We start from the raw sequence: 56463 nt of genomic DNA, 5'->3' as shown, positions 1-56463 counted from the left end.
GAAAGCACAAGCGGCTGTTTCAAGAACAGCCCTTCCTGTGCTGGGTTCGGATACAGCCGTGGTGATTGATGGTCAGATATTGGGCAAGCCAATTGATGAGCATGATGCAGCCGTTATGCTTAAGAAGCTGTCGGGGCGTTGTCATAAGGTATTAACAGCGGTCGCGGTGGCTGGTCCCAAGGGTGTACTCTCTTGTTGTGTAACTACGCTCGTCAAGATGCGGGTAATAAGTCAGCAGGAAATAGCTGACTATTGGCAGACCGGTGAGCCAGTAGATAAAGCCGGAGGATATGCCATCCAAGGTTTAGCCGCTGTGTTTGTTGAAGAAATTAAGGGCAGCCATTCAGCCGTCGTGGGGCTGCCACTCTATGAAACAACACGCTTGTTGTGCCAGCAAGGGGTGCCAATCTGGTCGGGCTGCTATCAGCAGAGCTAACCACCATTTCGCCGCCTGCTGTGTTGGCAAGGATACTGTGACTCAATAAGGAATTTTGCATGAGCGGTGAAGTCCTCATCAATTTAACGCCAATGGAGACTCGCGTTGCGCTGGTGGAAAATGGTGTCTTACAAGAGGCGCTCATTGAACGCTCACGTAGGCGCGGCATTGTAGGTAATATCTACAAAGGCAAAGTAGTGCGTGTACTGCCTGGTATGCAGGCTGCCTTTGTTGATATTGGCCTTGAGCGCGCGGCGTTTATTCATGCCCATGAGGTAATGCCATCGGGAACGCCTAATGATGAGCAGCAGACTATTGGTCAGTTGCTACATGAGGGGCAGGCGCTTGTCGTTCAGGTTACCAAAGATCCCATTGGCACTAAGGGTGCCAGGCTCACTACCCATCTCTCGATTCCGTCACGCTATCTTGTCTATATGCCTGATTCCCCCCATCACGGAGTGTCTCAGCGCATTGAAGATGAGCGAGAGCGGGAGCGTTTGAAAGCGCTGCTAGATAAGGGCATTGATGAGCAGACCATTGAGGTAACCGGTGGCTTCATCGTGCGCACAGCGGCAGAGGGGGTCGGTGATGAAGAGCTGGCGAGTGACATGTACTTTCTGCTGCGCATCTGGCGCAAAGTAAGTGAGCGCAAAATAACGGCGGCATCGCCTAGTGTGATCTACGATGACCTGCCGTTGTTTATGCGTACATTGCGGGATGTAATGCGCGATGATATTGAAAAAGTGCGCATCGATTCTCGCGAGAACTTTGTCAAACTGGTTGAGTTCGCAGAAGAGTTTATGCCCGATGCGGTAGACCGTATTGAGTATTATCCAGGCGAGCGACCCATCTTTGATTTGTATAGCGTTGAAGATGAAATTCAGAAAGCTCTGGGTCGTAAGGTTCAGTTGAAGTCTGGTGGCTATCTGGTTATCGACCCGACGGAAGCGATGACCACGATTGATGTTAATACCGGTGGTTATGTCGGTCATCGAAATCTTGAAGAGACGATTTTTAAAACCAACCTGGAAGCGGCAACTGCGATTGCCCGTCAGCTCAGGCTTCGTAATCTTGGCGGTATCATTATTATCGACTTTATCGATATGGTGGATGTCGAACATCAACGCCAGGTGTTGCGTGTGCTTGAAAAAGCGCTAGAGCGTGATCATGCGAAGACGAAATGCACCGGGGTGACTGAGCTGGGCTTAGTTCAGCTGACCCGTAAGCGCACGCGGGAAAGCCTGGAGCAAACGCTGTGCGAGGCTTGCCCAACTTGCAGTGGGCGCGGGACGTTGAAAACGCCTGAAACTGTTTGTTATGAGATTTTTCGCGAGATATTACGCGAAGAACGTGCCTACAGTGCAGAAACGTATATGGTGCTTGCTTCTCAACCGGTGGTTGACAGACTGTTAGACGAAGAGTCTGCGGCGGTGGCTGACTTGGAAACGTTTATTAATAAAACTATTCGTTTTCAGGTAGAGCAACACTACTCACAAGAACAGTACGACATCGTACTAATGTAATGGCAGCGTTACGTTCATTCTCTCGGTGGTGCCTAGTAGTAATCGCTTCGTTACTAGGAGGCCTTGCTGTTGCTCTATTGCTGGCACGTTTATTAATTAGCCAATCCAGTCTGCTGACACCGAAAATAGAAGCGTTATTAGAGGCCCGTGTCGGGGTGCCCGTTACTATCGAGCACCTATCGCTATCTTTGGCGCGTAACGATCTTGTTTTGCGATTGGAAGGCGTACATTCAGCGACGTCTGATGGGCAGCAATTAGTATCCCTTGAAAGTGCACTTTTACGGCTCGATGGCTGGGCGACATTGAGAAATATTGCGCCTGTGTTTAATGATGCGCGTATTACGGGCTTTGAGTTTCATCTCTATCAGCAGGAAAATGCTGCTTGGGGCTGGCCGGCGCCAGCAGAGCTACCGATTGCTATGTCTGAGGAGCCCACTGTTGACTTAGAGGCGCTGGATGCCTGGGCGGGTCTTATTCTTCGCCAGCGCTTGTGGGTAGATAATACTCGTTTGGTGCTGCATGGAAACCAGCAAGCCGTCACCTTGCACGCGCCTACCTTGCTGCTCAATGGCGACGAACGACGGACACGTTTGGAAGGTGCTATTACGATCTTAGAAGCGCAGAGCGAGAATTCGCAAGGCGCTGGGTCTCAAGAAGTCGAGGTTCAAGAAGCACAGGCACAAGAAACGCTGCCGGCTATCGCGATGAACGTGGAGATGCAGCCTGGGGCACAGGGCTTCCGTGATTTTTCAGCGGTGCTTCAATTGGACATGCAGTTGGATCATCTCGTGGCACTAGCCGCTGTTTTACGTTCCGATCATATGCCTTTCCTAGAGCAAGCGGGAGGCGAGGTTACGTTATGGGGACGCTGGCATGCAGGGCGTTTAGATGAGGCTCGCTTGGCTGTTGATGTGCCACAGTTGACTCTGCGCCACGATATTCAATATGCCGTACTGCAGAATATTCAGGCCAATGGCCTTTGGCAGCGAGACGGCGAGGGCGGCGAAGCTTGGCTTAGTGGTGACGCTAAAAACGTTGAGTGGGCACGACCTGAAGGGGGAAGTGGTGGCCCAGCCCTACCGCGGCACTGGTACTTATCCCATCAGCCTGATCGATGGGAAGTCCGCACCAGCGAATTTGAACTGGCTTCTTTGGCGGCTTGGCGCGACTATATTTTGTTGCCTGAATCGCTGACTCGCGTGTTACAAACGCTATCCCCCCGTGGTCAGGTTCAAGGTTTGCGGTTAGGTCAGCGTGAGGGGCATTGGGGGGTTGATGCGGCGTTAACCAATGTGGCGGTGCTGCCTTGGGAGCAAGCGCCAGGAGGTGGCCCCTTAGATGCCTGGGTACAGGCAAGAGATTTTCGCGGCAGGGTAACGTTTAACAGTGCCGGAAGCAGCTCGCTTAATTTTCCTGAATTGTTTGAATCCCCTATGCAGTTGAGTCATGCCGAGGGTGTGGTGGAGTGGGTGTATGATGGCCCAAGCACCATGATCAGTGGTAGGGATCTGCGCTTGGATTGGGACGGTGCCGAAGTGAGTGGAGGCTTTGGTCTGATTGCGAGCGAGCGCGGCGGACAATTTGGACTTGATATTGCCTTTGCAAATGTTGATGCGCTTAATTATCCGCTCTCCCAATGGCTGCCTGTTAAGGCACTTGAACCTGAGCTTCGTGAGTGGTTATTAACTGACGTAGGTGGTTATGTTCCCAGCGGCTTGCTTAAGCTTAGCTTTCCCCTGACTGATGACGAGGCGGAGTCAGAAAGTCAGTTTGCAGAGCAAATTTCCTCCACGTTGGCTCTGTCTGTTACACAAGGGCGACTACCTATCGCGCCTGAGTGGCCTGTACTTGAGGAAATAGAGGGCAGGCTGGTTTGGAAGGACCAGGTGTTGGAGGCAGCTATTCAGCATGCTGAAAGCCAGGGCATTGAGGTCTCTGATGGGGTGCTAAAGATGGCCGAGGAGACGCTTAATTTGTCGGGAAATGTTCGCAGCGATAGTGATTCACTGTTGACGTTTCTCCAGACGATGCCCGAGCTTGATTTGCCCATGCTTAACGATATTCGTGCAGAAGGCCGGGTTGAGGGTGACGTCGCTTTATCGTTGCCACTGAACGCGCCGGACTCATTGGCGCTGGAGATTAATGCTCGACCCAATGTCACAACGCTTGCTTTTCAACCCGTCGCTATTCCGCTAGAAGATATTCAGGGGGAGGTGACGTGGCAGCAGCACGGCGAGAAAAGCGCGTTGCTTGGAAACGTTTCGGGTCTATGGTCGGGTAATTCCATAGAAGCGGATATCAATGTTCCGGACGACGGTATTGCCTTGGGTGGAGATATTGATATTGCCACCTTATTTCAACTGGCCAATATTCCCGCTGAACAAGCTCGCCAGCTGTTTGAAGGGCGTGCTCAGTGGCGTGGGCAGGTCAATCTACAGCCATCACCGTCGCTGGTCCTTGAAAGCCGCTTGCTTGGCATTACAAGCAAGTTGCCAGCGCCATTTAGTAAGTCCGCTGAACAGCCATGGCCATGGCTGTTCAGCGCCGACTTCGACAGTGGTCGCTTAAGCTCACAGTTGGCTGACATCGTTAATGCTCGCGTGCAGCTTGGTAACGATGAACCGGCTGGGGCGGTTACGCTAGGCAGCGCTGCTGCACCGGACGGTTGGCCGACGCAGCCAGGCTGGAGTGTTGTCGCGCAGCTTGATGAGTTGCCTCTCGATGACTGGCAAGAGGCGTTGTCACCGTTGATGCAGGCGTCGTCTTCGCCGAATGGCGATAGTAAGGGTACGCTAATATCAGTCATGCTGAGTACGCCTTGCGTATATTTCCGTGATGCATGTTTTGGTCGCTTAGAAGCGGCAGGTAATATTGAAGGAAAGCGCTTGGCTATGCAGTTAAGCGGTGATCTTGTGTCAGGGCGAGTGAATTATCAGCCTGATAGCGAGCTGCCGCTGGATATTGCAATCTCGTCGCTTGAAGTCGACCGACTATTTGATATGCCTGCTGCAGCGCATGATAGCAGTGCGCCAACACCAGGCTCTTGGATGGATGCTGTTGAAACTCAGCACACCACACCAATTGCTATGCCGGAATGGCTCAACCAGTTGCCGGATGGCAGGCTCAGACTAGCCGATATTGGCGTTGGCGAAGGCCGTTTTGGACCGTTAACGGCTTATTGGCAAAGCCAGGATCAACGTTTTACTCTTTCCCCGGTTGGCCTGACATTAGGTCAGCTCTCTGCCCGCGGAGAGTTGGTGTGGGAGGGCGACGCTAACAATAGCCATACTCGCGCTGATATTTCGATACAAGGTGGTGATGTAGGTACTGCGTTAGAGCATCTCGGTCAACCAATCGCTATGCGTAGCCGTTCCACGGATGTTGGCGCCGCTCTGACGTGGCCAGGCGCTCCTTGGCAATTAGAGTTAAGTCGGGCAGATGGGAATATTCGAACCGATGTACGGGATGGACGCTTTGTGACGCTGGAATCTACACCGGCTCGCTTGGTTGGTCTGCTGAATTTTGACAACATACTGCGTCGTTTGCGTTTCGATTTTTCGGACGTGACGGGACAAGGAACCGCGTTTGACCGGGTGCATGGCACGGCAGATGTCGCCACGGGGCAATTACAGCTACGCGGGCCGCTTACCATTGAAGCGCCATCTACCACGCTAACGTTAACGGGAAGCGTCAATCTCATACAACGTGAACTTGATCAGCGGTTAGGCGTCACACTACCTATTAGTCAGAGCTTGCCTATCGCAGCTATTGCAGTAGGTGCTCCGATCGTTGGTGGCGCTCTTTTTATAGCGGACCAGCTTTTTGGTAGCGCGTTAGATCAAGCAACCACTATTCACTATCGCGTGCGAGGTCCGTGGACGTCGCCGCAGATCACTCTAGAAGGCCCTTAATGACCGCACATAAGAGCGATGTAAATACCGCTGTTTCGATTTTGTTAACACCAAGTGGCCTGGATTTGGATGCCTTGGATACAGGGCTGTCTTACGCCATGGGAGCGGGCATCGATTATGCCGATCTCTACTTCCAACGTACTTGGCAAGAGGGCTGGGTGCTAGAAGATGGTGAGGTAAAAGAAGCCAGCTATAACATTGATGGCGGTGTTGGTGTGCGCTCCTTGGCGGGTGAAAAGACAGGCTTTGCCTACTCCAATCAAATTACCGCAGATGCGCTAATGGATACTGGGCGTACCGCCGCGGGCATTGTGCGAAGCGGTAAACAGCTGCCTGGGCAGCCGGTAGTGGCTGTCAGCGCTGCCGGTCGTTATGCAGGACTTGATCCGTTGGCGGGGCTTACAGCTGACGAAAAAGTGGCGATGTTGAAAGAAGCAGACCGCATCGCGCGCGCAGCTGACCCCTGTATTAGCCAAGTGAGTGCCTCATTGTCAGGCACTTATGAAGTGGTGTTAGTACGTGCTAGTGATGGCACCTTGGCGGCAGATATCCGCCCATTAGTGCGTTTTAACGTGAGTGTTATCGCAGCTAAAAACGGCCGGCGAGAGCGAGGTAGTGCTGGCGGGGGCGGTCGTTACTCTATGTCCCGGCTGCGAGATGAAAACGTAGCGGAACGCTATGCAAAAGAAGCTGTTCGCCAAGCCCTGGTTAACCTCGAAGCAGTCGATGCACCTGCTGGTCAAATGCCTGTTGTTCTCGGCGCAGGCTGGCCAGGTATTCTGCTTCATGAGGCGGTAGGCCACGGGCTAGAAGGCGATTTTAATCGTAAGGGCAGTTCAGCGTTTGCAGGGCAGATGGGCAAGCGTGTTGCGGCGAAAGGCGTGACGGTTGTCGACGATGCTACCGTTGCTGACTGCCGTGGTTCGTTAAGCGTGGACGATGAAGGCACGCCCGGGCAATACACACCGCTGATTGAAGACGGTATTTTAACGGGCTATATGCAAGACAAACTTAACGCCCGGTTAATGAATATGGCACCAACGGGGAATGCGCGACGCGAATCTTTTGCCCATTTGCCGATGCCGCGTATGACCAATACGGTCATGCTGGCAGGCCAAGATGAACCCGCCGACATTATCAAAAGTGTTAAGCGCGGTATCTATGCGGTCAGTTTTGGTGGTGGTCAGGTCGATATTACATCAGGCAAGTTCGTGTTTTCAGCCAGCGAAGCCTACCTCATTGAAGATGGCAAAATTACCGCGCCTGTTAAAGGTGCAACCTTGATTGGCAGCGGCCCTGAGGCAATGGGACGTGTTTCAATGATTGGCCATGATATGGAGATGGACACCGGTATCGGAGTGTGCGGCAAAGAGGGGCAGGGAGTGCCGGTAGGCGTTGGTCAGCCCACCCTTAAGCTGGATGAGCTGACTGTTGGCGGTACCCAGTCGTCGTAACTTGGCTTGGTCTTTATGACTCAGTCATTGAGGCATGCAAGGGTTAGAGTGCCAGCGTATCGCGTAAGTGTTTGAACAGCTTACGCGAGCTGGTTGGTGGTTTACTTTGCTCACGCTCTTTGCGTGCATTGCGTACCAGTTGTCGTATTGCCTGACGATCAGCGTTAGGGTATTCCGCCATAAATAGATCAACAGCACTGTCACCTTCTTCGATTAACCGATCGCGCCATTTTTCTAGTCGGTGAAAGGCATGATCGCGCTGCTCTTTTTCTTGCTCGATAGCGTCGAAGACACCCTGTATGGCAGTAAGGTCTTCTTTGCGAATAAGCTTGCCCACATATTGCATATGGCGCCGGCGGCCTTCATGGGAGCGGATGCGCGAGGTTTCTTCTATGGCGCGTAACATGTCGTCAGAGAGCGGAAATTTTGCGCGTTCGGCAGGTTTCATCGCGATAAGCGTTTCGCCAAGCGCCTGGAGAGCATGCATTTCCCGCTTGAGCTGCGATTTACTGGGGCGCTCTTCTTGTTCATCAATATCGAAGGGCTCGGGACGTTGCTTAGGCATACTAGAACTCACTAATTAGTTTCGTTTGCAGCATTATATCAGGCTGCGACCACAACATTGATCCGCCAATGCGATTCAGGCGAAAAGGAGGCCAAAATGGCACAAGCATTTGATGCAGCGGCCCAGCAGGTGCTGTTAACACAGCGTGCTGAAGAGGCGCTTGCGCTGGCAAAAAAATTAGGCGCAGATGCTGCCGAGGTCGGCGCTAGTGTAGATCAAGGCCTTGGGATAAGCGTGCGTCTTGGTGAAGTTGAAACCGTCGAGCTTTCACGTGATCAAGGGATTGCCGTTACGCTATATGTTGGGCAGCGCAAGGGCAGTGCCTCATCTACTGATGCCAGCAGTGCGTCAATTAAAGCCACGGTAGAGAAAGCCCTGGCAATTGCCCGTTATACGGGTGAGGATCCTGCCGCAGGGTTGGCAGATGCATCGCTAATGGCAACTGACCTGCCTGACCTTAAAGTACATTATCCATGGGCGTTGACGACTGACGAAGCAATCGAATTGGCGCTGGCATGTGAGCAAGCGGGGCGTGACGTAGCGGGTATTCATCAGTCGGAAGGTGCTTCGCTATCCAGTGGTGAGGGAGTGCGAGTTTATGCTAACAGCCACGGTTTCCTCGGCACCCAGAAAGGCAGCAGCCATTCGCTTTCCTGCATGCTGATTGCACAGGATGAGAAGGGTATGCAACGCGATTACGATTATACTTCGGCTCGTAATCCCGCCATGCTTCGTGATCCTGCGGAGGTTGGCCGCGAAGCGGCGTCACGCACGCTACGTCGGTTAGGCGCTCAGCGGCCGCCAACAGGCACCTTCCCGGTGCTGTTTGACCCGTCGCTTTCCAGCGGCCTGGTAGGTCACTTAATGGGAGCGTTGGCAGGTGGGGCGCTTTATCGCGAATCCTCTTTCTTATGTGATCGTTTAGGTAGCCCGCTATTCCCGAGCTGGTTTGGCTTGGAAGAACGGCCTATGGAGATTGGAGCCACGGCTAGCTCGCCGTTTGATGCTGAAGGCGTTCAGACTCGTAATAATCGCTTTATTGATCAGGGTAGTGTCGCCAGCTATATGCTGTCTGCTTACAGTGCGCGGCGCTTGGGCATGCAATCGACAGGGAATGCCGGTGGGGCGCGCAATTTACGTCTGTTGGCGCCGCTGACGCCGCGAGATGATTTGCTGAAGCAGATGGGGCGTGGCATTTGGGTGACTGAACTAATGGGGCAGGGGGTTAACGGCGTGACTGGGGACTATTCACGAGGCGCTGCAGGCTTCTGGGTAGACAATGGCGAAATACAGCATCCCATCGAGGAGTTCACTATTGCCAGTAATTTGAATAGCATGTTTGCTGGCTTAGTTGCAGTCGGTGATGATACCGATACCCGTGGCAGTATTCACACGGGTAGTTGGCTAATTGATGCAATGACCGTCGCTGGTAACTAACAACTTGCCTAACGGCTCAGCTAACACGTTGGCTGACGCTGTTTTACTGATGTTAGTACTCTTCACTGATGTTAGTGCTCTTCGTCAAAACGCGCGTCGAACAGAGCTTCAATCGCCTCTAGTGCTTGTTCGGCGTCGTCGCCTTCCGCTTGGATTCTAAGTTCAGTGCCACAAGGAGCGGCCAGCATTAACAACGACATAATGTTGGCCGCATCTGCCATTTGCTGTTGCTTGTAAACGTGAATCTTGGCCGAAAACTGTTGGCCACACTTGACGAGTTTTGTCGCTGCGCGAGCATGAAGGCCGCGCTGATTAGTGAGCGTTAAGATTCTTTCTGGCACTCTGGTTCCTTTTTGCCGAGTGGGGTCGTGAAGAAAAAGGCGTTGCTTATTGCGCGTTTGTTGAAGGCGGGGATGTGGAAGGCTGCTGTTCACTGAGCGTGTACTGCAGGCCTAGCTCACGATGACGGAGTTGAACCTCTCCCGCTTGTTTCACCAGCATTTGCGCTAGTTGTTCCACCATAAAGACAGAGCGGTGCTGCCCACCGGTACAGCCAATAGCAATCGTCATATAGCTGCGTTGGCTATTTTGGTAAGCGGGTAGCCACTTTTCCAACCATGTCTGGATATCATTGCGCATTTCTTCAACGACGGGATATCCCTTCAGAAAGTGGATGATATTGGCGTCACGGCCAGTGTATTGGCGCAGTGTAGGATCCCAGTACGGGTTTGGTAAGCAGCGCACGTCAAAGACGAGATCAGCATCAAGTGGGACGCCACGCTTATAGCCAAATGACTCTAGTGTCAGCGTTAATCTATCTTCACGCTGTTGAGCAACCTGATCCGTTATCCGGCGACGCAGGTCATGAACCGACAGACGTGATGTGTCGATCATCAGGTCAGCAAGATCACGGATGTCTAGCAGGGTTTCTTCTTCTTTATTGATGGCCTCTTCGAGCGTCATGTCACTGTCACGCGTCAGGGGGTGGCGACGACGCGTAGCTGAATATCGCTCAAGCAGAATTCGGGCATCGGTGGTTAGATAGATAACCTGAAAGTGAATGCTTTTCTGACGCAAAGATTCGAGCATTTTTGGCAGCTGCTTTAGTGCAGCAGGCAAATTGCGCGCATCAATGCTTACCGCTAGTTGGGGACGTGCCCCTTGCTCACGAAGCTCATCCACCAGAGAGCTGAGTAGCATGGCCGGCAGGTTATCGATGGCACAATAGCCAAGATCTTCTAACGCTTGTAAGGCGATAGATTTACCGGACCCAGAACGGCCGCTAATGATCACCAGTTGCATAGAGTGTCTCTTGGCATGCCAATAAAAATGAAGGTAAATGTTGAACTTGTAGGCAGTGTCTAACGGTGGACCGTTTAGCTAACAGGTTGTTCACGAATTTTTGCTGTTATAAGGTCCAATAGCTCACGTTGGCTAGCCGCTCTACGAAGCTGCTGACGTGTGTCAACGCTGTTCATAATGGACGCCACTTGCCCTAGTAAGGCTAAGTGCGTGTCGTCCGCTTCTTCGGGTACTAAAAGTACGAAAACAAGGTCGACGGGGTCGCCATCAATAGCATCGAAGTCTACGGGCTCAGCTAGCTTTAAGAAACCAGCAATAGGTGAGCTACAGTGAGGGCTACGAGCGTGAGGAATAGCAACGCCGTTGCCTATTCCAGTGCTGCCCAAGCGCTCACGACCTATCAGGCGGCTGAAGACTTCTTGGCTATCTAGGCTTGGCGTATTTTGCGCAATAAAGGTGCTGAAAAATTCCAGCACCCTTTTTTTGCTACCCCCGGGGACGTCATACAGCACGCGCTCCGGGGGAAGAATGGTTTCCAACGTCATTGAGTTAACGCACGCCGGCGCCTTGGGCGCGAGCTTGTGCTTTTTCCTTGTGTTTAACGAGTTGACGGTCAATTTTGTCCGCTAGTGCATCAATTGCAGCGTACATATCATTGTCTAATGCTTCTGCGTGTAGATCGGCTCCGGCAGCATGCAGGGTGCAGGCAGCCTGTTGACGCTCCTTCTCAACAGATAAGGTTACTTGTACGGTGGTGATGTTGTCATAATGGCGCTCAACGCGTTCCAGCTTCTCATTTACATAGTCACGCAAGGCGTCAGTCAGATCTACGTGATGACCAGTGATATTTACTTGCATTGACGTGCTCCTTATCCATCGGACTGTTCTTCGATTGTAACCCTTTTTGCGCTATTGCAAAGCCCCTAGACGGACTTTGTCTCGTTAGCACTGTTTTATTAGCGTAAACGGCGGCGCTCGCTTGAAGAGGGAATACCCATTGATTCACGATATTTGGCCACCGTTCGCCTTGCTACTTGAATGCCACCCTCTTCCAATAGCGCCACGAGGCGGCTGTCTGAGAGGGGTTTTCCGGGCGGCTCATCTTGTACCAGTTTTTTGATTCGCGCTCGGATGGCAGTGCTGGAGTGATTGTCGCCGCCATCCTGGCCACTTACTTGGCTTGAGAAGAAGTATTTGAGCTCGAACACGCCACGCGGAGTATGAATATATTTCTGGGTGGTGACCCTGGAAATAGTAGATTCATGCATTTCCACGGCATCTGCGATATCGGCTAAGATCAGCGGTTTCATGGCTTCTTCACCGTGTTCCAGAAAGCCTATCTGGCGAGCGATGATTTCTCGACCCACCCGCAGCAGCGTATCATTTCGGCTTGAAAGGCTCTTGATGAGCCAGCGAGCTTCCTGAAGATGCTCTTTTAAAAATTGGTTATCTTGACTCTTGTCAGCCCGTTTGATGAGGCTTGCGTAGTCAGGTTGAATGCGCAAGCGCGGCAGCGCCTCTGGGTTTAGCTCCAGGTGCCATCCTTCGTGGTCATGGCGGACGACTAAATCTGGCGTTACGTAGCTGTCATCTGTGTCGCCAAAGGCACTCCCAGGGCGGGGATCAAGGCTGCGGATCAAACGAATGACGTCATCAAGCTGCTCATCATCCAGACTTAACCGTCGCTTTAGCAGGCGCGCATCATCTTTACCGAGCGCTTCAAGAAATTGACGCACTAGCCGCTTGGCAGGCATCAACAGCGGTGTATCTTCGGGGAGTGAGGCGAGCTGCAGCATTAAGCATTCTCGCAGGTCGCGAGCAAATACACCGGTGGGTTCAAACTGTTGAAGACGCAGCAGGGTTGTTTCAACTTCACGCTGGCTAAGGCCTTCATGCCCTTGGGCTTTAAGTCCTTCGCGAATGTCATTGAGCGGCTGTGTGAGGTAGCCGTTGGCATCCAGTGCATCGATGAGGCTTTCAGCAATGGCATGGTCGCGTGGTGAAAAATCTGTCATGGCGAGTTGCCAAAGTAAGTGGCCATGTAAACTTTGACCAGCGGCTTGACGCTCAAAGTCTGGCCCCTCGCCACTGGCACCATGGCTACCCAGGTCTTGATAAGTGTCTGACCAGTCACTGTCAGTAGAGAGCTCGTTAGGAATGCTTTCGGACCACTCAGCTTCCTGGGGCTCGCTAACGGCCTGCTCGCCGAACTCGTCTTCCTGCTCAAGCATGGGGTTGGCATCAAGCGCTTGCTGAATTTCTTGACGGAGGTCCAGCGTTGATAGCTGTAACAGGGCTATGGCCTGCTGCAGCTGAGGTGTCATGGTCAGCTGTGTACCGATACGCAATTGAAGAGAAGCTTTCATGACCATCTGAGAACCACTCGTTAATCAGAAAGCTCCACCCTAGTGCGAGTTATGGCTTGGTGCAAGTGCAATAAGTATGCCACCCATACTATTTTTTCTGCAGGTGGCTGTTTACAGGCGGAAATCAGCCCCCAAATAAACGTCTCTTACCCGTTGGTTGTTGAGAATTTCCTGAGGGGGGCCGCTGGCGATGATATGGCCGTCACCTACAATGTAGGCAATATCGCAAATATCTAGTGTTTCTCTGACGTTATGGTCGGTGATCAGTACGCCGATATGGCGTTTTTTGAGTGCTCGAATGATCGTTTTAATATCGCCTACTGAGATCGGATCAACGCCGGCAAACGGCTCATCAAGCAGAATAAAGGCAGGCTCTGTCGCGAGGGAGCGTGCAATTTCAACACGTCTACGCTCTCCGCCTGAAAGACTCATGCCGAAGTTGTCACGAATGTGAGTGATGTGAAAATCTTCCAGTAGCGACTCAAGGCGCTGCTCCCGAGCGCTGCGATCGAGTTCTTTGCGAGTCTCCAGAATTGCCATTATGTTATCGGCGACGGTCAGTTTGCGAAAAATAGAGGCTTCCTGGGGCAAGTACCCAATACCTGCCAGTGCACGTTCGTGCATGGGGGCGTGGGTCAAATCAAGCCCGTCGATGCCTACCTTTCCAGCATCAGACTTTACCAAACCGACAATCATATAGAAGGATGTCGTTTTGCCCGCGCCATTGGGGCCTAGCAGTCCTACCACGCTGCCTTGAGATATCTCTAGGTTAATATCCTTAACTACACGGCGGCGTTTATAGCTTTTGGCTAAGTGGTGGGCATAAAGTGTTTTTATCGGCGCTGTTTCTGATGCTGATTCTAAGGCTGTGTGAGGTGCAGACCCTGCATGTTTTGTCGCCACTGGTCACTCCTATTGTTCCGGCTGAAGAGTCATGCGGATACGTTGTGGTTCACTGCCGCTAACATCAGAACGCGCCTGAACTACACCTTGGTCGATAAAATACTCTAAGCGCCCACCTTCGAAGCGGTCAGCTTGCTGGGTCAGCTCCGCTTGGTCGATTAGCTCTACCCGACGCTCGGCAACATGATAAATGATGCGCTTTGCCCAGCCTTCCATTGGGCTGGCTTGGTCTTCGAGCTGGTTGCGTATATAGGCTCGTCCACCGGTTGCAACGGCGCGCGATAGCTCGCCAGCATCGTTGCGCTGAATCTCAACGCGATCTCCGCGTAGCTGCATATTGCCCTGACGAATATCGACGTTGCCCGAATAGACTGCAGTGCCTGCGCGTTGATCTAGATCTAAACGATCAGCCTCTACTTCTACAGGGGCTTGGCTTTGTGCCATGACCGGTAGCGCTGCCGCAGAAATAGGTAGTGTAATGACGAAGAGTGCCGTGCGAATAAGAGCGTTCATCGCGACTCCTACTGAGAACGAGTGGCAGGCGGGTGAACGCCGCGCACGTTATTGGTTAAGCGGATCTGGCTATCATCCAGCCATACATCCATACGTGAAGCGCTAATGCGTTGAGGCGGCTGCTGAAGTATGGTTTCGGCATCGCTCCAAGCATGGCGGGTGATGCCATTGTAATGTAATAACTCTGTATTCAACTGCCAGCCCTCATCAGGTGCAAGTAATTGGGCTGAGCCAGCTAGCGTGAGTGCTTGCGTGTCAGTATTTAGAGTGCCGCTCTGGGCCGTCGCTAGCCATTGACGCTCCTCTCTATCGAACAGTGTCGCCCTGGGAGAGGTAACCTCTGTCATCGCTGTTTGAGGGGTATGGACTAAGCGTGGCGTCGCCAGCGACTGTTGGATGGCACCGGTGTCACCAAACAGAGTGATTTCTGCATTTTCCAGTACATGGCCGGGCTCTTGAGCGCGAGCCTCAGGATCGATTAATTGGTCTTGAGGGCCGCGCGGGTCTAGCCACGCCAGCACACCACCTAGGGCAAATACCATGGTGGTTATCCAAACGCGTTTTTTAGCCCAAAAGCGCATTACGATTGGCCGTGTAGGTACGTATCTAAAACAGCATCCCAATGGCCTTGAGACATCAATAAGGTGTCGCAGATTTCACGTACGGCACCGTGGCCACCAAGCCGGTCGGTGATCCAGTCGGCATGGGTATGCATGTAATCAGGAGCATTAGGCACGGTAATGCCTACGCCAGAGCGTTTAATAGGAGCAAGGTCTGGTAGATCGTCACCACAATAAGCAACCTGCTCAAGCGTGATATCTAGGCGTTGGCAAAGCGCGCGTAACGTAGTGAGTTTATCTTCACATCCTTGATAAACATGGGTAATGCCCAGCGACGCAGCGCGTTGACTAACCATCGGAGAGTCACGCCCAGTAATTAAGGCAACATGGATTCCGACGCGCTTCAAAAGTTTGAGGCCGTGGCCATCTTGAGTATGGAATGCTTTGATTTCGATACCGTCGGCTTGGAAATAGAGGCGGCCATCGGTAAGTACGCCGTCAACGTCAATGGCAAGCAATTTTACACGGCGAATGCGGTCTTGTAGAGCGTCAGGTAAGGCCATGAAGCCTCCGTATTATTAATGTTGAAAAAGAGCGATTAAATGACACCGCTGGCAAGTAAGTCATGCATATGCAGGGCGCCAATGGGGCGCTGTTGATCATCCACGACCGCCAGTGCGGTGATTCGACTGTCTTCCATGATGCGTACCGCTTCAGCCGCTAACACCTCGGGGCCGATACGTTTTCCAGGGCGTGTCATAACATCATCAACGAGGACGTCACGTAGGTCATGAAACTGATCCAGCGTTCGGCGTAAGTCACCGTCGGTATAAACGCCAGCAAGGCGTCCTTCGCTATCGACGACGCAGGTAAAGCCCAATCCTTGGCGAGTGATTTCCAACAGGGCGTCCCGTAGCGGGCTACCTAATGCTACTTGGGGGAGGCGCGAGCCGTTGTGCATTAAATCCTTGACACGCAAAAGCAGGCGTTTGCCGAGGCTTCCACCCGGGTGTGAAAGGGCAAAATCTTCCGCGGTGAAGCCGCGCGCTTCTAATAATGCCACGGCTAAGGCATCACCCAAGGCGAGAGCCGCTGTGGTTGAGCTAGTCGGCGCTAAGTCGAGAGGGCAGGCTTCGCGCTCAACACCGCTGTTAAGGTGAGCATCGGCGTGCTTAGCTAATGTGGATCCTGGGCGCCCCGTCATGCTGACAAGCGGGGTTCCTAAGCGTTTCAATAGCGGAAGCAGGGCGGTGACCTCTGCGGTTTCGCCAGAGTTCGAGAGGGCCAGCACAACATCTGCGCGGGTGATCATGCCGAGATCGCCATGGCTGGCTTCACCGGGGTGTACAAAAAAAGCAGGTGTGCCGGTGCTTGCCAATGTTGCAGCCAGCTTGCCCGCAATATGCCCGGACTTACCCATGCCGGTCACTACTACGCGGCCCTGGCAGGCAAGGATAAGTTCACAGGCGTGGTCAAAGCTCTCATCAAGCTTTGCCTGAAGCCCACCGATAGCGGCCTGCTCAATTTGCAGTGTGCGCAGCGCACTTTCACGCAGTGGGCTAGGTGTCGATAGTGGCTGGCGCATGAGGACATCTCTTTTCATAAGCGGTCAAAAGTAGGTCGCTAAGAATAACATCTTGGCGCGGTTTGTAGGTAAGGCGCGTACCCTACTCCTTACTGCAGTAGCAGTGAGCGTATCTGTTACTGTGAGTAGCGTTCAGTTACGATGTTCGATAATATTTCGAAAACAGTGTTTTTTAAACTGCCTGTGCTTTTAAACTAGCCGTTTTTTTGAATTATTTGTTTTTAACTAACTCATGCGTAGCCAGCATACATTAATGCTGTTGCGGCAAGACGACCATCAAGGCCAGCCAGCCCATGACCGATGCTCCCTTCATCGAAATTGAAGATTTGTACTTCTCGCGGGGTGATCATGATATTTTTCGTGGAATCAATATGACGATTTCGCGTGGCCAGGTAACGGCCATCATGGGGCCAAGCGGTACCGGCAAGACGACACTTTTAAAGCTCATTGGTGGGCAATTAACGCCTGACCGAGGGCGAGTGCTAATCGACGGTCAAGATGTCCATCGCTTGTCGCGCAAGGCCCTGTTTACGTTGCGTAAGCGCATGGGTATGTTGTTTCAGAGCGGTGCCCTGTTTTCGGACCTTGATGTATTTGAAAACGTAGCGTTTCCGCTTCGGGTGCATACTGACTTGCCTGATCCGATGATACGCGATCTAGTGCTTCTTAAGCTGCAGGCAGTGGGTTTGCGCGGGGCTAGGCACTTGTCGCCTGCTGAGCTTTCGGGGGGGATGGCCAGGCGTGTGGCGCTGGCTCGGGCGGTAGCGCTTGACCCAGAGTTAATCCTTTATGATGAGCCTTTTGTCGGACAAGACCCCATTTCTATGGGAGTGCTTGTACAGCTAATTAAACGGCTGAATCAGGCGCTGTCGCTTACGTCAGTGATCGTTTCGCACGATATCAAAGAGACTCTCAGCATTGCGGATTATCTATACCTTATTTCTGATGGGCAGGTAGTCGCCTCTGGCACGCCAAGCACCTTAGATACAAACCAAGATCCCCGGGTGAGCCAGTTTATCCATGGTGAGCCAGACGGGCCGGTGCCGTTTCACTATCCCGCTGAGACACTTTATCGCGATATTCTAGGCCAAGCCTCTGCAGGGAAGGTGCGTTAAATGCAATCAAACATTAAGCATGCTATTTCGCATGTTGCTCGGCTGGGGCAAAAAGGCTGTGATGCCATAGAGTCGCTAGGGCGTGCAGGTGTTTTTCTTGCCCAGTCAGCAGTAGGGCTGCCTTCTCGGGAAGGGTGGTCGCTGTGGCTACGCCAAGTACACTTTGTCGGTGTGCTGTCTCTGGCTATTGTGCTGGTGTCAGGGCTGTTTATAGGCATGGTGCTTGCGCTGCAGGGGTTCACCATTTTGGTTGATTTTGGGGCAGAGCAGGCGCTCGGTCAGATGGTTGCTCTTTCACTTCTCCGAGAGCTGGCGCCGGTGGTCGCTGCGTTATTGTTTGCCGGGCGCGCGGGCTCTGCGTTAACGGCGGAAATTGGCCTTATGAAGGCGACTGAGCAGTTAACAAGTATGGAAATGATTGGCGTTGATCCACTGCGTCGGGTTGTGGCTCCACGGCTGTGGGCAGGTTTTATTGCGCTTCCCATTCTGACCGTTGGCTTTAGCGTGGTGGGGATTTGGGGGGGCTATCTGGTTGGTGTGGAATGGCTGGGAGTATTTGAAGGTTCTTACTGGAGCAATATGCAGGCTAGCGTTTCGTTTATTGATGATATTGGTAATGGAATCATCAAGAGCCTTGTGTTTGCAGTGGTCGTTACCTGGATTGCGGTGTTCCAAGGGTATGACTTGGTGCCTACCTCTGAAGGTATTTCACGTGCGACAACACGCACGGTGGTGTATTCATCGCTTGCTGTTTTGGGGCTGGATTTTGTATTGACCGCCGTGATGTTTGGCGGCCTTTAATGGGTGGAGCAATAACATGAAGCGCAGTAAAACCATGGAGTTTGGCGTTGGCCTGTTTATGCTTGCGGGCATTCTGGGGCTTATTTTTTTAGGCTTGCGCGTAAGTGGCATGACGTTTTCAACATCTTCTGACACGTTTCGTCTTGAGGCTAGCTTTTCCAATATTGGTAGTCTGAAGCCACGTGCGCGGGTCACTATGGCCGGTGTCACTGTAGGGCGGGTAGAGAGCATTGAACTTGATACCGAGTGGTATGATGCGCGGGTGGTGCTAAGCCTCGATAGCGACCTTAAAGGCCAGCTTTCGCAAGATACTACCGCCGCTATTTTGACGGCTGGGCTGCTCGGTGAGCAGTATATTGGCTTGAGTGTTGGCGGCGCTCCTGACGTACTGGAAGAGGGGGGTGTTATTCGAGATACCCAGTCTGCCTTAGTGCTCGAAGAACTTATCCAGCAATTTGTATCCAATATGGTTACTAACTAGGCACCGTGAGTGCTGTCAGTTGTTATGAGGTGACTTTGATGAAAGAAAATAGCGTAATGTTGGTCCGTCGTTGGCTCTTTTTGTTGTTGCTAGCGGTTTTTCTGCTGCCTTTTGCTGCTCAGGCCCAGTCGCAATCACCAGAAGCGTTGGTTCGTGACAACGTTAATGGCTTCATGGAGCAGATTAAGGGTAGAGAGGATTATTACGCCAATAATCTTGATGAGCTTAAAGCGTTAGTCAACGATAGCCTGAATGATGTGGCGGATTTTCGCTATATTGGCGCTAGCGTGATGGGCAGCTACTTTCGCAATGCAACGCCAGAACAGCGTAGCCGCTTCGCCGATGTCTTTCGTCAAACCCTGATCGACACCTACACGCGTGGTCTCGTAACCTTTGATTATGATGAGTTGAGAGTGTTAACCGACCAGCGCGGTCAGCGCTATGAAGATCAAGCCAGTGTTGATATGGAAGTGGTGGCTACTAATGGTCAGGTTTACCCGGTTAGCTATAGCCTGCGACTTTCAAATGGTGAGTGGAAAGTAGTCAATGTCATTGTTAATGGCATCAATTTAGGACTGACCTTCCGCAATCAGTTTGATCAGTCGATGCGCGAAAATAATCGAGACTACGATGCCGTTATTCGTAGCTGGTCACCCGAAATTGGTGTCGACGAGCTAGAGCAAGGGGGCAACGCGTGACGACGCTGTTATCTATGCCCCATGTTTCGCTGATTGCGCAGCCTTGCGCGTTGGTGGTTCAGGGTGATCTCAATGTCAATGCAGCGGCCGAACTGGCCGCTGCAGGCGTTAAATGGCTTGAAAGTTCTCGGTTAGCTGATGTCGTTCTCGATTTTTCAGGGGTTACGAAGGCGAGTAGTGCGGCGATTAGCGTGCTGTTTGAATGGCTGCGGGCCTGTCACTCGCTAGGCATTGTCGTTACGTCGATTGCCTTGTCTACTCCGCTGGAGCGTTTAACGTCGCTCGCTGAGCTTGATGCGCTAATAGGTTCGCCCAACGCTGAAGCGTGAGTGCTCGTCTGGCATCGCCAAGCGTGCCGCTTTTCTTTATCATGTTTCTTTATTCCTCACTAATTCAACGTCCCTACCTATTTCAATGACCCAAAGGAGTTCCCTGTCCTATGCAACCCCATGAGGTAAAAGCACTGCTTGAGTCCCGCATCGATGGATGTGATTTTCATATTCAGGGTGAAGGCTGCAATTTTCAGGTGATCGCGGTTGGCGAAGCTTTTGAAGGTCTTTCTGCCGTAAAGCGTCAGCAGCTGGTTTATGCGGCGCTAAGTGATGAAATTGCATCCGGCGCTCTGCACGCCATTAGTATTAAAACGTTTACTCCGGCGCAGTGGCAAACTGCACCGGAGAACGCATAGTAGCGGCTTCTCTATGGACAAATTAATCATTACCGGCAATGGGTCGGTAGATGGCGAAGTGTGGGTGAGTGGCGCTAAAAATGCGGCGTTGCCAATTTTGTGTGCCAGCCTTTTGGCAGATGGCCCGGTCATTATTGGTAATTTGCCTCATTTGCAGGACATCACTACGACGCTAGAGTTGCTAGGGCGCATGGGCGTTGAGCCGGTGATGGGAGAGAAACTCAGTATTCAGCTTGACGGCTCTCAGGTAACGCAGTGTCATGCCCCCTACGAGCTAGTCAAGAAGATGCGCGCCTCCATTCTAGTGTTAGGTCCGTTGCTAGCACATTTCGGTAAGGCAGATGTTTCTCTGCCAGGAGGGTGTGCCATTGGTTCGCGTCCTGTGGACTTGCATATCCGTGGTCTTGAGGCGATGGGCGCAGAGATCCGCGTAGAAGCGGGTTACATTCGTGCTCGAGTTGATGGTCGCTTGAAAGGGGCGACTATCTTCTTTGATACAGTGACGGTAACGGGTACTGAAAATCTGCTGATGGCGGCCACGCTCGCAGAGGGCACCACTATTCTTGAAAATGCTGCGCGCGAGCCGGAAATTGTCGATCTCGCCGAGTGTTTGATCAAGATGGGGGCTGATATTCGCGGGCATGGTACTGACACTATCGTGATTGAGGGCGTTGCGACGCTGCACGGCTGCGAGCACGATGTCATGCCAGATCGCATTGAAACGGGTACTTTCCTGGTGGCTGCTGCCATGACAGGCGGCCGCGTGAAAGTGAAGCGCACCCGTGCCGATATTTTAGAAGCAGTGCTTGCGAAGCTTGAAGAAGCGGGCGCTGAGATTACCAGTGGCGATGATTGGATCGCTTTGGATATGCACGGTAAGCGCCCAAAAGCGGTGAATATTCGCACGGCACCTTATCCTGCATTCCCTACCGATATGCAGGCCCAGTTTGTGGCGATGAATGCTGTCGCTGAGGGGAATTCCCGGGTGGTGGAAACCATCTTTGAAAACCGTTTTATGCACGTGCAAGAGCTAAACCGGATGGGGGCGAATATTGCCCTTGAAGGAAATACGGCACTGATTGAAGGCGTAGAAAAGCTTTCGGGTGCGCCGGTAATGGCTACCGACCTTCGTGCGTCAGCATCACTGGTAATCGCGGCAATGATGGCTGAAGGCGAAACGCTTGTAGATCGTATTTATCACATCGATCGTGGTTATGAGTGCATTGAGGAAAAACTACAGCTGCTGGGTGCGCGCATTCGCCGTATTCCTGGCTAAGCCATGTTATTAACCATTGGCCTAAACAATGAGTAAGCAACTTATTTTAGCCCTTTCAAAAGGGCGTATTCTGGAAGAGACGCTGCCGCTGTTGGCGGATGCGGGAATTACCCCAGTAGAAGATTTGGGTAAAAGTCGTAAGCTGTTGTTTGATACTAATTTGCCAGATGTGAAATTAGTAATTATACGGGCAACCGATGTGCCGACCTATGTACAGCTGGGTGCCGCGGATGTGGGTATTGCGGGTAAAGATGTTCTGCTTGAGCATGGTGCTGAAGGGCTATACGAACCCCTAGACCTGGATATCGCTCGTTGCAAGCTGATGACGGCTGGTGTGACAGGTCAGTTGCCTGCTGAAGCGCGTCGTCGTGTAGCTACTAAGTTTGTAAACGTGGCGAGGCGTTACTACGCAGAGCAGGGTATTCAAGCCGAAGTGATCAAGCTCTATGGGGCGATGGAGCTTGCTCCTCTGATGAATTTGGCCGATGAAATTGTTGATATCGTGGATACCGGCAATACGCTACGCGCCAATGGCATGGAGCCTCGTGAACTTATTGCCCACATCAGTACCCGCTTAGTGGTTAATAAAGCAGCTATGACCATGAAGCATGACCGTATCAAGCCACTATTAGCCCGCCTGGAAAGTGCGGTTAAAAAGCGCCAGACTCAGCCTATTGAATGACACGAGGTTTACCATGAGCGATAAGTCCACAGCCACCATTGCCCGTCTCTCGACTGTTGATGGGGCATTCCATCAGCATTTAGACGCGCTGCTGGATTGGGAAGGGGTGTCTGATAAGGCAGTGCAGGCTCGTGTTGAAGAGATATTGGCAGATGTTAAGCGGCGAGGTGACAGCGCGGTGGTTGAGGCGACCAATCGCTTTGATCGCCTATCTGTCGAGAGTATGGAGCAGCTATGCCTATCTCCTGAGCAACTGAAAAAGGCCTTTGACGGCCTGCCTACTGAGCAGCGTAATGCGCTGTCGGCCGCCGCTGAGCGTATTAAGCGTTATCATGAGCGCCAAAAGCCAAGCTCGTGGCAATACGAAGAGGCTGATGGAACAGTGCTTGGCCAAAAGGTCACCCCGCTGGACCGCGCAGGTATTTATGTGCCGGGTGGTAAAGCCGCTTATCCTTCATCGGTGTTAATGAATGCTATCCCTGCCCATGTGGCTGGTGTGCGTGAGATTGTGATGGTTGTGCCGACTCCGGACGGTGTGCTGAATGATCTTGTGCTGGCAGCTGCGCATTTGGCGGGCGTCGACTATGTGTTCACGATTGGCGGCGCCCAGGCAATCGCGGCGCTTGCCTATGGTACGGAAAGCATTCCGCGGGTAGACAAAATCGTAGGGCCTGGAAATATCTACGTAGCGACTGCTAAACGCGCGGTATTTGGTCAAGTTGGTATTGATATGATTGCCGGCCCCTCTGAAATCATGGTGGTGTCTGACGGCCAAACAGACCCGGATTGGTTGGCAATGGACTTATTCTCTCAGGCTGAACACGATGAGGATGCCCAAGCGATTTTTGTTAGTTGGAAGGCTGATCACCTGGATGCCGTTGAGGCTTCAATTGAGCGATTATTGCCGACGCTTGAGCGGGAAGATATTGCCCGTGCTTCACTGCAACGTCGTGGTGCATTGATTCTCTGCCAAGATCAGGCGGAAGCCATTGAGTTGATCAATCGTATCGCACCGGAGCATCTGGAGCTTTCTGTTGAGACGCCTGGCGACTGGCTCGATGACGTGCGTCACGCTGGAGCAATCTTTATGGGGCGGCATACGTCGGAAGCTCTGGGTGATTATTGTGCAGGGCCGAACCATGTGCTGCCCACGTCTGGAACCGCTCGTTTTTCATCGCCGCTGGGGGTTTATGATTTCCAAAAGCGCTCCTCCATTATTCACTGCTCGCCTGACGGTGCGTCTGAGCTTGGTAAAATAGCCTCTGTGCTTGCCCGGGGTGAGTCGCTGACGGCCCATGCGCGTTCGGCGGAGTATCGTATTAAAGATTGAGTCTTGTTTGAAAAAACGCCGCTTGAAAAAGCGCCGTCTAAACAAGCGTCGATAGCCATCAGAGCGACTTACGAGTCGCTCTGATGCTCGCCTGACGTAGCATTAATGGGTACCGGCCGTTCACCGACCTCCAGTGTCATATCCATGCGTTCACCGCTTCGTACGATCGTCAGCGGTAGTTTTGTGCCGGGGGGAATGGAGGCAATCGCGCTCATTGTTACCCGAGCATCTAAAATCACTTGACCGTCAATAGACAGCAAAACATCGCCGGGCTGTAAGCCTGCTTTAGCGGCTGGCCCGTCCTTCACAACGCCAGCCACAATCACGCCTTGAGGGGTTCTTAATCCAAATGATGCGGCCAGCTCGCGGGAGAGGGCTTGTGCTTCTATGCCTAGCCAGCCGCGTATAACGCGACCGCGGGTAACCAGTTCATTCAAGATGCTATGGGCAAGGTTGGCTGGAATCGCAAACCCAATTCCTTGTGATCCTCCCGATCGTGAGAAAATGGCCGTATTAATACCCACTAAAGCGCCGTCAGGGTTGACTAGCGCCCCCCCTGAATTGCCTGGATTTATCGCTGCGTCTGTTTGAATGAAGTCTTCATAAGCATTTAAACCTAAGTGGCTGCGCCCCGTCGCGCTGATAATGCCCATGGTAACGGTTTGTCCAACGCCGAAGGGATTGCCAATAGCGAGTGCTACATCGCCCACCGCCACCTGCTCTGAGTCAGCAAGCTCAATTACCGGCAAGTCATCAAGGGCAATGCGTAAAACTGCAAGGTCGCTTTCTGGATCAGTGCCAATTACCTCAGCCAGTGTTTCCCGGCCATCGCGGAGTGCCACCTGTATTTGATCGGCGCCATTAATGACATGGTGATTGGTTAGCACGTAGCCGTCATGGCTGACGATAACGCCTGAACCAAGGCTCGACAGCATTCGCTGGTGAGTGGTTGCATCGTCGCCGCTGAAGAACTGCTGGAAAAAAGGATCAGACATCAGCGGATGCTGGTCGCGTTCAACAATACGTGATGAATAGATGTTGACGACGGCTGGCGCCGCTTGATTAACGGCATTGGAGTAACTTGCAGGCCCTTGATTGCGGTTGAGCGGTTCTGCTTGGCGAATCTCAGGGGCAGGTCGATTTGCTGCTGACTCTCCGCTAGTGGGTACTAGCGAAGGAGGAGGCTCGACCGTTGCGGGTGGCGTTTGCCGAAAAGGATTAGGCAAATACTCTGGGAAAGCAAGTAGCACCAAGGCGGCGAGCAATAGCCCGGTGATAATTGGCCATATATAGGGCAGCACAGAGCGGTGCATGCGAAATTTCCTCAGCGGGTGATAGTCTAAATGGTCGCGAGGTTCGCGATAACGCGAAGCGATATTTACAATAGTCCCATCGTAACACTTTATTGAGATGTTCCTCACGATAGCTTGTTAATCGGTTAAGGAGTCAGTGTGATCCATCGTGACCAACTAGTAGCTGCATGCGACCATCAATTGCGGTCATCGCAATTCAAAGATTTTACCGTTAACGGCCTTCAAGTAGAGGGGCGTGACACAGTAGCGCGCGTGGTGTCGGGCGTGACGGCATGTCAGGCGTTATTAGAGGAGGCAGTCGCTTGGCGAGCGGACATGGTGTTGGTGCACCATGGTTATTTCTGGAAAAACGAACCGGTGGCCATTACCGGCATGAAACAGAAGCGAATTAAAACGCTCTTGGATAACGAAATGAGCTTGCTGGCTTACCATTTACCATTAGATGCGCATGCCGCGTTTGGCAATAATGCCGAGCTGGCCAAGCGTCTGGGGTGGAAGGTCGAGGGGTGCATTGATGGTGAGCTTGGCGAAGGGCTGTTATGGTCCGGGCGATTGGCTGAGCCGCTAAGCGTTGCAGAGTTGGGTGGTCAATTGGCTGCAGTGCTCCATCGAGAGCCTTTGGTGGTTGAGTCGCCTTTGGTTGGCTCTGTGGAGCGGGTTGCATGGTGCACCGGAGGTGCTCAAGATATGATTACGGCGGCTTACGATGCAGGCGCGCAAGTTTTCGTGTCTGGGGAAATATCAGAGCGCACGACGCACCTGGCTAGAGAGATGGGGATTCATTACATCGCTGCTGGCCACCATGCTACAGAGCGTTTTGGTGTTCAGGCGCTGGGTGAGTGGTTGGCAAGTGAGTATGGTGTGGAGCATCGGTTTATCGATATCGATAATCCCGCTTAGTACTCGCTTGTGCAAAGCATCCGCATCGGTTTGCTATGCGGATGCTTTGACCTTGTTAATTACTAATAACGAGGAGGTTGCGGAGCAGGCTCATCATGCTCTTTCAAGCTGTCTTTTAGGCCAAAGTCTTCAGACAGCGTCCCGCTTTTGCCATCCGCATAATCACGAGGAGTGTTAACGTCGCCTTCCTCCTCTGTGCCAGGCGCGAGTTTGCTTGTGGGAGGCGTTGTGGCTGTTTCCAGTCTCCATTCAGCAGCTTCGCTGTCTATTTGCTGCTCTAATCGATCAGCTTCCTGGCGAATATTAACAATATGCTGCTGAATACCGGAAAGGTGGCTTCCCATGCCTTTCTTAAGCTCGGCTATTTGATGCTCACGCTCAAGCAAAGACTGCTTTAGTGTGGCGTGGTCACGTTGGCTTTTGCTGAACAGGCGATAGCACGCTAAGCCGATAACAAATCCAATAACGACACCGATAATCGCAACAGTGAATGGCGAGCTTGCTTCCACAGTATTCTCCCTAGAGATGATGCACGCCACCAAACGCATGGCGGGGTTTGACAAACAGCTTAACAAACAGCTTAACAAAGCGTGACTATTATAGGCGCGTATCCGTTGGTTGGGTCAATCCGCTCATGCGCTTAGTTATTATGCAGCGTATAATACTGTTTTTTTATTTGGGCAGACTGTGTTCTTACAACGTCACAGTTTCGTTCACGATGTGGGCTGTGGGAGCGAGTTGATGTCATCATTATCTGCACGTCAAGACAGCGAGCAGGCGAGCCGATTAACGCCTTTTGCGCGGTATCAGGAAGACTTAAAGCGTGACGATTTCCAGTATGACCCAGCTCAAGAGCGGGCGGTTAAGCATCTGCAACGCCTTTATGATGAGCTGCTAGCCGCTCCGGCTAGTGCTCCTAAGGCGGTCGTTGCCAACAAAGGATTAAAGGCAAAAGTTGCCGGATTGCTGGGTAAAAAAGCCAGTGCTAGTGAGCCGGTGCTGCCTGACGTTAAGGGACTCTACTTTTGGGGAGGTGTGGGGCGTGGGAAAACGTATCTAGTCGACACTTTCTACGAAGCGCTGCCGTTTCCTGAAAAAATGCGCACCCACTTTCATCGTTTTATGCAGCGCGTTCATAATGAGTTGACGCACTATAAAGGCGAAAAGAACCCGTTGACGCTGATTGCTGGCAAGTTTGCTACCGAAGCGCGCGTTATTTGCTTTGATGAATTTTTTGTCAAAGATATTACCGACGCGATGATCTTGGCAAATTTGCTTGAGGCGCTATTTGAGCGTGGTGTGGTGTTGGTGGCGACATCAAATATAGTGCCGGACGACCTTTACAAGGATGGGCTGCAGCGCGCACGGTTTGTTCCCGCCATTGAGCTAGTGAATCGTCACTGCGAGATCGTCAACGTCGATTCTGGTGTTGACTACCGTTTGCGTGCCCTGGAGCGAGCTGAAATTTTTCATGCGCCGCTTGATGAGGCGGCAGAGCAGGAGCTGAGCAGGAGTTTCAGAGAAATAGCTGGCCATGAGGGCGAGGAGGGGGCGCCTCTTGAGGTTAATCATCGCGTTTTAAAGACACGTCGACTCCACGACGATGTGGCATGGTTTGAATTTGTCGAACTCTGTGATGGGCCGCGTAGCCAGAATGATTATATTGAGCTGGCCAGGGAGTTTCATACGGTTTTGGTGTCTAACGTCACTCAGATGAATGCAAAAACTGACGATCAGGCTCGCCGCTTTATTAATATGGTTGATGAGTTTTACGATCGCGGGGTCAAGCTGTTGATGTCGGCAGAGGCGCCAGTTGAAGCACTGTATCGCGATGGCAAGCTGACCTTTGAATTTCAGCGGACGCTGTCACGCCTGCAGGAAATGCAGTCTAAAGAGTATTTAGCGCTACCTCATAAGCCCTAGTGTCGGGTACGCCGATAAATACGCTGCAAGCAAGAATAATATCAATAAGAGCGATATTAATAAAAAAGAGTGGCGGTACTTAACTTGCGGTGATACTTGCTGTAGAATGCCGCCTCGCTACACGTTGCTGGTTTTTTCTGGCAACCAAAAAAAATAGGGATGGTGCTTCATTGCTTATATAGCGGTGTGAGCTACCCAACACACTTAATCTGGTGATTTTATCCATGAAGACGTTCAGTGCTAAGCCGCAGTCCGTCCAGCGCGACTGGTACGTAGTCGACGCTACGGACAAAACGCTCGGTCGTCTGGCAACCGAGATTGCTCGCCGCCTGCGTGGCAAGCATAAACCCGAATTTACTCCTCACGTTGATACTGGCGATTACATCGTTGTTATCAACGCTGAAAAAGTCCATGTAACCGGCAATAAGGCGAAGGCTAAAACCTACTATCGCCACACGGGTTACCCGGGCGGTCTGCGCTCTATGACATTCGACAAAATGCTTGATCATGCCCCTGAGCGCATTATTGAGTCTGCCGTTAAAGGCATGTTGCCGAAAGGTCCTTTGGGTCGCGCCATGTACTCAAAATTGAAAGTGTACGCCGGTGCCGAGCATCCGCATGCTGCCCAACAGCCGCTTGAACTGAACATCTGAGGAAATCTTCGCCATGACACAGCAGTATTACGGTACCGGGCGCCGCAAGACTTCCACCGCTCGCGTGTTTATGAAGCCGGGCTCTGGCAAAATTACTGTCAATGATAAAGATCTTGACCTGTATTTTGGTCGAGTGACTGGTCGTATGGTTGTTCGTCAGCCGCTTGAGTTGACTGAAACACTGAACCAGTTTGACGTGTTCGTCACTGTTGCTGGCGGTGGTGGTTCCTCTCAAGCAGGCGCCATTCGTCACGGCATCACTCGCGCCCTGATGAACTATAATGAAGATCTGCGTCCAGCATTGCGCGCTGCCGGTTATGTAACCCGCGATGCCCGTCAGGTTGAGCGTAAGAAAGTCGGTCTGCGTAAAGCACGTCGTCGTCCGCAGTTCTCTAAGCGTTAATTTTACGCTATGCGGCAAAAGCGCCCGGGTCAAAGACCTGGGCGCTTTTTATTGGAATATCAAAAAATTATAACGCTTATACCACCATGGTCACGGGCGGTTGTTCTTGTGCAGAGCGCTTTGTTTTTTTAACATAGAGCGTATTTGATATTCGTCGTCGCAAGACGCCTTTGCGGCGGAACGGGTAAGCTGATGGGAGAAACCAGAAATGGCAGATAACGGCGTAAACAAAGGTCGGCGCCGTTTCCTTGTAGGCGCCACCTCCGTTGTGGGGGCGGTGGGCGCTGTCGGGGTTGCGGTCCCCTTTGTGGCTTCTTGGCAGCCTAGTGCCAAGGCAAGAGCGGCAGGCGCGCCTGTTCAAGCTGATATATCGAAGCTTGGGCCTGGGCAGCGTATGACCGTCGAATGGCGTGGTCGGCCGATTTGGATTATTAACCGTACGCCGGAAATGATCGAGCGAACGGAAGCGTTAGGTGCCGACAGCTTAGCGGATCCTAATTCAGAGGTGCCGCAGCAGCCAGCATATATCCAAGGTGGTCTGCGCTCTATTAAGCCAGAAATAGGCGTGTTGATTGGTATTTGCACGCATTTGGGCTGTTCACCCTTGTTCCGACCTGAGCCGAATGCCGAAGGGGTTGGGGTGGAGAACTGGCCGGGTGGTTTCTTCTGCCCATGCCATGGCTCTCGCTTTGACTTGGCTGGTCGCGTATTTAATAACGTACCTGCGCCGACTAATCTTGAGGTTCCACCCTACCGCTTTGAAAATGATGACATTATTGTCGTCGGCGAAGATGAGGAGGCTGCCTGATGGGTAATCCGAATAAAGCCAAGGCGGAAAAGGGCCTCATGCGTTGGGTAGATGATCGCTTCCCCGCTACTCAGATGTGGCAGGAGCATCTTTCCAAATACTACGCGCCTAAAAATTTCAACTTTTGGTATTTCTTTGGCTCATTAGCGCTGCTGGCGCTGGTTAACCAAATCTTGACCGGGGTTTGGTTAACCATGAGCTTTAACCCCTCTGCTGAAGGTGCATTCGATTCTGTCGAATACATTATGCGTGATGTGGAGTGGGGGTGGCTGATTCGCTATATGCACACCACCGGCGCTTCTGCCTTCTTCCTTGTCGTCTATCTACATATGTTCCGTGGCCTCTTGTATGGTTCCTACAAAGCGCCTCGTGAATTGGTGTGGGTGTTTGGTATGACGATTTATCTGGTATTGATGGCCGAAGCCTTCATGGGCTATTTGTTGCCATGGGGCCAGATGTCTTACTGGGGTGCTCAGGTTATTATTTCGTTGTTCTCAGCGATTCCTGGCATTGGTCCTGACCTGGCGCAGTGGGTGCGTGGTGACTTCCTGATCTCAGGCATTACCCTTAACCGTTTCTTTGCACTGCATGTGGTGGCTCTGCCAATCGTTATTTTAGCGCTCGTCGTGTTGCATATTATTGCGCTACACGAAGTGGGTTCAAATAACCCTGACGGCATTGATATTAAGCAGAAGAAGGATGAAGCGGGCGTACCGTTGGATGGAATTCCTTTCCACCCTTACTACACGGTAAAAGACCTGGTAGGTATTGCGGTCTTCCTGTTTGTTTTCTGCGTAGTGGTGTTCTACTTCCCAGAGGGCGGCGGCTACTTTATTGAGAAGCCAAACTTTGATCAAGCGAACCCGCTAAAAACGCCTGATCACATCGCACCTGTTTGGTATATGACGCCTTTCTATGCCATTCTTCGCGCTATCACTTTCTCCGTGTTCGGCTTAGACGCTAAGTTCCTCGGTGTTATCTTTATGGGCGCTGCGATTGCGATATTGTTTGTTCTGCCCTGGCTGGATCGTAGTCCGGTGCGCTCAATGCGCTACAAAGGCTGGATGTCGAAAACTATGCTGCTGCTGTTTTCTATCAGCTTCGTTGTTCTCGGTGTGTTAGGTGTATTGCCATCAACCGAAGGTCGAACCATTCTGGCGCAGGTATGTACCGTCATTTATTTCGCCTTCTTCATCTTGATGCCGCTTTACACCAAGCTGGAGAAAACTAAACCCGTTCCGGAAAGGGTGACTGGCTAATGAAAAAGTATCTACTTGGACTCCTTTTCGCGTTAGTGCCAGTAACTGCGATGGCTGCCGGTGGTGCGAGTGTGCCTCACTCGATGGACCCTGATCTGCATGATCAAGCCTCGCTGCAAAATGGCATGAAGCTCTATGTTAACTACTGCATGGGCTGTCACTCGCTTCAGTATCAACGCTTTGCTCGTGCGGCTGAAGATCTGGGGATGCCCCAGGATTTGGTTGAAGAAAATCTGATTTTCTCATCTGATTTGGGGTTCAATGATCAGATGCACATTGCAATGAATAGTGGTGATGCTGAGTCTTGGTTCGGTGCGCCGCCGCCAGATCTATCGCTTAAAGCGCGTGTGCGTGGAGCGGACTGGATCTACTCTTATCTGCTTGGTTTCTACAAAGATCCGAGCCGCCCCACTGGTGTTAACAACACGGTATTCGATTTAGTTGCGATGCCTAACGTGTTGGAGCCACTGCAGGGTGTACAAGAGCTGGTGTGTGCGGAAACGGATCATCCGGTGGCGGGGCAGTCACCCGATCCTTTGTCGGGTAAGTACCAGTCTTGTGATGTGCTGCAAGTAACCCAGCCAGGTTCCATGGAGCCTGCTGAGTTTGAGGAAGCAGTGTATGATCTTACTAACTTCCTAGCTTATGTGGGCGAGCCCTCCAAGCTTCAAGCTCAGGCACTAGCACCTAAAGTGCTGATCTTCATTTTCATTTTTGGTGTGATTGCCTACTTGCTTAAGCGTGAGTATTGGCGAGATGTTCACTAATTATTGAGTGATGAGCGGCATGTCGGGCGCACGGCGGAAGCCGTGCGCCCTTTGTTTATCTAGTCAGTCGTAATGCAAAGCGGGTTACCATCCCATAAGCTAGCGCTGGCGTGTTATTATCAAAGATTGTTTTGATGCGAGGATGCTTTCATGGGTGTTGTGGCCAAGCGGTCGTCGATGATCTTTTACTCTGGTAATGATGATCATTTTAGTCATCGTGTACGCATTGTTCTGGCTGAAAAGGGGGTGGCGGTTGATATCGTTGATGTCAGCGACGAGCGTCCGCCTGAAGAGTTAGCAGACCTCAACCCGTACAACAGCGTGCCTACGCTGCTAGATCGTGACTTAGTGCTCTATGAGTCTAAGGTCATGATGGAGTATCTGGATGAGCGTTTCCCTCATCCTCCTTTGCTGCCTGTTTATCCGGTGGCGCGGGCGCAAAGCCGTTTGTGGATGCATCGTATTGAGCGCGAGTGGTGCCCAATGCTGGAGCAAATACGCACTGGTGGTAAAAAGGAAGCGGAAAAGGCGCGTAAAGAGCTGCGCGAAAGTCTCATTGGGATTTCGCCCATCTTTGAAGATATGCCTTACTTTATGAGTGAGGAGTTTACGCTTGTCGACTGCTGTTTAGCGCCGATTTTATGGCGTTTGCCTGAGCTGAATATTGAGTTGCCTGAGAAGCAGGTAAAGCCTCTGTTGGGCTATATGTCGCGGGTATTCGAACGTGAAGCGTTTAAGGCATCTTTAAACGAGCGTGAAAAAGAGATGCGCGCTTGAATTCATGCTGCCTCTTTTCCTTAATTAGGTAAGGGGCATATTTTTCAGGAGGAGGGAGCCTTATGAAATCGAGCCGTCCCTATCTCGCCCGAGCTCTCTATGAGTGGTTGCTGGATAATGAGTTGACGCCTTATGTGGTAGTAGATGCTACTCAGCCAGGCGTAGAGGTGCCGCGTCAGTTTGTTCAGAATGGACAAATTGTGTTGAATGTAGCGCCAACTGCTGTGCGTGACCTGTTTATGGAAAATCAGGCCATGGGGTTTAATGCTCGCTTTGGTGGCCAGCCTATGCAGGTAATGATTCCTACACCTGCGCTTATCGCAATTTACGCTCGCGAAAATGGTGCTGGTATGGTGTTTGGTCATGAGCCAGAGTTGGATGCAGCAGAATTTGATGATGCGGAATTGGGTGGCGATTTTTCAGACTCTTGCGATGAGTCGTCGAAGCCTGAGTTAACGGTTACAGAGCCTGTGTCTGAAAAAGAGGGTGATGTTTCTGCTTTGCCGTCTAAAAAGGCTAAGAAAAAGCCAACGTTACGTGTGGTTAAATAGCTCGGTGGCTTAGCTAAGATATTAGCCTGTGCTTCTTAGCGACGATTTTGCTGAGCAAGCTGGTGGGTGAATAAAAAAACCTCGTCTCGGTGAAAAGCTGAGACGAGGTTTTTTCTGCCGATGTATTAATCAGTCGATATAGTCAAAGACTTTGACGATTCGCTGAATACCGCCAACCGCTGATACCGCATTGGCAATTCGGTTGCCTTCATCGCGAGTCACCATGCCCATCAGATAAACCGTCGCGTTTTCTGTGGTGACTTTTAGTTTTGATGAGTCGATACGGTCATTGGTGGCAAGTTGGCTCATCACATTGGTGGTTATCCAAGTGTCGTTTAGGCGTTGGCTGGCGGGTAGATTTGCAGCAATACTGAGTTCGTTGTGAACTTGGTCTACGCCGCGTAGAGAGCTGGCGACTTCAGCTGCTTTATTGCGCAGTTCCTCGCTTGGTACTTGTCCAATCAGTAGGAGTGAGCCGTTATAGCTCTGTGCCCTTATGCGAGCATCTCTCAGGCGAGCGTCTGCACGCTCCAGTGCACGTGGTGCTTCACGTTCGATGGTTGTATCAATGGCTTCGACATCACTGCTGCGCTGACCATAGTTGGAGGGGTTAGATGCCGCGTTATTCGCGCATCCAGTCAGTAAAATAACGCTAAGTGTCGCAACGGCAATTAGTTTGTATAAAGGATAGCGCAGGACCATGGCGATGACTCCTTGTGAAGTGTAAAGTCAGTAGGTGTTAATCTACCCGTTTGATTGTGTTTTTGCAGTTTGATCTGCTCAGGTTAATGAGTTTTATGCTGACTATTTAGTCGATTCCGCCAAAGAGCTGTTCGTCAATTAAATCACATAAGCAGTGGATGACGAGTAGGTGAACCTCTTGAATGCGTGCAGTAGATGTCGCTGGCACGCGGATCTCGCAGTCATCTTGGCCTAGCAGTGACGCCATATCGCCCCCATCTCTGCCAGTAAGCGCGACTACCGTCATATCGCGGTCATGGGCCGCCTGAATGGCTTGAACGATATTGGCTGAGTTGCCACTGGTGGAAATAGCTAACAAGACATCGCCGGGCTGTCCTAGCGCTCTGATCTGCTTGGAAAACACTTCATTATAAGTGTAGTCGTTAGCGATCGAGGTAAGCGTTGAAGTGTCGGTTGTCAGTGCTAGTGCGGGTAGGCTTGGGCGCTCACGTTCAAAGCGATTCAATAGCTCGGACGAAAAGTGCTGGCTATCGCCTGCGCTGCCGCCATTGCCGCAGGCGAGGACTTTGCCTTCATTAATTAAGCACTGAACCATCATTTGGCTGGCGACTTCGATAAACGGCGGCAGCACTTCGCTGGCATATGTTTTCGTGTCTATGCTGGCGTTAAAGTGATTAAGTATGCGTGATTGAAAGTCCATTAGGGCTTCCTAGGTAAAAGTATCAGTAAGCATCAAAAGCCGCTTTTTCCCACTGAAATTCAAGCGCGGGAGGCGTGCCCGTGATAGCTAGGATATCAAAGCGACACGGACTTAAAACAGCATGTTGGGCGATATAGAGCTTGGCTGCTCGTATTAGACGATGTCGCTTCTGTGCAGTGACGGTCTCTAAGGGATGGCCGTAACGGGTAGTGGTGCGATGTTTTACTTCGATAAAGACCAGGGTGTCCTGGTCTTTCATCACAAGATCAAGCTCGCCACCTTTAACGTGATGATTACTAGTGACAAGCGTTAAGCCATGCTGCTGCAGCCATTGAGCAGCTAATTGCTCAATGGCTGCGCCCCGAGTCCGTGCTGTTTGCGGTGTATTGGGGTTCTGGTGGCTATTGGTCATCGTTCAGAAGGCCGGGAATCAAAATGGGCGAAGGCACGCCATTTTGGAATTTCGCCCACGGTAATTCCCGGTGAATCCTGCCATCGTCTGATAGGTGAAGAGTGCCAGTGCTTCCATTCATGCCGTCAAGGGCTGATAGGTCTGATAAGCGAATGCCAAGTTCGTAAGCATCCACGCCCATTGCCATCAGGCGGAACATTGACGCATCTGACTCGTTGCGAAGCTCGGCATACGTCGAATAGAAGGGCAGCGCTTCTTCCCCACCAACCGCTGCATCAGGGATTTGCCAGGGAATGTCGATAAACATCACATCGTTTAGGTCTTGATCTAGGCGTGTCTGTAGGCGCCCTTCATGGAGGTGAGATGTGGCGTAAACAGGCAGGTTGGGGGCGTAGTAGTAGTCCAAGGTGGGCGGTACTTGGCGTGCATACTCAGGAAGTGCCAGTAAGAATAGTGCATCAATATTGCCTAGGCGGGCGCGATCGCCGCTGACATTTAGGGCTGTTTTGACTGCGTTGGCTACCGCGTTGCTAGGGTTGTAGCGAACAGCATTGGTGATTTCACCGCCTTGGCTTTGCCACTCATTCCAAAAGGCTTCGCCGACGCGCCGTCCCCAGGCGTTGTCGGGCACCATAATAGACATTTGACGATGGCCGTCCTGAAAGGCTCGGCGAGCAGCTTGGCGGGCTTCATCTTCAGCAGATAAACCATACTGAAGGAGTTGCGGTGCCTGATTGCTTGCACTATTACCATAGTTCAGAGCCAGCGTCGGTAGTGGTACACTGTCGCGTTGTTCAAGCTGAGTGACTTGACTTTTGTCAATGGGTCCAATCAAAAGCTGAGCATTCATTTGCTCTGCACGTTGGTAAATCTCACCTAATGAATATTGAGAGGCATTGATGAAGTTGAGTTGTACGTTATCTCCGTGCAGCTCGTGATGGCGGCGCATGGCGGAAGCGATAGCGTTAGCAACGCTGCTTAGTGGGCCGGATTCTGGTAATGCCACAGCTATGCGGCGTATTTCGACACCCGCTAATTCAGGTATGGATACATTGGTGTATTCGGCTTGATCCAAGGCTTGACGTGCCCACTGCTGCCGTTCTGTTAGGGTTTTTTGTTGGTTTGCTCGCATGGGAAGCTCGTCGTCAAGTACCTGGGTCGCACGGAGGACCGCGCGCGGGTTGTCCAGGCCGCGAGCAAGTTCAGAGAAAAGCATTGCCCAGCGCACCCGATCCGATTCTGAAAGCATTGTTTCATCAACCGCATCGGCTGCGTCAAAAGCATTTTCGCGTTGCCCTTGTCTGGCGAGGATATTGGCCGCTTCGAGTCGTGTCTTGGCGGCTTGCTCAGGCGCCTGCTGCTCTGCTTGACTAAGCAATTGGCCGGCATCCTGGTCAGGGACGCGATCAACCACGCTTGGGGATTGCATGGCGCACCCTGTAATCAGAAGCGCCATGAAGGCAGTGGCTAGTAATCCACGTATTGACTGTTTCATGTATCCTTCCTTAGTTTCCATTTGCGCTGCCGTGGCTCAATGAGCAGATAAATTTACCATTGTACAAGCATGGCGCACCGTCAGTGCAGGCTATTAACAAATCGGGAGTCACAATGACACACCAGCATCCGGGTATATTGTACGTGGTTGCAACACCAATTGGGAATTTGGAAGACTTGTCACCACGCGCGGCTCGGGTATTAGCAGAGGTATCACGCATTGCTGCGGAGGATACACGCCACAGTGGCCGCTTGTTAGCGCATTTAGGTATTAATAAGCCGATGCTCTCGCTGCATGAGCATAATGAAGCACGGCGGGTCGATACGCTGGATAGTTACTTGATGGCGGGGGAGAGTATTGCCCTAATTAGCGATGCGGGGACGCCGCTGATATGTGATCCGGGATTCGTGCTGGTAAGAGAGTTACGGTTGCGGGGTAGGCAAGTAGTGCCGCTTCCTGGGCCTTGCGCGTTAGTCAGTGCGCTTTCGGCGGCTGGATTACCGACTGATAAATTTACATTTGGCGGTTTTTTGCCGTCTAAGCCGAGTGCGCGACGGCAAGCGCTTGAAAAATGGCAATCTCGAGAAGAAACGTTGGTTTTTTACGAATCACCTCACCGTATTGAGCACACGCTCGAATCGCTATGTGAACAACTGCCCGAGCGGGCAGTTGTTCTGGCGCGAGAATTGACCAAAACGTATGAGACTTTTTTGCAGGGCTCGCCCGCGTCATTACTTGATCAACTTAGGCAAGACCCTAACCAAGGTCGCGGAGAATTTGTCGTAATGATCGCCGGGGCGCCGCCTGCTGTTCAAAGCGATGAGCAATCAATTGCTGCTGATGAGCTGCTTAAGACAATGCTGGCCGAAGGTGTTGGCGTCAAGCAGGGGGCGGCCGTAGCTGCAAAAATGCTGGGCGGTCGAAAGCAGGAGTGGTACGCAAGATTGCAAGCATTGAAAGGTGGGCATTGAGGCGACGGCAGGGCGCTGGTATGCTTGCCGCCGGAGTTGGCCAGACAGTCGCCGCTAATATGCCAGTAATGGCTGCTTAGGGGAGGAAAGTCCGGGCTCCATAGGGCAGAGTGCCAGGTAACGCCTGGGCGGCGTAAGCCGACGGAAAGTGCAGCAGAGAGTAGACCGCCTAAGCCTTTCGAGGCTGGTAAGGGTGAAAGGGTGCGGTAAGAGCGCACCGCGCGCCTGGCAACAGTGCGTGGCAAGGTAAACCCCACTCGGAGCAAGACCAAATAGGGATCCAATGGCGTGGCCCGCGCTGGATCCGGGTAGGTTGCTTGAGCGCTGCGGTGACGCAGCGCCTAGAGGAATGACTGTCCACGACAGAACCCGGCTTATCGGCCGACTCCCCATTTCCATAAAAAGGTGCGCCGTTCGCACCTTTCTTAACACTGTGCGAGATTAACATGCCTTCTCCTGACGCTAACCAGGTTACTAACCATTTTCGCCACACTAGCGTCTTATTGGAAGGGGCGGTAGATACACTTGTTCATAATTCAGATGGTATTTATTTAGACGGCACGTTTGGACGAGGCGGGCATTCCCGCGTTATTCTTTCGCGCCTGAGCGATCAAGGTCGGTTAATGGCCATGGATCGTGATCCTCAAGCAATAGCAGCCGCTAAAGCTATCGATGATCCTCGATTTGATATAACGCAGCGAGAGTTCGCTCGGTTAGTTGAATATGCGCAAGAGCAAGGGGTTTACGGAAAGCTTTCAGGGGTATTGCTAGATATTGGTGTTTCTTCCCCGCAGTTAGATGATCCGGAGCGTGGCTTTAGCTTTATGCGCAACGGTCCCCTTGATATGCGTATGGATCCTACTCAAGGGGAGAGTGCGGCAGCGTTTCTGGCCCGCGCTAGCGAAGCTGAGATTGCCACTGTGTTCAAAACCTATGGTGAAGAGCGCTACGCAAAGCGCTTGGCGCGTGCCGTTGTTACGCGGCGCGTGGAAAAGCCTTTTACGCACACTGTTGATTTGGCCGAAGTATTAAAGGCTGCCCATCCTGCTTGGGAAAAAGGGCGTCACCCAGCGACCAAAGCGTTTCAGGGGTTGCGTATTTATTTGAATGGTGAGCTCGATCAACTGGATGCAGCGCTTGAGGGGGCCTTGGAAGTGCTAGCTCCAGGTGGGCATCTAGTGGTGATTAGCTTCCACTCACTTGAAGATCGTCGTGTGAAACGCTTCATTCGCCACCATGTGCGGGGTGATACGCACTTGCCAAGGGGCGTGCCGATTCGCGATGATCAGCTAAACCGCCGTCTTGAAGCTTTGGGTAAAGGAGTGCGCCCAAGTGACGAAGAGGTAGACGCTAACCCCCGGGCGCGCAGTGCCGTCATGCGAGCCGCCCGTAAACGAGTGTGATCATGAGCATGGATCGGATAGAGCGTTGGGCGTCAACGCTGCGCACCGAATGGCCCTTCAAGCTACGCTTTCGAGCTTGGCCGGCTATCCTTGTTGCGCTGTTTTTGGCGTGTGTCGCTACTGGCGGTTTAGTGATTGCCACCACGCATATGACGCGAGTGCAGTATGCGCAGCTACAGCAGTTAGAGCAGGAAAAAAATCAGCTGCAAACCGAGTGGGGGCAGCTGTTATTGGAAGAGGGAGCGTGGTCTACTCCGGCCCGTGTGGAGCAAATTGCTACGGAACGGCTTGAAATGCGCATTCCCGATGTGAATGATGTCGAGGTGATTCGACCATGAAGCGTGAAAGTCGGGGAGGGATATCCCGTCAAATGCCTATTGCGCCGCCATTAGCTGGCGGACGCTTTTTGTTTATTCTCATTGTTGTAATGTTGGCGTCGGTTATTCTAGTCGGCAGGATTACGCTGCTTCAGGTAATTGATCGCCCGTTTTTGCAGAGCCAAGGCGATGCCCGGACGCTTCGCCATGAGGCAATACCCGCACACCGCGGTATGATCACTGATCGTAATGGTGAACCTCTGGCTATTTCTACGCCTGTTGTGACGCTTTGGGCAAACCCCCAAGAGCTACCTACCGATGCTATTCAGCGTGTAATGCTGGCCCAAGCTTTGGGCATGTCGCTCGATGACTTTGAATCGCGTGTTTCTCGCTATAGCAGTCGAGAGTTTATGTATCTTCGCCGTCAAATGACGCCAGATGCGGCCCAACGCATACTGGACTTACGTACGCCGGGGGTTTATCAGCAACGTGAATACAAACGTTATTATCCCGCTGGCGAAGTGGCGGCGCAGTTGCTGGGTGTTACCAATGTGGATGATGTGGGCCAAGAGGGGCTTGAACTCTCTTATCAACCCTATTTGGCGGGGCACCCTGGGCAGCGCCGAGTCATAAAAGATCGACGAGGTCGGCTAGTCCGTGAGCTGGGTGTTATTCGTGAAGCGCAACCGGGTGGTGAGTTAACGCTGTCAATTGATCAGCGCATTCAATATATGGCCTACCGTGAGTTGCGTGCTGCTGTCGCCGAGCATGAGGCGGACGGTGGGGTGTTGGTAATGCTCGATGCGCGCACAGGGGAAGTGTTAGCAATGGCTAACTTACCATCTTACAACCCAAATAATCGCGCTGGTTTGGACCCGCGAGGTTTACGCAACCAGGCGCTGGTTGATGTATTTGAACCTGGGTCTGTTATGAAGCCTTTGGCAATGGCTGCGATACTGGAAAGTGGTGTTGTAGATCGCGATGCTGTCGTTGATACCTCGCCCGGCTGGATGCGCCTGGATCAGTTTACTATCCGTGACTTCCGTAATTACGGCGATTTAGATTTGGCGGGGATTCTACAAAAGTCTTCAAACGTTGGTATGTCTCGTTTAGCGCTGCAGCTAAGCGATACGGCAATTTGGGAAAAATACAATCAGCTAGGCCTTGGGCAAGCACCAGGTACTGGCTTTCCTGGTGAGGCGGCAGGTAGCTTGCCGGCACCGGTTCGCTGGTCTCGAAGTGAGCGAGCGACGCTCTCCTATGGCTACGGTCTCTCTGTTTCGGCCGTTCAATTGGCCAGTGCTTTCACAGCGCTAGCCAATGAAGGCGTACGCTTGCCGCCCTCGCTGTTGAGGCTTTCTGAGCCTCCTCAAGGAATTCCTGCTATATCGCCCACAGTGGCTAATGATTTGCTGAATATTTTGGAAACGTCGGTCGCCGCCTATACCGGTGGGCGCCGAGCGCAGGTTGAAGGCTATCGTGTGGGGGGAAAAACAGGCACGGTGCGTAAAATAGGGCAGCAAGGCTATACCACTGATGCTTACCGCAGTGTTTTTGCGGGGATTGCACCTATTTCCGATCCGCGTATTGTTACCGTCGTTATGATTGACCACCCCCGCGCTGGTCAATTTTATGGTGGCGCAGTGGCTGCTCCGGTGTTTTCTAGCGTGACAGGTAATGCCCTACGTTTGCTGGACGTGCCGCCCGATCATGAGGTCGAGTAGCATAAGGAGATTGCATGAGGTTGTCCCCAGAGAGTTTATGGGTAGCACTAAAGCAGGTTTGGCCTAACGCAGTGTTACCTGAGGAGCTGCCTAAATTGCCAGAGCAGCTTCGCTTAGTGACGGACACGCGCAAGTTAGCGGTAGGCGATGTATTTGTGGCTGTCCCTGGCAGTCAGCGTGATGGTTGTGAGTTTGTTGACCAAGCATTGGCAGCAGGTGCATCACTCGTTTTGGCACACACTAAAGAGGGTGGGGTTTCACTGGACGGGGAGATACTTTATTTACCTCATCTGTCTATGCGGCTCGGCGAGCTAGGCCGCACGCTGTTTGCTGTTCCGAGCGATCTTCAGGTGATTGGAGTGACCGGCACCAATGGGAAAAGCTCTGTTACCCATTACATAGCAGCGTTAAGTGAACTACTTGGCAAGCCTGCTGGAGTGATCGGCACATTAGGTGTTGGTCGCCTTGGCCAATTGGTCGATACAGGCCTAACTACGCCTGGTTCATTGGCAATGCAAGAAACCTTAGCTGATTTAGCGCATCAAGGCGTCAAGCGTGTGGCGCTTGAAGTTTCTTCACATGCCCTTGAGCAACGCCGTTTAGACGCAGTGAACGTCTCCGCAGGAGTATTCACCAACCTGACGCGAGATCACCTTGATTACCATGGCAGTATGGCGGCTTATGCCGCTGCAAAAGCAAAGTTGTTCCGGCGTTCTGAGCTTGTGCTTGCGGTCGTCAATGCAAATGATCCTCTTGCGCGACTAATGTTGGCAGGCTGTGATAGCCGTGTGCGTGTTTTGGCAGTAGGCGACGATGAAGCAGTGACGCTGCGCGTGATTGGTTGGCATCCCCATGAGCATGGTCAACAGGCTCTTGTTGCTACACCGGAAGGTGAGAAAACGCTTAATCTCGGCTTAATGGGGCGGTTTAATCTAGACAATGTGCTGTTAGCCATTAGTGTGCTTTATGGGTTGGGCGAATCTTTAGAGCAGTTGTTTGAGCTGGCAGCTGAGTTGGGCCCAGTGCCTGGGCGAATGGCGTTATACCGCGAGGTTAATGCGCCCAGCGTTGTTATCGACTATGCCCACACGCCGGATGCATTAGCAAATGCTCTCGAAGCGCTGAAAGAGCATTTGGGAAGTGCTGGAAAGCTATGGTGCCTGTTCGGTTGTGGCGGAGAGCGTGATACGGGAAAGCGAGCAGAAATGGCTGCTGTGGCGGAGCGGCGAGCGGACCATGTGATCGTTACTGACGATAATCCGCGCACGGAGTCTGCCGAGCAAATTCGTCAACAAATTATTTCGGGTTTTTCTGCTGCGGCTGCCTTTACTGAAATAGGTGATCGTAGTCAGGCGATTTGTCATGCGGTTCAGCATGCTGGCAGCCAGGACGTTATCTTAGTGGCTGGGAAAGGTCATGAGGCTTATCAGCACATCGGTAACGTACGCCATGACTACCAAGATAGCGAACAAGTGATAAAAGCCTTCAAACTTAGGGCTGCCATGTGATGAACTGGTCGTTAGCTAGCATTGCCTCAGCGTTAAAGCTTCCTGTCCCGCAGGCTTTATGTCAGTTGTCGGTGACGGCGGTCATTACCGATACGCGCCATATTGTGCCTGGGTGTCTATTTGTGGCCTTGAAGGGGCCGCGTTTTGATGGTCATGATTTTATTGAGCAGGCACTAGATAAAGGCGCTGCAGCTGCTCTGGTTGAGCACCCGGTTGATAGTTTGCTTCCTCAACTGGTATGCGCTGACACGCGTTTAAGCCTCGGCCTGCTGGCGCGAGCATGGCGTCAGCGCTGCACATTGCCACTGGTGGCTGTCACAGGTAACAGCGGTAAAACAACCGTTAAAGAGATGACGGCTGCGCTGCTCTCTCCTCTGGGCGGTGTGCTTGCTACCGAGGGAAACTTAAACAATGATATTGGTGCGCCGCTGACGTTACTGCGTTTAGCAACGCACCACCAAGCAGGCGTGATTGAGCTCGGGGCTAATCATTTGGGCGAAATTGCTTGGACCAGCCAGCTGACCTCCCCGAATGTTGCCATCATTACCAATGTAACAGGCGCACATGTTGGAGAGTTTGGCGGCATGGGGCAAATTGCCCAAGCCAAAAGCGAAATATTAGCCGGGTTAGTTGAAGATGGTATTGCGGTGATAAATCGCGATGACGGCTACTTTGAATTTTGGTCAGCCTGTGCGGGAAATAAGCAAGTTGTAAGCTACGGCTTACATAGCGATGCGGATGTTCACGCGTCCGCACTGTCATGCGACTCTTTGGGGCGGTATGCTTTTACGCTTAGTGAGCGAGGCCGGGTGCTGGGTGATGTGCAGCTGCCCTTGATTGGTAAGCATAATGTGAGTAATGCTTTGGCGGCTGCTGCGGCGGCTCTTGCGTTAGGCGTTACCCCGCAGCAAGTAGTGGCAGGGCTGTGCGAGTTATCCTCGTTATCTGGTCGGTTAAGCATCGTGCCCGGCGTGCGCAATACAACGCTGTTAGACGACACGTACAACGCAAACCCCGGTGCTGTGAAAGCGGCATTGGATGCGTTAGCGAACTTTCCTGCTCCTCGTTGGTGTGCGCTTGGCGCAATGGGGGAGTTAGGCAGCGAGTCTCATGCCCTGCATGCTGATATCGGTCATTACGCTGCGTCACTGGGTATCGACACATTGCTGACTTATGGTGATGCCGCCCGTTCAGCAAGTGAAGCCTTCGGTCGCGGGCAACATTTTGACGACCACGAGACGCTAGTGCGTCATGTTATTAATACTCTGCCGCCTAACACCACGCTACTGGTGAAAGGGTCGCGTAGTGCAGGCATGGAAAATGTCATTACTGCGCTACGTGCGGATGAAACAAGGTAAGCGCCGTTTATGTTACTTCACCTGGCGAATTTTCTAGCCCAATATCAGTCTGCTTTCCAAGTTTTTAACTATTTAACCTTACGTGTCATTCTCGCCGCGCTAACCGCCCTTATGCTATGCCTTTGGCTGGGGCCCTGGGTTATACGCCGGTTAGTGGAAGGTCAGATTGGCCAAGCGGTTCGTGATGATGGCCCTCAATCTCATTTGTCTAAGGCGGGTACGCCCACAATGGGTGGGGCAATGATATTGTTGGCTATTGCTATCAGTACGCTGGTCTGGGGCGATTTAACCAATCATTACGTTTGGGTGGTGCTACTGGTCACATTAGGCTTTGGCGCTATTGGGTGGGTCGACGATTATCGCAAAGTTGTCGAAAAGAATCCGCGTGGATTGCCCGCTCGTTGGAAGTATTTCTGGCAGTCGGTGGTGGGGATTGGCGCTGCTTTGGTGCTCTATATCACGGCTGCTACACCGGCTGAAACTAGCTTATTGATCCCGATGTTTAAAGATGTCGCTTTACCGCTTGGCGTGTTCTACATCGTGTTGACCTATTTTGTGATCGTTGGCAGCTCTAATGCAGTCAATCTTACAGATGGTCTTGATGGTTTGGCGATCATGCCCACCGTGTTAGTGGCAATGGGGTTGTCCGTATTTGCCTATGCCAGTGGGAATGCTGTGTTTGCCAACTATCTGCATATTCCTTTCATTCATGGTACCGGCGAGCTGGCTGTTTTCTGTGCCACTATTGCAGGGGCTGGCCTGGGCTTCTTGTGGTTCAATACTTATCCCGCTCAAGTGTTTATGGGCGATGTGGGTGCGCTGGCGCTAGGGGCCGCGCTAGGCGTTGTGGCCGTTATTGTGCGTCAAGAAATTGTGCTGTTTATTATGGGCGGTATCTTTGTGCTTGAAACGGTCTCGGTGATTCTTCAGGTTGGCTCTTATAAGCTTACCGGTCGGCGTATTTTCCGTATGGCACCTTTGCATCACCATTATGAGCTGAAAGGTTGGCCAGAGCCGCGGGTCATTGTGCGTTTCTGGATTATTACCGTCGTGCTGGTGCTGTTAGGGTTGGCTACGCTTAAAGTTCGATGATTAGCAAAGTAGTAATAGCGGCAGTGTTGCCACTATTAGCGTGATGCACAAAGGAGCCGGTCATCGTGCGAGTCGCAAATGGAGTCACCGTTGTTGTTGGCCTGGGAATCTCCGGGCGAGCTATTTGTCGACATTTGGCGCGCCAAGGCGTGCCATTTATGGTGGCAGATACGCGAGCCGAGCCTCCGGGGTTAGACGCTTTTCAGAATGAGAATCCCGGTGTTGAGGTTTATTGTGGCCCGTTAACAGCGCTGGATTTTACAGATGCCTACGAAGTGGTTGTCAGTCCTGGTGTCGATCCTCATTCGCCAGGACTCGCTGGCTTACTAGAGCGTTATAATCCAGCAACGGGGGAGCCCGTGCTGATAGGCGAAATTGCTTTGTTTGTCCGCGCGGTGAATGCACCGATTGCTGCTATTACTGGTTCTAATGCCAAGTCAACTGTTACGACATTGCTCGGCGAGATGGCTAGAGCAGCTGGTGTTAAAGCTGCGGTGGGTGGCAATTTGGGTACGGCTGCATTGGATTTATTAGTTGAATGCCCAGATGCCGAGCTTTACATCCTTGAGCTCTCTAGTTTTCAGCTGGAAACAACGCCTCATTTGGGTGCTAAAGCGGCTGCTTTTTTAAACCTCTGTGAAGATCATTTAGATCGTCATGGAGATATGGTGGGTTACCGCCGCGCTAAGCAGCGTATTTTTCGCGGTGCGCAATCAGTCATTGTCAACGCGGACGATGCGCTCACTTGGCCAGAGTCGCCTATTGGTCATGTAGAGCGTTTCACGGCTTTCGCCCCCGCAGGTAATGACTGGGGGGTGGTTGAAAAAGCCGGCAGGTTAACGCTAGTCCATGGTGATGAAGCTTGGCTTAATGCAGACGACTTAACGATGGCAGGGCGACATAACTATGCCAATGCACTAGCAGCATTGGCCATGGGTAAGGCGTTAGGCTTCGCAAAAGCGCCAATGTGTCAGGCGTTAGCTGCTTTTAAGGGGTTGCCTCATCGTAGTGAAGTAATCGCTCGAATTAATGGCGTTATGTGGGTGAATGATTCAAAAGGTACTAACGTTGGCGCTACGCTGGCCGCGATTCAAGGCATTAGCGCGTCTCTGACAGGGAAAATAATCTTATTGGCCGGTGGTGTCGGCAAAGGTGCTGACTTTACCCCTCTGGCGATGCCTCTGGCAGAGAGCGCTAAAACTGCGGTGCTATTTGGTGCTGACGCACACCGTCTTGAGGCCGCTATCTCATCTGCTGTTCCAGTGCACCTAGTCAGCGATTTAACCCAAGCTATGGACGTGGCCTGGGGATTAGCTGAGCCCGGCGACTGTGTATTGCTGTCACCCGCCTGTGCAAGCCTAGACCAGTTTGCCAATTACCAAGCGAGAGGCGATGCCTTTCGGGCTTGGGTTGAGCAAAAGCATAAACAGCATAATCACTCAGGAGAGAGGTTATGAGTCGAGTACAGCGTATCCGTGATGCTTTGACTACGCGACATTTACCCTCCGATGTGTGGTTGATCGTCGCCGCCGTAGCGTTAGCCGGATTAGGCTGGGTGATGGTAAGTTCCGCCTCGGTAGGTCTGCTTGAAAATACCTATCACTACTCCCGGCAGCATGGCATTTTTCTAATCCTGGCTATATTGGCTTGTTTTTTTATGCTGTGTGTTCCTTTGGAAGCATGGCGGCAAAACGCAGCGCTCATTTTGCTAGTGAGCATCATCATGCTGGTGCTAGTGCTAGTGGTTGGCCAGGAAGTTAACGGCAGTAAACGCTGGATTTCACTGCCTGGCCCCTTACCTAGCCTGCAAGTTTCGGAGCTTGGAAAAATCGGTTTGATTTTTTACATGGCAGCCTTCATGTCCCGTTTTACCTATGACCTGCGCCAACGGGCATTCAGTATGTGGCGACCTTTAGCGGTGCTTGCCGTTCCGGCGGGGTTGCTTTTTCTTGCTCCTGATTTTGGCGGCATGGTGGTATATACCGTGTGCGTTATTGGTATGTTAATGATGAGCGGCGCCTCACTTACCTTGCTATTTGGTAGTGGTGGCGTATTGGCTGTTGGTGCCGTCATGATGGTCGTTATGGAACCCTACCGATTAGCGCGGTGGACGAGCTTCTTGGACCCCTGGGCTGATCAGTTTGCCACTGGCTACCAGCTTACTCAGGCGCTGATTGCTTTCGGTCGTGGGCATGTGACCGGTACTGGTTTAGGTAATAGTGTTCAAAAGCTTCACTACCTGCCTGAAGCTCACACCGACTTTATTTTTGCTGTCATCGCAGAAGAACTTGGCATGATTGGGGCCATTCTTGTGGTACTGCTATTTACGTTACTCATTACCAGAGCGATGTTGATTGGCCGTCGTGCCGAGCTGGCAGGCCATTTATTTGGTGCCTATGTCGGCTATGGTATTGGCTTCGTTATCGCTGCTCAGGCATTTATCAATATGGCAGTAAGCTCGGGGCTATTGCCAACGAAAGGACTAACATTGCCGCTGATTAGCTATGGCGGTTCAAGTTTATTGGTAACCGGCATGATGATTGGCTTGTTGCTGCGCGTAGATGCAGAGACGCGTCACCGTCCGCGTCGCCTGTCGACAGCCAACAAGTCACGCCATGAACCTCGGTTATCGTAACTACTCAAGGAGTTGTTTGTGACGACGAACACACGTCGACGCATTTTGATTATGGCAGGAGGTACCGGAGGTCATGTTATTCCGGCGCTTTCATTAGCACGTTCACTCAAAGCCCACAATGTCGACGTTGAATGGCTGGGAAGCCCAAGAGGGATCGAAAATCGCCTAGTACCAGAAGCAGGTATTACGCTTCATACCATCGATATAAGCGGTCTGCGTGGCAAAGGAGTCGCTGGGTGGCTTAGAGCGCCGCTGAACCTTTCCCAAGCCGTACTGCAGGCGCGAAAGGTGATTCGTCGCTTCAATCCTGATGTGGTGGTTGGGTTAGGTGGATTTGCCAGTGGCCCCGGTGGGTTGGCAGCGTGGCTTTCCAGGGTGCCATTGGTGATACATGAGCAAAATGCTATTGCTGGGCTGACCAATAAGGTGCTCTCAAAATTAGCGACCCGCACATATGCGGCGTTTGCCGAGGCTTTTGGTGACAAGGCGGAAGTGATTGGCAATCCGGTGCGAGAAGATATTGCTGCACTGGGTGAGCATCCAAGAAGTGCGTCTGAACTGACCGTTCGCCCGCTGCGCTTATTAGTTGTTGGTGGTTCGCTAGGCGCGGTCGCATTGAATGAGCGTTTACCGCTCGGACTGGCGGGTTTGCCGCCAGAACGACGCCCTGATGTTCGCCATCAAGCGGGCAAAGACCGAGATGTGGCGACGGCAAGCGCCTATGTTGAACATGGCATTGTGGCAGATGTTACGCCTTTTATTGATGATATGGCGGCTGCGTATGAGTGGGCAGATTTAGTCGTTTGCCGCGCCGGAGCGCTAACCGTGGCAGAGCTTGCCGCCGCGGCAAAGCCTGCCTTGTTAGTGCCGTTTCCATTTGCTGTTGATGATCATCAGCGGGTCAATGCTGACGTTTTGGTAAAGGCCGGGGCGGCGCTTTGTGTTACCCAGTCTGAGCTTACCCCCGAGCGATTAACACACTATTTAGATGAGCTATTAGTCCCGAGCGTTTTGTCAGATATGGCTTCTAAAGCCCGTCAGACGGCCTACTTAGAAGCGACTGAGCGCCTTACAAAGGGATGTTTAGCGCTGGTTAAACAAGGAGAGACTGCGTGACCGACTCTATTAATAATGCGTTGCACTCAGGTGTCCGCCCAAGCGGCTCTGGTATGCGCCGCATTAAGCGTTTGCACTTTGTTGGTATCGGTGGCGCAGGTATGTGTGGAATCGCTGAAGTACTCGCGAATCAGGGTTACAGCGTGAGTGGTAGCGATATGAAGGCATCGAATGTTGTTGAGCGCCTTCGCCAGTGTGGTGTTAGCGTTGCTATCGGCCATGCTGAAGAGAACGTGGTAGGCGCTGATGTCGTGGTTGTCTCCAGTGCCATTGATGAAACAAATCCTGAAATTCGCTGGGCTCATGAGCATCGTGTGCCCGTGGTTAGGCGTGCCGAAATGCTAGCCGAACTGATGCGCTTTCGCCATGGCATTGCGGTCGCAGGAACCCATGGCAAGACGACCACAACCAGTTTGACGGCAACGCTACTGGCGGAAGGCGGGTTAGACCCCACCTTTGTGATTGGTGGGAAACTCACCAGCGCTGGCGCTAACGCTCGGTTGGGTGAGGGGGATTATTTAGTCGCTGAGGCTGATGAGTCGGATGCGTCGTTTCTTCATCTTCAGCCAATGGTCTCAATTGTAACGAACATCGATGCAGACCATATGGCGACTTATGGTGGAGACTTTGAGCGCTTAAAAAGCACGTTCATCGAGTTTCTGCATAATTTGCCGTTTTACGGGTTGGCAGTGCTGTGTATTGACGATGCTAACATTCGGTCGCTACGTGATCAGGTGAAGCGCCAGTTTGTTACCTACGGTTTCGATGAAGATGCTGATTACCGTATTGTGGACTTTACCCAGCAAGGCGGTGAAGTTTCGTTCACTGCAGTGCGTCCTGGGGATGCGGCTCCATTAGCGGTTCGGCTAGCAATGCCTGGTCGCCATAATGCGTTAAACGCGATGGCGGCGATTGTTGTCGCAACGGATGCCGGGGTAAGTGACGAGGCCATTCTTCGTGGGCTGGCAAGTTTTGCTGGTGTAGGGCGCCGCTTTCAAGTGCATGGCCACTTCAGTGCCCCCATGGCTGATGGCGAGATTATGTTGGTAGACGATTACGGGCATCACCCCCGTGAGGTTGACATGGTTATCCAGGCGGTTCGTGCCGGCTGGCCGGATCGTCGACTGGTCATGTTGTATCAACCACACCGCTACAGTCGCACCCGTGACCTTTATGAAGATTTCGTGCGTGTGCTTTCTCAAGTGGATACGCTCGTTCTATTGGATGTTTATAGCGCTGGGGAAGCCGTGATTCCAGGTGCGGAAGGACGCACCCTTGCTGGGTCGATTCGCCAGCGAGGAGAAGTTGATCCCGTATTCGTTGAACATAAGCAGGAGCTACCGGCACTGTTAAGCAAACTGCTCCGCCCTGGGGATATTTTCATTACTCAAGGCGCTGGTGATGTGGGCGGCATTTCGTTACGTTTCGCGCAAGCCAAATTATCGCTAGATAAGGTAGAGCTATGAGTACAACAATGTCATTGAATGACCCCTTGGCACGCGTTGTTGTTGTTTATGGTGGTACTTCAGCAGAGCGTGAAGTATCGCTTAAAAGCGGTGCGGCTGTGCTTGGTGCGTTAAAGCGTCAAGGTATCGATGCCATTGGCTACGATCCAAAAGAAGAGGGATTGGTGGGGCTAGAACGCCTTGCCCCGACGGCTGTTTTTGTGGCTCTTCATGGTCGTGGTGGTGAAGATGGTACGCTACAGGGCGCGCTTGAGCTTTTAGGGCTGCCTTACACCGGTAGCGGGGTGCTGGCGTCAGCGTTAGCAATGGATAAGCAGCGTACGAAGCAGATTTGGCAGGCTGTAGGGCTGCCTACTCCTCAAAGCATCATGCTCAGTGAGACATCTGATTGGTCTATGGTGGTATCGCAACTAGGTTTACCAATGATGGTAAAACCTGTTCACGAAGGCTCCACGCTGGGTATTAGCATCGTTAAAAGCCAGGAGGCATTGGAAGCTGCCTACCATGAGGCGGCGGGCTATGACGCCCGTGTCATGGCTGAGCGGTTCATTGTGGGCGAAGAGTATACCGTTGCGCTGCTTGACGATGATGTATTGCCGGCTATTCGTGTTGAAGTCCCAGGCGGCTTTTATGATTACCAAGCGAAATACATTGCTAACACAACCCAGTACCACCTTCCTTGCGGCTTAACATCCAATGACGAGCAGTCTTTGGCAGAGCTATGCAAGCAAGCCTTTGATGCGGTAGGTGGCGAAGGCTGGGGGCGTGTCGATGTGATGCGCGACGCGATGGGCAAGTTTTGGCTGATTGAGGTTAATACAGTGCCAGGAATGACGGATCATAGTTTAGTGCCTCAAGCGGCAGCGCATGCGGGCATAGCGTTTGATCAGTTGGTGATGCGTATATTGAATACTGCGGTTCAACGCAGCTGCCCATGAAGAAGCGTAATGCGTGGTTAGGCCTCATATTGTTGGCACTGTTGCTAGGCGCTGGCGGGCGTGCCTTATGGCTATGGTTAGATAGGCCTATCGAGCGTGTATCTATTCGTGGCGAGTGGGAATATGTGAGTGCTGATTACCTCCGTACTCAGCTAGCGCCCCTCGTTCAAGAGGCAACTTGGCTCTCGGCTGATCTAGGTGAGCTGCGGCAGCGTGCGTTAAGAATTGGCTGGTTAAGTGAAGTTAGAATTTCCAGAGAGTGGCCTAATGCGCTTGTTTTTGAGTTGGTAGAGCAAACGCCAGTGGCCCGTTGGAACGATGACTTTCTACTTAACCCGCAAGGTGAATCGTTTGCGTTTGCACCGCTTGCTGTTCCTCAGGGGCTTCCTGATTTAGCCGGGCCGACGGGAAGTGGCGAAGAGGTGCTTACCTATTATCGCCGCTTAACACCTCATTTCCAGGGGTTATCGTTGTCACTTTCTCAATTACGCCTAGAGCCGCGTGGTGCATGGCGGCTTCAGTTGAGCAATGGCGCTTGGGTAATGCTAGGCAGGCGTCAGCATGAAATTCGCCTAGCGCGCCTATCAGCGTCGTGGCAGCGTGAACTGGCGCAAGTTGGCGATCATATTCGCTATATTGACTTGCGTTATCCGAATGGTGTGGCAGTTGCCTGGCACGGAGAAAGCGACTTTGCAGAAGAAGATGAGGAGTAAGCGACTTACAATGTGCAAGAAGTAGGTAAATGTAAGTGGTTGCCAACTGCGAAAAGCCATGAATAGGGTTTAAATCGCGGACAAAGGCGATTATCGTAGGCATGCGCTAGTCGTATTGTGAGTATTGTTTCTATACTATGTTATAGCTGATGTTTTTTTATGGGCTGTTTTATTTAATTACGGTCAGCATTTGGCTTGATATTACGGTAGGCGTCAATGTTATTCGGGATGATTTTGTATCGCCGTTTTAACACTGTTGGCGCAGTTACGAATAACAAGTTTCTTTTACAATTTTTTCTAGGAGATTATCCGACTCATGGCAGGCTCACCCAACGCATCCAATATGGTTGTCGGGCTGGACATTGGAACGTCCAAAGTCGTCGCGATAGTCGGTCAACCCACCGATGACGGCGGGATTGAGATAGCGGGTATCGGCTCTCATCCATCACGTGGCATGAAGCGTGGTGTGGTGATTAATATCGAATCAACAGTGCAGTCTATTCAGCGCGCTGTTGAAGAGGCTGAGTTAATGGCTGGTTGCGATATTCACTCTGTCTATGTCGGCGTTGCTGGTAGTCATATCAGTTCAATGAACTCAGATGGGGTGGTTGCAATTAAAGAAAGGGAAGTCACACCATCTGATATCGAGCGCGTTATTGACTCAGCCCGTGCACGCGCGGTCTCGGAAGGGCAGCGTGTTTTACATGTATTGCCCCAAGAGTTCTCAATTGATGCCCAAGGCGGTATCCGCGAACCGTTAGGAATGTCAGGTGTTCGCTTAGAGGCACAGGTTCACCTGGTGACAGCAGCGTTGAACGCCGTTCAAAATATTGAGAAATGTGTTCGGCGATGTGGGCTGGACGTTGACGCAATTATTCTTGAACAGCTAGCTTCTAGTATGGCGGTGCTTACCGAAGACGAGCGAGAATTGGGCGTTTGCATGGTCGATATTGGTGGCGGAACCACTGATATGGCCATTTTTAGTGAAGGTGCCATTCGCCATACTGCCGTTATACCGATAGCAGGCGACCAAGTCACTAATGACATAGCGATGGCATTGCGTACACCAACCCAGCATGCCGAAGAGATTAAAGTTAAATACGCTTGCGCACTGACACAGCTAGCGGCAAGCGATGAAATGATTAAAGTCCCCAGCGTAGGAGATCGTCCGGCTCGTGATTTATCGCGACAGGCTCTTGCTGAAGTGGTTGAGCCGCGTTACGAGGAATTATTTACGTTGGTGAGAGACGAATTACGCCGTAGTGGCTATGAAGATATGGTGGCTGCTGGTGTGGTGCTCACTGGTGGCACCTCGCGTATGGAAGGGGTAAGCGAATTGGCAGAAGAAATTTTTCATATGCCTGTTCGTATTGCTTGTCCACAAAATGTCAAAGGGTTGGCTGATGTGGTACGCAATCCAATTTATGCGACAGGCGTGGGTTTGCTGCATTATGCATTGCAAGAAGCGCGACATGGGCAAGGCCTAGAAAGCCACGGTGAAGTCGTTGCTGCGCACAAAGGGCGCAACGAAGTCGTCCGGCGTGATATCAAGGAAGGTCAATCGGCGCTGGTAAGAATTAAAGGCTGGTTCAAAGGAAATTTCTGACAGGGCCGCAAGCGCGGTTCAGGAGACGGGGCTTATGTTCGAATTGGTAGATAACGCACCCTCGAGCAGTGCGGTCATCAAAGTGGTCGGTGTTGGCGGCGGCGGCGGTAACGCGGTCAACCACATGGTCGAAAGTAATATCGAAGGCGTTGAATTTATTTGCGCTAACACCGATGCTCAAGCGCTTAAGCGGGTGTCTGCAAAGACAGTCCTGCAGCTTGGTGGTGAAATCACCAAGGGGCTTGGAGCCGGCGCCAATCCTGAAGTCGGTCGACAAGCCGCCATGGAAGACCGTGATCGCATCGCTGAGTTATTAACCGGTGCAGATATGGTATTCATCACGGCGGGCATGGGTGGTGGTACAGGTACCGGTGGTGCACCTGTCGTTGCCCAGGTTGCCAAAGAGTTAGGTATCTTGACGGTTGCAGTAGTAACTCGGCCCTTCCCGTTTGAAGGGCCGAAACGTATGCGCGCCGCTGAAGAAGGCATGAAAGAGCTTTCTGAGCACGTTGATTCGTTGATCACTATTCCCAACGAAAAACTGCTTTCTGTGCTAGGCAAAAACGCCACGCTGCTAACCGCCTTTAGCGCTGCTAATGATGTGTTGTTGGGCGCCGTTCAAGGTATCGCAGAGTTGATTACCAGCCCGGGCATTATTAACGTCGATTTTGCCGACGTACGCACCGTTATGTCAGAAATGGGCATGGCGATGATGGGCACGGGTGGGGCAACTGGCGAAAATCGTGCTCGCGAAGCGGCTGAAAAAGCCATTCGTAGCCCGCTGCTTGAAGATATTGATCTGCACGGCGCTCGCGGTATTTTGGTTAATATTACCGCCGGCCCCGATTTGTCGATCGGTGAATTCAATGATGTAGGTGCCACTGTTCAAGAGTTTGCTTCTCAGGAGGCAACGATTGTGGTGGGTACCTCTATCGACATGGAAATGTCCGATGAGCTGCGTGTTACCGTGGTAGCCGCTGGTCTGGATGGGAGTAAGGGTAAAGTAGCCTCTCGTGAGCCAGTACGCCGGTCTGCTGCTGAAGCCTCCTCAGATTACCGCAAGTTGCAACAGCCAACTGTCATGCGTCAGCAGGCAACGGCGCGTAAAGAAGCGCCTGAGCCAACTGCAAAACCACGTGCCGAGAAGCGTCGCGCGCCTGATGCCGATGACTATTTGGATATTCCCGCGTTCTTGCGCCGTCAGGCAGATTAACTGACGCTATCGGGGTCATTGAAACAGCAAGCGAGAGTTTTATTGGTTAAAACACTCGTTTGCTGTTAAAGTGAACACTGTTTCTTAACTTTCTTTCCCCTAGCGGTACTTGTCGGCACTTTTGCCGGTAACCGCCGTCATTAGAGTTCGACCACTGCCCATGATCAGACAACGCACATTACAAAACGTCATTCGCGCCACCGGAGTGGGTCTGCACTCTGGTAAAAAAGTTCACTTGGCTTTGCGCCCGGCGCCAGCTAACACCGGAATTGTATTTATCCGGACCGACCTGGAACCTGTGGTTCACGTACCGGCTCGTGCTGAATTGGTGGAAGACACCACATTGTGCACTGCTCTTTCTTACAAGGGTGTGAAAGTTGCGACGGTCGAGCATTTGATGTCGGCATTTGCAGGGTTAGGCATTGATAATGCCTATGTCGATGTAAGTGCACCTGAGGTGCCTATCATGGACGGTAGCGCCAGTCCTTTTGTGTTCTTAATTCAGTCGGCGGGCATTCTAGAGCAAGACGCACCTAAGCAATTTATCCGAATCAAGCGCCGTGTTGCCGTCAGTGATGGCGACAAAGAGGCCGTCTTTTTGCCTCATCAGGGGTTTAAGGTCTCGTTTTCAATCGACTTTAACCACCCTGTGTTCGAGCAGCAAAAACAAACCGCGTTAATCGATTTTTCAACAACGTCGTTTGTGAAAGAGGTTTCTCGCGCACGTACTTTCGGATTTATGCGCGATCTGGAATTTTTGCGATCCAATAATCTTGCGCTTGGTGGTAGCTTGGATAACGCCATCGTTGTAGACGATTACCGCATCGTTAACGAAGGCGGTTTGCGCTATGACGACGAGTTTGTCAAGCATAAGGTGCTGGATGCTATCGGTGATTTATACCAGCTTGGTCATAGCTTGATTGGTGAGTTTCAGGGTGTTAAGTCAGGCCATGCGCTCAACAATCGCTTGTGTCGTGAGTTATTAGCGCAGCCCGACGCCTATGAAATCGTCACTTTTGAAGAAGACAAAGCGATTGCGCCTATCTCTTACTCGGCACCTGCAATGGCATAGCCTGATCGCCTGTTAGGCGGTGGAATGGCATGTGGCAATAGTAAAAAAGCACCGCTTTGGCGGTGCTTTTTGCATATTGGCGTTGGCAATACGAGGTTACGAGTGTTTGTCGTCTGAATGATTGGGTGCATGTGCCGCAAGGCGCTCCAGGGCGTTTTTAAGCGAGGGGTTGTCGGTACCTTTGGCACATTCGGTTAGCGTTTTGCCTGCATTCTCTGAGAGGGTGCGCGTGTAACGCTTGGGGCTTTCAATTGGCCGAACGGGGCGTACTTTCAGGGTAAAGCCGGTAACGCTTTCAAATCCTGGTAACTGATGCAGTAGGGCTAGCAATTGCGGCTGTTCATAGCGTAGCCATGTTAGCCAGCTTGCTTGACCACTTATTAATGTCAAACGTCCTTCTCGAAAGCCCCCGACGAAAATATGCTCACGCATTGCTTCAGGAAGGTGAGCGCGTAAATGACGCTGAGCCTGATCAATTAAGCGGGACTGTCGCATAAGCTGTCCAGCGCTGCCAGACTTGGTCAGCAGTTGGGTAATGGGCTGTGCGCGGGATCGCTTAACCTTTATACTCATTAACTTGATTCCTGGAACGTTGCTGGCTACGCCACACTCACGGCTGCCACCAGCGTTCTGTATTGTCTTTTAATTGATAGAGCCTAACACGCTCGGGAGCCAGTCCACAGCATGCCATCAACGCCAGATGTTTTGTCTGCTTCGCCGCGGCGGCAACGCCGAAATGGCTTAGCGCGTTGGTGGCTGGCAGGCCTCTTAGTGAGCTGTTTGTTACCTGCTAGTTTACATCCTTCAGATGCATTTCGTAGTGGTGAACGCGGCGTCATCATCTGTTTTTGGGTGCCAGCGATGCTGCGTGCCCAATCTGAGTGGATTGCTAAGAAGCGCTGCGCGCTGCGCCGCTGGGTACGCAAAAAAGCGCATGTTTATCCTGCTGTTTTGCACTGTTCCCGCTACTTTCTTCATATCCCACGTCGATTGGTTGCCGCGATTGATGTGCTGACCCCTCGTGGCCCGCCAGCTTAGCTGT

Annotated in this window: 58 protein-coding genes and 1 other RNA gene (1 of these 59 running past the window's edge); 41 read left to right on the top strand and 18 right to left on the bottom strand. The window is 52.1% G+C overall.

Translation table 11 applies throughout. The annotated features are described in order from the left end of the window. The 4 genes in view from IR195_RS12745 to tldD are tightly spaced (at most 59 nt apart) and all read left to right on the top strand, a layout consistent with a single transcriptional unit that may run on beyond the window. Positions 1-436, top strand: partial view of a Maf family protein gene (locus tag IR195_RS12745; protein ID WP_125749189.1) — the 3' portion only. The gene continues 176 nt to the left of window position 1, outside the view; 436 of the gene's 612 nt are visible here — the last part of the coding sequence; its start codon lies off the left edge, out of view; its stop codon occupies positions 434-436. A 59-nt stretch (positions 437-495) separates the two neighbouring features. Further along, positions 496-1959, top strand: coding sequence for a ribonuclease G (rng, locus tag IR195_RS12740; protein WP_125749186.1), 1464 nt, complete (start codon positions 496-498; stop codon positions 1957-1959). Next, on the top strand, positions 1959-5870 hold the full coding sequence (locus IR195_RS12735; RefSeq protein ID WP_206047725.1) for a YhdP family phospholipid transporter: 3912 nt from the start codon (positions 1959-1961) through the stop codon (positions 5868-5870). Before rng ends, IR195_RS12735 begins: the two co-directional genes overlap by 1 nt. Beyond that, complete coding sequence (tldD, locus tag IR195_RS12730; RefSeq protein ID WP_125749180.1) at positions 5870-7324, top strand: metalloprotease TldD; 1455 nt, start codon at positions 5870-5872, stop codon at positions 7322-7324. Before IR195_RS12735 ends, tldD begins: the two co-directional genes overlap by 1 nt. A 43-nt stretch (positions 7325-7367) precedes the next feature. Here tldD and yjgA read toward each other — a convergent pair whose 3' ends face one another. After that, complete coding sequence (gene yjgA / locus IR195_RS12725; protein WP_146943319.1) at positions 7368-7889, bottom strand: ribosome biogenesis factor YjgA; 522 nt, start codon at positions 7887-7889, stop codon at positions 7368-7370. A 96-nt stretch (positions 7890-7985) separates the two neighbouring features. Here yjgA and pmbA point away from each other — a divergent pair, with 96 nt between their 5' ends. Further along, positions 7986-9326, top strand: coding sequence for a metalloprotease PmbA (gene pmbA / locus IR195_RS12720; RefSeq protein WP_206047724.1), 1341 nt, complete (start codon positions 7986-7988; stop codon positions 9324-9326). Positions 9327-9397: 71 nt separating this feature from the next. Here pmbA and IR195_RS12715 read toward each other — a convergent pair whose 3' ends face one another. The 10 genes from IR195_RS12715 to IR195_RS12670 form a co-directional block, all read right to left on the bottom strand. Further along, a complete protein-coding gene (locus IR195_RS12715) occupies positions 9398-9667 on the bottom strand; it encodes an HPr family phosphocarrier protein (protein WP_125749171.1) in 270 nt (89 codons plus the stop codon). A gap of 46 nt (positions 9668-9713) precedes the next feature. Then, on the bottom strand, positions 9714-10628 hold the full coding sequence (gene rapZ, locus IR195_RS12710; RefSeq protein ID WP_125749168.1) for an RNase adapter RapZ: 915 nt from the start codon (positions 10626-10628) through the stop codon (positions 9714-9716). 74 nt (positions 10629-10702) lie between these two features. Continuing rightward, the gene (ptsN, locus tag IR195_RS12705; protein WP_089037697.1) at positions 10703-11173 is read right to left on the bottom strand and encodes a PTS IIA-like nitrogen regulatory protein PtsN; all 471 of its coding nucleotides are present in this window, start codon (positions 11171-11173) and stop codon (positions 10703-10705) included. A gap of 4 nt (positions 11174-11177) precedes the next feature. After that, a complete protein-coding gene (gene hpf, locus IR195_RS12700) occupies positions 11178-11486 on the bottom strand; it encodes a ribosome hibernation-promoting factor, HPF/YfiA family (protein WP_009721972.1) in 309 nt (102 codons plus the stop codon). 98 nt (positions 11487-11584) lie between these two features. Next, the gene (locus tag IR195_RS12695) at positions 11585-13000 is read right to left on the bottom strand and encodes an RNA polymerase factor sigma-54 (protein WP_206047723.1); all 1416 of its coding nucleotides are present in this window, start codon (positions 12998-13000) and stop codon (positions 11585-11587) included. Between the two features lie 105 nt (positions 13001-13105). Next, the gene (lptB, locus tag IR195_RS12690) at positions 13106-13831 is read right to left on the bottom strand and encodes an LPS export ABC transporter ATP-binding protein (protein WP_125753647.1); all 726 of its coding nucleotides are present in this window, start codon (positions 13829-13831) and stop codon (positions 13106-13108) included. Between the two features lie 75 nt (positions 13832-13906). Continuing rightward, entirely contained in the window at positions 13907-14410 is a 504-nt protein-coding gene (lptA, locus tag IR195_RS12685) for a lipopolysaccharide transport periplasmic protein LptA (RefSeq protein WP_125749162.1), read from the bottom strand. An 8-nt stretch (positions 14411-14418) separates the two neighbouring features. Further along, positions 14419-14991 carry an LPS export ABC transporter periplasmic protein LptC gene (gene lptC / locus IR195_RS12680; protein ID WP_186808816.1) on the bottom strand — a complete coding sequence of 191 codons (573 nt, stop codon included), beginning with the start codon at positions 14989-14991 and terminating at the stop codon, positions 14419-14421. Beyond that, positions 14991-15533, bottom strand: a complete 543-nt coding sequence (locus IR195_RS12675) for a KdsC family phosphatase (RefSeq protein ID WP_038485504.1) — start codon at positions 15531-15533, stop codon at positions 14991-14993. Before IR195_RS12675 ends, lptC begins: the two co-directional genes overlap by 1 nt. Before the next feature lie 35 nt (positions 15534-15568). Then, positions 15569-16555 carry a KpsF/GutQ family sugar-phosphate isomerase gene (locus IR195_RS12670; protein ID WP_125749159.1) on the bottom strand — a complete coding sequence of 329 codons (987 nt, stop codon included), beginning with the start codon at positions 16553-16555 and terminating at the stop codon, positions 15569-15571. Positions 16556-16848: 293 nt separating this feature from the next. Between IR195_RS12670 and IR195_RS12665 the strand changes: the two genes are divergently transcribed. The 9 genes from IR195_RS12665 (at position 16849) to hisD (ending at position 23626) form a co-directional block, all read left to right on the top strand. Further along, positions 16849-17670 (top strand): ABC transporter ATP-binding protein, encoded by an 822-nt coding sequence (locus IR195_RS12665; protein ID WP_125749154.1) that lies wholly within the window; start codon positions 16849-16851, stop codon positions 17668-17670. Next, positions 17671-18471 (top strand): lipid asymmetry maintenance ABC transporter permease subunit MlaE, encoded by an 801-nt coding sequence (gene mlaE, locus IR195_RS12660; RefSeq protein ID WP_125749151.1) that lies wholly within the window; start codon positions 17671-17673, stop codon positions 18469-18471. It begins immediately after the preceding gene. A gap of 16 nt (positions 18472-18487) precedes the next feature. Then, on the top strand, positions 18488-18952 hold the full coding sequence (gene mlaD, locus IR195_RS12655; RefSeq protein ID WP_206047722.1) for an outer membrane lipid asymmetry maintenance protein MlaD: 465 nt from the start codon (positions 18488-18490) through the stop codon (positions 18950-18952). A gap of 38 nt (positions 18953-18990) precedes the next feature. Next, the gene (locus tag IR195_RS12650) at positions 18991-19650 is read left to right on the top strand and encodes an MlaC/ttg2D family ABC transporter substrate-binding protein (protein WP_125749146.1); all 660 of its coding nucleotides are present in this window, start codon (positions 18991-18993) and stop codon (positions 19648-19650) included. Next, positions 19647-19979, top strand: coding sequence for an STAS domain-containing protein (locus tag IR195_RS12645; protein WP_125749143.1), 333 nt, complete (start codon positions 19647-19649; stop codon positions 19977-19979). The genes IR195_RS12650 and IR195_RS12645 overlap by 4 nt, the downstream gene beginning before the upstream one ends. A gap of 110 nt (positions 19980-20089) precedes the next feature. After that, positions 20090-20338: a BolA family protein gene (locus IR195_RS12640; protein ID WP_125749140.1), complete on the top strand. Its 249-nt coding sequence runs from the start codon at positions 20090-20092 to the stop codon at positions 20336-20338. Positions 20339-20351: 13 nt separating this feature from the next. Then, on the top strand, positions 20352-21614 hold the full coding sequence (murA, locus tag IR195_RS12635) for a UDP-N-acetylglucosamine 1-carboxyvinyltransferase (protein WP_125749137.1): 1263 nt from the start codon (positions 20352-20354) through the stop codon (positions 21612-21614). 28 nt (positions 21615-21642) lie between these two features. Beyond that, complete coding sequence (gene hisG / locus IR195_RS12630) at positions 21643-22296, top strand: ATP phosphoribosyltransferase (protein ID WP_125749134.1); 654 nt, start codon at positions 21643-21645, stop codon at positions 22294-22296. Between the two features lie 13 nt (positions 22297-22309). After that, the gene (hisD, locus tag IR195_RS12625) at positions 22310-23626 is read left to right on the top strand and encodes a histidinol dehydrogenase (protein WP_206047721.1); all 1317 of its coding nucleotides are present in this window, start codon (positions 22310-22312) and stop codon (positions 23624-23626) included. Between the two features lie 68 nt (positions 23627-23694). On the opposite strand, the gene IR195_RS12620 is transcribed toward hisD, so the two are convergent. Next, entirely contained in the window at positions 23695-24939 is a 1245-nt protein-coding gene (locus IR195_RS12620; RefSeq protein ID WP_125749127.1) for a Do family serine endopeptidase, read from the bottom strand. A 138-nt stretch (positions 24940-25077) separates the two neighbouring features. Here IR195_RS12620 and IR195_RS12615 point away from each other — a divergent pair, with 138 nt between their 5' ends. Continuing rightward, entirely contained in the window at positions 25078-25839 is a 762-nt protein-coding gene (locus tag IR195_RS12615; protein WP_206047720.1) for a Nif3-like dinuclear metal center hexameric protein, read from the top strand. 62 nt (positions 25840-25901) lie between these two features. On the opposite strand, the gene IR195_RS12610 is transcribed toward IR195_RS12615, so the two are convergent. After that, on the bottom strand, positions 25902-26348 hold the full coding sequence (locus IR195_RS12610; protein WP_206047719.1) for a ZapG family protein: 447 nt from the start codon (positions 26346-26348) through the stop codon (positions 25902-25904). 232 nt (positions 26349-26580) lie between these two features. On the opposite strand from IR195_RS12610, the gene zapE reads away from it, so the two are divergent. The 8 genes from zapE to IR195_RS12570 all read left to right on the top strand — a co-directional run bounded on the left by zapE (position 26581) and on the right by IR195_RS12570 (position 32980). Next, complete coding sequence (zapE, locus tag IR195_RS12605) at positions 26581-27762, top strand: cell division protein ZapE (protein ID WP_206047718.1); 1182 nt, start codon at positions 26581-26583, stop codon at positions 27760-27762. Positions 27763-27986: 224 nt separating this feature from the next. Further along, a complete protein-coding gene (rplM, locus tag IR195_RS12600) occupies positions 27987-28415 on the top strand; it encodes a 50S ribosomal protein L13 (protein ID WP_009721993.1) in 429 nt (142 codons plus the stop codon). 13 nt (positions 28416-28428) lie between these two features. After that, the gene (rpsI, locus tag IR195_RS12595; protein ID WP_125749117.1) at positions 28429-28818 is read left to right on the top strand and encodes a 30S ribosomal protein S9; all 390 of its coding nucleotides are present in this window, start codon (positions 28429-28431) and stop codon (positions 28816-28818) included. Between the two features lie 208 nt (positions 28819-29026). Continuing rightward, a complete protein-coding gene (petA, locus tag IR195_RS12590; protein ID WP_206047717.1) occupies positions 29027-29626 on the top strand; it encodes a ubiquinol-cytochrome c reductase iron-sulfur subunit in 600 nt (199 codons plus the stop codon). Continuing rightward, positions 29626-30885, top strand: coding sequence for a cytochrome b (locus IR195_RS12585; RefSeq protein WP_206047716.1), 1260 nt, complete (start codon positions 29626-29628; stop codon positions 30883-30885). Before petA ends, IR195_RS12585 begins: the two co-directional genes overlap by 1 nt. Continuing rightward, a complete protein-coding gene (locus tag IR195_RS12580; protein ID WP_206047715.1) occupies positions 30885-31652 on the top strand; it encodes a cytochrome c1 in 768 nt (255 codons plus the stop codon). The genes IR195_RS12585 and IR195_RS12580 overlap by 1 nt, the downstream gene beginning before the upstream one ends. A gap of 150 nt (positions 31653-31802) precedes the next feature. Beyond that, on the top strand, positions 31803-32429 hold the full coding sequence (gene sspA, locus IR195_RS12575) for a stringent starvation protein SspA (RefSeq protein WP_089037713.1): 627 nt from the start codon (positions 31803-31805) through the stop codon (positions 32427-32429). Positions 32430-32491: 62 nt separating this feature from the next. After that, a complete protein-coding gene (locus tag IR195_RS12570) occupies positions 32492-32980 on the top strand; it encodes a ClpXP protease specificity-enhancing factor (protein ID WP_125749104.1) in 489 nt (162 codons plus the stop codon). 129 nt (positions 32981-33109) lie between these two features. On the opposite strand, the gene IR195_RS12565 is transcribed toward IR195_RS12570, so the two are convergent. The 4 genes from IR195_RS12565 to IR195_RS12550 all read right to left on the bottom strand — a co-directional run bounded on the left by IR195_RS12565 (position 33110) and on the right by IR195_RS12550 (position 36289). Continuing rightward, a complete protein-coding gene (locus tag IR195_RS12565; protein WP_206047714.1) occupies positions 33110-33682 on the bottom strand; it encodes a BON domain-containing protein in 573 nt (190 codons plus the stop codon). 106 nt (positions 33683-33788) lie between these two features. Then, positions 33789-34382: a phosphoheptose isomerase gene (locus IR195_RS12560; protein WP_125749098.1), complete on the bottom strand. Its 594-nt coding sequence runs from the start codon at positions 34380-34382 to the stop codon at positions 33789-33791. A gap of 22 nt (positions 34383-34404) precedes the next feature. Then, complete coding sequence (locus IR195_RS12555) at positions 34405-34794, bottom strand: YraN family protein (protein ID WP_125749095.1); 390 nt, start codon at positions 34792-34794, stop codon at positions 34405-34407. Continuing rightward, on the bottom strand, positions 34784-36289 hold the full coding sequence (locus IR195_RS12550) for a penicillin-binding protein activator (protein WP_206047713.1): 1506 nt from the start codon (positions 36287-36289) through the stop codon (positions 34784-34786). Before IR195_RS12550 ends, IR195_RS12555 begins: the two co-directional genes overlap by 11 nt. 113 nt (positions 36290-36402) lie before the next feature. Here IR195_RS12550 and rsmI point away from each other — a divergent pair, with 113 nt between their 5' ends. The 17 genes from rsmI to lpxC all read left to right on the top strand — a co-directional run bounded on the left by rsmI (position 36403) and on the right by lpxC (position 55421). Beyond that, positions 36403-37260 carry a 16S rRNA (cytidine(1402)-2'-O)-methyltransferase gene (gene rsmI / locus IR195_RS12545; protein ID WP_146943337.1) on the top strand — a complete coding sequence of 286 codons (858 nt, stop codon included), beginning with the start codon at positions 36403-36405 and terminating at the stop codon, positions 37258-37260. Between the two features lie 32 nt (positions 37261-37292). Next, positions 37293-37653: RNase P RNA component class A (gene rnpB / locus IR195_RS12540), an RNA gene on the top strand. Between the two features lie 53 nt (positions 37654-37706). Further along, positions 37707-38663 (top strand): 16S rRNA (cytosine(1402)-N(4))-methyltransferase RsmH, encoded by a 957-nt coding sequence (gene rsmH, locus IR195_RS12535; protein WP_125749087.1) that lies wholly within the window; start codon positions 37707-37709, stop codon positions 38661-38663. A 2-nt stretch (positions 38664-38665) separates the two neighbouring features. Further along, on the top strand, positions 38666-39001 hold the full coding sequence (gene ftsL / locus IR195_RS12530) for a cell division protein FtsL (protein WP_125749084.1): 336 nt from the start codon (positions 38666-38668) through the stop codon (positions 38999-39001). Beyond that, entirely contained in the window at positions 38998-40704 is a 1707-nt protein-coding gene (locus IR195_RS12525; protein WP_206047712.1) for a peptidoglycan D,D-transpeptidase FtsI family protein, read from the top strand. The genes ftsL and IR195_RS12525 overlap by 4 nt, the downstream gene beginning before the upstream one ends. 14 nt (positions 40705-40718) lie before the next feature. Then, a complete protein-coding gene (locus tag IR195_RS12520; protein WP_206047711.1) occupies positions 40719-42212 on the top strand; it encodes a UDP-N-acetylmuramoyl-L-alanyl-D-glutamate--2,6-diaminopimelate ligase in 1494 nt (497 codons plus the stop codon). Continuing rightward, positions 42212-43570, top strand: coding sequence for a UDP-N-acetylmuramoyl-tripeptide--D-alanyl-D-alanine ligase (locus IR195_RS12515; protein WP_206047710.1), 1359 nt, complete (start codon positions 42212-42214; stop codon positions 43568-43570). Before IR195_RS12520 ends, IR195_RS12515 begins: the two co-directional genes overlap by 1 nt. A gap of 9 nt (positions 43571-43579) precedes the next feature. After that, positions 43580-44662, top strand: a complete 1083-nt coding sequence (gene mraY, locus IR195_RS12510) for a phospho-N-acetylmuramoyl-pentapeptide-transferase (RefSeq protein WP_125749072.1) — start codon at positions 43580-43582, stop codon at positions 44660-44662. A 62-nt stretch (positions 44663-44724) separates the two neighbouring features. Further along, a complete protein-coding gene (murD, locus tag IR195_RS12505; RefSeq protein WP_206049791.1) occupies positions 44725-46119 on the top strand; it encodes a UDP-N-acetylmuramoyl-L-alanine--D-glutamate ligase in 1395 nt (464 codons plus the stop codon). Continuing rightward, entirely contained in the window at positions 46116-47297 is a 1182-nt protein-coding gene (gene ftsW / locus IR195_RS12500; protein ID WP_125749066.1) for a putative lipid II flippase FtsW, read from the top strand. Before murD ends, ftsW begins: the two co-directional genes overlap by 4 nt. Before the next feature lie 18 nt (positions 47298-47315). After that, on the top strand, positions 47316-48413 hold the full coding sequence (murG, locus tag IR195_RS12495) for an undecaprenyldiphospho-muramoylpentapeptide beta-N-acetylglucosaminyltransferase (RefSeq protein ID WP_146943345.1): 1098 nt from the start codon (positions 47316-47318) through the stop codon (positions 48411-48413). Positions 48414-48466: 53 nt separating this feature from the next. Further along, a complete protein-coding gene (murC, locus tag IR195_RS12490) occupies positions 48467-49879 on the top strand; it encodes a UDP-N-acetylmuramate--L-alanine ligase (RefSeq protein WP_125753641.1) in 1413 nt (470 codons plus the stop codon). Beyond that, on the top strand, positions 49876-50817 hold the full coding sequence (locus tag IR195_RS12485) for a D-alanine--D-alanine ligase (RefSeq protein ID WP_206047709.1): 942 nt from the start codon (positions 49876-49878) through the stop codon (positions 50815-50817). Before murC ends, IR195_RS12485 begins: the two co-directional genes overlap by 4 nt. Further along, the gene (locus IR195_RS12480; protein WP_125749057.1) at positions 50814-51530 is read left to right on the top strand and encodes a cell division protein FtsQ/DivIB; all 717 of its coding nucleotides are present in this window, start codon (positions 50814-50816) and stop codon (positions 51528-51530) included. The genes IR195_RS12485 and IR195_RS12480 overlap by 4 nt, the downstream gene beginning before the upstream one ends. Positions 51531-51846: 316 nt before the next feature. After that, positions 51847-53136 (top strand): cell division protein FtsA, encoded by a 1290-nt coding sequence (gene ftsA / locus IR195_RS12475; protein ID WP_089037730.1) that lies wholly within the window; start codon positions 51847-51849, stop codon positions 53134-53136. 34 nt (positions 53137-53170) lie between these two features. After that, positions 53171-54349, top strand: a complete 1179-nt coding sequence (ftsZ, locus tag IR195_RS12470; RefSeq protein ID WP_125749054.1) for a cell division protein FtsZ — start codon at positions 53171-53173, stop codon at positions 54347-54349. A 160-nt stretch (positions 54350-54509) separates the two neighbouring features. Beyond that, on the top strand, positions 54510-55421 hold the full coding sequence (lpxC, locus tag IR195_RS12465) for a UDP-3-O-acyl-N-acetylglucosamine deacetylase (protein WP_125749051.1): 912 nt from the start codon (positions 54510-54512) through the stop codon (positions 55419-55421). Between the two features lie 96 nt (positions 55422-55517). Here lpxC and IR195_RS12460 read toward each other — a convergent pair whose 3' ends face one another. Continuing rightward, the gene (locus IR195_RS12460) at positions 55518-55994 is read right to left on the bottom strand and encodes a DUF721 domain-containing protein (protein ID WP_206047708.1); all 477 of its coding nucleotides are present in this window, start codon (positions 55992-55994) and stop codon (positions 55518-55520) included. 111 nt (positions 55995-56105) lie between these two features. On the opposite strand from IR195_RS12460, the gene IR195_RS12455 reads away from it, so the two are divergent. After that, positions 56106-56459 (top strand): hypothetical protein, encoded by a 354-nt coding sequence (locus IR195_RS12455; RefSeq protein ID WP_125749045.1) that lies wholly within the window; start codon positions 56106-56108, stop codon positions 56457-56459. Positions 56460-56463: the final 4 nt, after the last annotated feature.

This window comes from Vreelandella venusta (assembly GCF_015689495.1).
In the GTDB taxonomy this organism is placed as follows: domain Bacteria; phylum Pseudomonadota; class Gammaproteobacteria; order Pseudomonadales; family Halomonadaceae; genus Vreelandella; species Vreelandella venusta.
The sequence above is the reverse complement of the archived record's forward strand: the minus strand, read 5'-3'. Positions and strand labels throughout refer to the sequence as shown.

Bases quoted from the DNA above. Each gene is read 5' to 3' on its own strand.
- rng (WP_125749186.1), top strand. From the start codon at position 496: ATGAGCGGTGAAGTCCTCATCAATTTAACGCCAATGGAGACTCGCGTT.
- IR195_RS12735 (WP_206047725.1), top strand. From the start codon at position 1,959: ATGGCAGCGTTACGTTCATTCTCTCGGTGGTGCCTAGTAGTAATCGCT.
- tldD (WP_125749180.1), top strand. From the start codon at position 5,870: ATGACCGCACATAAGAGCGATGTAAATACCGCTGTTTCGATTTTGTTA.
- yjgA (WP_146943319.1), bottom strand. From the start codon at position 7,889: ATGCCTAAGCAACGTCCCGAGCCCTTCGATATTGATGAACAAGAAGAG.
- pmbA (WP_206047724.1), top strand. From the start codon at position 7,986: ATGGCACAAGCATTTGATGCAGCGGCCCAGCAGGTGCTGTTAACACAG.
- rapZ (WP_125749168.1), bottom strand. From the start codon at position 10,628: ATGCAACTGGTGATCATTAGCGGCCGTTCTGGGTCCGGTAAATCTATC.
- ptsN (WP_089037697.1), bottom strand. From the start codon at position 11,173: ATGACGTTGGAAACCATTCTTCCCCCGGAGCGCGTGCTGTATGACGTC.
- hpf (WP_009721972.1), bottom strand. From the start codon at position 11,486: ATGCAAGTAAATATCACTGGTCATCACGTAGATCTGACTGACGCCTTG.
- IR195_RS12695 (WP_206047723.1), bottom strand. From the start codon at position 13,000: ATGGTCATGAAAGCTTCTCTTCAATTGCGTATCGGTACACAGCTGACC.
- lptA (WP_125749162.1), bottom strand. From the start codon at position 14,410: ATGAACGCTCTTATTCGCACGGCACTCTTCGTCATTACACTACCTATT.
- lptC (WP_186808816.1), bottom strand. From the start codon at position 14,991: ATGCGCTTTTGGGCTAAAAAACGCGTTTGGATAACCACCATGGTATTT.
- IR195_RS12675 (WP_038485504.1), bottom strand. From the start codon at position 15,533: ATGGCCTTACCTGACGCTCTACAAGACCGCATTCGCCGTGTAAAATTG.
- IR195_RS12670 (WP_125749159.1), bottom strand. From the start codon at position 16,555: ATGCGCCAGCCACTATCGACACCTAGCCCACTGCGTGAAAGTGCGCTG.
- IR195_RS12665 (WP_125749154.1), top strand. From the start codon at position 16,849: ATGACCGATGCTCCCTTCATCGAAATTGAAGATTTGTACTTCTCGCGG.
- mlaE (WP_125749151.1), top strand. From the start codon at position 17,671: ATGCAATCAAACATTAAGCATGCTATTTCGCATGTTGCTCGGCTGGGG.
- mlaD (WP_206047722.1), top strand. From the start codon at position 18,488: ATGAAGCGCAGTAAAACCATGGAGTTTGGCGTTGGCCTGTTTATGCTT.
- IR195_RS12650 (WP_125749146.1), top strand. From the start codon at position 18,991: ATGAAAGAAAATAGCGTAATGTTGGTCCGTCGTTGGCTCTTTTTGTTG.
- IR195_RS12640 (WP_125749140.1), top strand. From the start codon at position 20,090: ATGCAACCCCATGAGGTAAAAGCACTGCTTGAGTCCCGCATCGATGGA.
- murA (WP_125749137.1), top strand. From the start codon at position 20,352: ATGGACAAATTAATCATTACCGGCAATGGGTCGGTAGATGGCGAAGTG.
- hisG (WP_125749134.1), top strand. From the start codon at position 21,643: ATGAGTAAGCAACTTATTTTAGCCCTTTCAAAAGGGCGTATTCTGGAA.
- hisD (WP_206047721.1), top strand. From the start codon at position 22,310: ATGAGCGATAAGTCCACAGCCACCATTGCCCGTCTCTCGACTGTTGAT.
- IR195_RS12620 (WP_125749127.1), bottom strand. From the start codon at position 24,939: ATGCACCGCTCTGTGCTGCCCTATATATGGCCAATTATCACCGGGCTA.
- zapE (WP_206047718.1), top strand. From the start codon at position 26,581: ATGTCATCATTATCTGCACGTCAAGACAGCGAGCAGGCGAGCCGATTA.
- rplM (WP_009721993.1), top strand. From the start codon at position 27,987: ATGAAGACGTTCAGTGCTAAGCCGCAGTCCGTCCAGCGCGACTGGTAC.
- rpsI (WP_125749117.1), top strand. From the start codon at position 28,429: ATGACACAGCAGTATTACGGTACCGGGCGCCGCAAGACTTCCACCGCT.
- petA (WP_206047717.1), top strand. From the start codon at position 29,027: ATGGCAGATAACGGCGTAAACAAAGGTCGGCGCCGTTTCCTTGTAGGC.
- IR195_RS12585 (WP_206047716.1), top strand. From the start codon at position 29,626: ATGGGTAATCCGAATAAAGCCAAGGCGGAAAAGGGCCTCATGCGTTGG.
- IR195_RS12580 (WP_206047715.1), top strand. From the start codon at position 30,885: ATGAAAAAGTATCTACTTGGACTCCTTTTCGCGTTAGTGCCAGTAACT.
- sspA (WP_089037713.1), top strand. From the start codon at position 31,803: ATGGGTGTTGTGGCCAAGCGGTCGTCGATGATCTTTTACTCTGGTAAT.
- IR195_RS12570 (WP_125749104.1), top strand. From the start codon at position 32,492: ATGAAATCGAGCCGTCCCTATCTCGCCCGAGCTCTCTATGAGTGGTTG.
- IR195_RS12565 (WP_206047714.1), bottom strand. From the start codon at position 33,682: ATGGTCCTGCGCTATCCTTTATACAAACTAATTGCCGTTGCGACACTT.
- IR195_RS12560 (WP_125749098.1), bottom strand. From the start codon at position 34,382: ATGGACTTTCAATCACGCATACTTAATCACTTTAACGCCAGCATAGAC.
- IR195_RS12555 (WP_125749095.1), bottom strand. From the start codon at position 34,794: ATGACCAATAGCCACCAGAACCCCAATACACCGCAAACAGCACGGACT.
- IR195_RS12550 (WP_206047713.1), bottom strand. From the start codon at position 36,289: ATGAAACAGTCAATACGTGGATTACTAGCCACTGCCTTCATGGCGCTT.
- rsmI (WP_146943337.1), top strand. From the start codon at position 36,403: ATGACACACCAGCATCCGGGTATATTGTACGTGGTTGCAACACCAATT.
- rsmH (WP_125749087.1), top strand. From the start codon at position 37,707: ATGCCTTCTCCTGACGCTAACCAGGTTACTAACCATTTTCGCCACACT.
- ftsL (WP_125749084.1), top strand. From the start codon at position 38,666: ATGAGCATGGATCGGATAGAGCGTTGGGCGTCAACGCTGCGCACCGAA.
- IR195_RS12525 (WP_206047712.1), top strand. From the start codon at position 38,998: ATGAAGCGTGAAAGTCGGGGAGGGATATCCCGTCAAATGCCTATTGCG.
- IR195_RS12520 (WP_206047711.1), top strand. From the start codon at position 40,719: ATGAGGTTGTCCCCAGAGAGTTTATGGGTAGCACTAAAGCAGGTTTGG.
- IR195_RS12515 (WP_206047710.1), top strand. From the start codon at position 42,212: ATGAACTGGTCGTTAGCTAGCATTGCCTCAGCGTTAAAGCTTCCTGTC.
- mraY (WP_125749072.1), top strand. From the start codon at position 43,580: ATGTTACTTCACCTGGCGAATTTTCTAGCCCAATATCAGTCTGCTTTC.
- ftsW (WP_125749066.1), top strand. From the start codon at position 46,116: ATGAGTCGAGTACAGCGTATCCGTGATGCTTTGACTACGCGACATTTA.
- murC (WP_125753641.1), top strand. From the start codon at position 48,467: ATGCGCCGCATTAAGCGTTTGCACTTTGTTGGTATCGGTGGCGCAGGT.
- IR195_RS12485 (WP_206047709.1), top strand. From the start codon at position 49,876: ATGAGTACAACAATGTCATTGAATGACCCCTTGGCACGCGTTGTTGTT.
- IR195_RS12480 (WP_125749057.1), top strand. From the start codon at position 50,814: ATGAAGAAGCGTAATGCGTGGTTAGGCCTCATATTGTTGGCACTGTTG.
- ftsA (WP_089037730.1), top strand. From the start codon at position 51,847: ATGGCAGGCTCACCCAACGCATCCAATATGGTTGTCGGGCTGGACATT.
- ftsZ (WP_125749054.1), top strand. From the start codon at position 53,171: ATGTTCGAATTGGTAGATAACGCACCCTCGAGCAGTGCGGTCATCAAA.
- lpxC (WP_125749051.1), top strand. From the start codon at position 54,510: ATGATCAGACAACGCACATTACAAAACGTCATTCGCGCCACCGGAGTG.
- IR195_RS12460 (WP_206047708.1), bottom strand. From the start codon at position 55,994: ATGAGTATAAAGGTTAAGCGATCCCGCGCACAGCCCATTACCCAACTG.
- IR195_RS12455 (WP_125749045.1), top strand. From the start codon at position 56,106: ATGCCATCAACGCCAGATGTTTTGTCTGCTTCGCCGCGGCGGCAACGC.